Raw genomic sequence first — 57,097 nt, 5'->3', positions numbered from 1 at the left:
GCCGATGATCGCGGGCATAGCGATCGTCCTGCTGGTGATCGGCGGCGGCGTGGTGCTCCTCGTCGGCAAGAAGGAGTCGCACGGGGCGGGCCCCCGGGGATGAACGTGAGCGACATCGCACCTTGAAAACTCAACAGCGTGTGACCGCACAGTGACCCGCTGACCGGGCGGCCCCGCCTGCCTGCCAGGCGCCCGGGCCGCTGACGTACTCGTTTCCCCGTAGGGGTAGCGGTACGGCAAGATGGGTTGTATCCCACCACTGCCTGATTTCAAGCTGCCGGACGGTTTCTCTTGGCTGAGTACATTTACACCATGCGCAAGACGCGCAAGGCGCACGGCGACAAGGTCATCCTTGACGACGTGACGCTGAGCTTCCTGCCCGGCGCGAAGATCGGTGTGGTCGGCCCGAACGGTGCCGGTAAGTCCACCGTTCTCAAGATCATGGCGGGCCTCGAGCAGCCGTCCAACGGCGACGCCTTCCTGTCGCCCGGCTACAGCGTCGGCATCCTCATGCAGGAGCCCGAGCTCGACGAGTCCAAGACGGTCCTGGAGAACGTCCAGGACGGCGCAGCCGAGATCATGGGCAAGCTCAACCGCTTCAACGAGGTCGCCGAGCTGATGGCGACCGACTACTCCGACGCGCTCCTCGACGAGATGGGCAAGCTCCAGGAAGACCTGGACCACGCCAACGCCTGGGATCTCGACGCGCAGTTGGAGCAGGCCATGGACGCGCTGGGCTGCCCGCCCGGCGACTGGCCGGTCGTCAACCTCTCCGGTGGTGAGAAGCGCCGCGTCGCACTCTGCAAGCTGCTGATCGAGGGTCCGGACCTGCTCCTCCTCGACGAGCCCACCAACCACCTCGACGCCGAGTCGGTGAACTGGCTGGAGCAGCACCTCTCGAAGTACGCGGGCGCCGTCGTCGCCGTCACTCACGACAGGTACTTCCTGAACAACGTCGCCGAGTGGATCCTCGAGCTGGACCGTGGCCGGGCGATTCCCTACGAGGGCAACTACTCCACGTACCTCGAGAAGAAGTCCACCCGCCTCAAGGTCGAGGGCCGCAAGGACGAGAAGCGGCAGAAGCGCCTCAAGGAAGAGCTGGAGTGGGTCCGGTCCAACGCCAAGGGCCGACAGACCAAGTCCAAGGCACGCCTCGCCCGTTACGAGGAGATGGCAGCCGAGGCCGACAAGATGCGGAAGCTGGACTTCGAGGAGATCCAGATCCCGCCGGGCCCGCGTCTGGGCTCCATCGTCGTCGAGGTCAACAACCTCTCCAAGGCCTTCGGCGACAAGGTCCTCATCGACGACCTGTCCTTCACTCTGCCGCGCAACGGCATCGTGGGCGTCATCGGCCCGAACGGCGCGGGCAAGACCACGCTGTTCAAGATGATCCAGGGCCTTGAGACCCCCGACTCCGGTGCGATCAAGGTCGGCGACACCGTCAAGATCAGTTACGTCGACCAGAGCCGCGCCAACATCGACCCCAAGAAGACGCTGTGGGCCGTCGTCTCCGACGAACTCGACTACATCAACGTCGGTCAGGTCGAGATGCCGTCGCGTGCCTATGTGTCCGCCTTCGGCTTCAAGGGGCCGGACCAGCAGAAGCCGGCAGGCGTCCTCTCCGGTGGTGAGCGCAACCGCCTGAACCTGGCGCTGACCCTCAAGGAGGGCGGCAACCTGCTGCTCCTCGACGAGCCCACCAACGACCTCGACGTGGAGACTCTGTCCTCGCTCGAGAACGCGCTGCTCGAGTTCCCCGGTGCGGCCGTGGTCATCTCCCACGACCGCTGGTTCCTGGACCGGGTCGCGACGCACATCCTCGCGTACGAGGGCGAGTCGAAGTGGTACTGGTTCGAGGGCAACTTCGAGTCGTACGAGAAGAACAAGGTCGAGCGCCTTGGGGCGGATGCCACTCGTCCGCACCGCGCCACCTACAAGAAGCTGACCCGGGGCTGATCGATCTTGCGGCACATCTACCGCTGCCCGCTGCGCTGGGCGGACATGGACGCGTACGGCCACGTCAACAACGTGGTCTTCCTCCGGTACCTGGAGGAAGCCCGTATCGACTTCCTGTTCCGCCCGGACAAGGATTTCCAGCAGGGGTCCGTGGTGGCACGCCATGAGATCGACTACAAACGGCAGTTGGTCCACCGGCACACGCCCGTGGACATCGAGTTGTGGGTCACGCGGATAATGGCGGCGTCCTTCACGCTCACCTACGAGGTCAAGGACCCGGACCAGGTGTACGTCCAGGCCTCGACGGTCGTCGTGCCGTTCGACTTCGCGACGCAGAGCCCGCGCCGCATCACCTCCGAGGAACGGGAGTTCCTGGAGGAGTACATGGACGCGGACGACGCCGAGGGCGGGGCCGTCGCCGCATGACGGCCCTGCACCTCGCCGACGAGGGGGAGGCGGCCGACCTCGCCGCCTTCCTCGCCAGGCTGCTCCACTACGACCGTGGGGCAGCGGTGCGCCTCCAGGCGGCCGGAACCGCCCTCGCCGTGTTCGGGCGGCCCCCGTCCTTCGAGGTCCTCGCGATCCGCGCGGCCCGGCTGGCCAAGCCGTACGAGAACGGACTGGACGTCGCCCTCGATGTCACCGTGTCGGCCGGTGAGCTCCTGGAGACGGTGGACGAGCCGGCCGTCACCCTCACCGTCCCCGGGGCCGTGACCGGGCCGCCCTGGGCCGGGGTGCTGCCCCCGCGCGGCGGCTGGCGACCGGAGGACGGCCTGCCCGCACCGGACGCGCTGCGCGCCATGGTCGCCGCAGGGGTCGCCGAATTCCGGTCCCGTACGCAGGAGTTGGCACCCGAACTGCGTACCCGCGCCGAACTCGACCGGATCGGGCGGGAGATCTGGACCCGGACGGTGGGGGACACCCGCCTGCCGGTACGGGCCGTGCACGCGGCGCAGTCCCTGGGCTTCCTGCGGCCTGCACAAGGCGGCCAGGCGTCCGGTGAGGCGCCGCTCGCGCTGGTCTCGTCGGGGCCCTGGCTGCGACTGCGCACCCCCTACGGCTCGATCGCCGTACGCAGGGCGGGACTCGGGGCGCTGGACGTCAGCGTCCGCTGAAGCCCGGTCAGCCGTCCGTGTTGACCATCGAGGCCGCCGCGTACGTCAGGTAGTTCCACAGCGTCCGCTCGTGCTCCTCGGAGAGGCCGAGCTCCTCGACGGCGACGTGCATGTGCTTCAGCCACGCGTCGTGTGCGGCCCGGTCGACGGCGAAAGGGGCGTGGCGCATCCGCAGCCGAGGGTGGCCGCGGTTCTCGCTGTACGTCGTGGGGCCGCCCCAGTACTGGATCAGGAACAGCGTGAAGCGCTCCTCGGCCGGACCCAGGTCCTCCTCCGGATACATGGGCCGCAGCAGCGGATCCTCGGCGACACCCTCGTAGAACCGGTGCACGAGGCGCCGGAAGGTCTCCTCGCCGCCGACCTGCTCGTAGAAGGTCTGCTCCTGAAGCGTGCCGCGCGGAATCTCTTTCACTTCACCATGGTCTCAGACGGACCGGCCGAGGACTCAAGGCCTAGGACCACTCCGTCGGGGCCGCGCACTGAGCGGCCCGTTCCGTTTCGGCCGGTATCGGCGCTCGCGTCCCGGCCCGGGGCGCAGGACAGTGGACGTATGAGCACGCACGCTGTCCACGAGGGCAGGGACGACGACCTCGGCGATCTCGCCGCATCGGCCCGGGCGGAGCTGCTGCGCGTGATCGAAGCCAGTGGGGCCTGGGACGGCGACCCGGTCTGGCGGGAGGCGTTCGAGGCGGTGCCGCGGCATCTGTTCGTGCCGTACTACTACGCCGGTGCCGTGTCGGGTCGGCAGCGGCTGTGGGGCGGGAGTCCCGACCCGCGCACGCGTGAGCGATGGGTGCGCGGCGCCTACACGGACGCGCCGCTCGCGACCCGGATGCGCGACGGCGAACTGGTCTCCTCCAGCAGTCAGCCCTCACTCATGGCCATGATGCTCGCCGAACTGGAGGTCGAGGACGGGCACAACGTCCTGGAGATCGGTGCGGGTACGGGGTACAACGCGGCGCTGCTCGCCCACCGCCTCGGCGACGCGCTCGTCACGACGGTGGATCTGGACCCGGAGATCACCGAGTCGGCCCGCCGGCATCTGGCCGCCGCCGGACACCACCCGGTCGTCGTCACCGGCGACGGTGCCCGCGGAGTGCCCGAGCGCGGCCCCTTCGACCGGATCATCGCGACCTGCACGCTCAGCTCGGTCCCGCGCGCGTGGCTCACGCAGTGCCGCCCCGGAGCCCGCATAGTGACGCCGTTCGCCACCGGCCTGGCCGCCCTCACGGTCCTCGACGCCGAGCACGCCGAGGGCCGCTTCCTGCACACGTCCGCCTATTTCGTGCCGTTGCGCGGGGACAGCCGGCCGGAGCCCGCCGTCCCGCACCGGGGCGCACTCCCGGCCCGGGCACGCGAGCACGAGCTGTTCCGGTTCCTGCTGACACTCACCCGGGGCACCCTGGACCCGCAGGAGGCGTACGCGCTGTGGGAGCGCGAGGAACGGCCGGTACGGGAGCGGTACGGGATCACCGTCAGCGGCGACCAGGAGTGGGCCTGGCTCGACGAACCCACCGGTCCGTACGCCTGGCCCCTCCCCGCCTGACAGCCCTGTCCCGGCCTGTCCCGGTCTATCCCCGGCGGATCGTGATCGTCGTCCACGCGCCCACGTGCACCCGGTCGCCGTCCTGCAGCGGTACGGGGACGAAGGGCTGGATGGGCTCCTCGGAGTTGTTGACCGTCGTGCCGTTCGTCGAGTTCTGGTCGACGACCGCCCAGCTGCCGTCGGGCTGCTGGACCAGCACGGCGTGCTGGTGCGAGACGCCCGGGTCCTCCGGCGGCACCGCCAGGTCGATGTCCGGGGACTCGCCCGTGGAGTGCCGGCGGCGGCCGATCGTGATCTGGTTGCCGGTGAGCGGGCGCTGCTGCTCCGGCGAGTACGCGGGCAGGTTCAGGCCCGCCGCCTCGGGGCCGGAGCGCTGCATCATCGCCATGAAGTACTGGCGGTCCGGGCCGATCGTCGCGGACCAGGTCAGCGGCTGCTGCTGGCCGTAGCCACCGCCGTGTGCGGGCGGGGCCTGGGTCATGCCGGGCTGTGGGTAGCCGTAGCCGCCGCCCTGCTGCGGGGACGGCGGTCCGCCCGGGCCGCCGGACGGCGGGGAGATCACCCAGTCGTCGTCACCGCCGCCGAAGCCGCCGGGAGCGGACTGCGGGCCACCGCGCCGGCCCGTCTCCTGCGGGAACGCGGGCGGGGAGGACTGACCGGGACCGGACGGCTGGAACGCCTGCGGTGCGCCACCGGGCCCTCCAGGGCCACCTGGCGGCGAGTACCCCTGGGGTCCGCCGGACGTGGCGGGGAGACCGGACGGCGGGTATCCCTGCGATCCGCCGGGTCCGCTGGGCGGGTAACCCTGCGGGCCGCCGGCGGACGTACCACCGGGACCACCGGGACCGCCTGGGCCACCGGGTGCGCCTGGGGTGGGACCCGGCGGCGGGGGGACCGGGCGCGACGGGTCGCTGCCGAAGGGCGGGATCGGTTCGGCGGGGCGGTTGATCTGCGACGGGCGCGAGCTCTGGTAGTCGTACCCGTCACCGCCACCGCCGTAGGACGGGCCGGGCGGCGGAGACGGGAACCGCTGGCCGGGGCCTGGGTCACCGGGACCCGCTCCGTACCCCTGGCCGTATCCCTGGCCCTGGCCAGGTCCCGGCGTCTGGGGGCGCGGGGCGGCCGGGGTGTACGAGGTCGCCGTGTTCGTCAGGAAGTTCCACCGGCACTCCTCGCAGAACGGAGCGCCCCCCTCACGCGGGGTGCGGCACTGCGGGCACAGCTCCTGCTCGGCGTCCGGCACGGCGGACAGGTGCGAGCGGCTGCAGGGCGCGCCGGTGGCGGAACCCGGCGGCGGATAGGCGTAACCGGGCGCCGGAGGTGGCGGCGGGGGCACGGCACCGGCCATGCGGTGACCGCAGACCTCGCACCAGTCGTCGGAACCCGACTGGTGTCCGTTCGGGCAGGTCGGCATGTCGGCGCTTCCCCCTCTCCTCTTCGCTACGTTTTGTGTATCTACTTCTTTACACGAACAGTCTTTGTGGACCGTGTCTCGAGCGTCATCTCGTCGGCCTCTTCGACCTTCGCCTTCAGTCGCACAGTACCTGCCGCGGCGTCGACCACGTCCACCACCTTCGCAAGCAGTTTCGCAGTATCCGCGTTTCCGGAGGCGCTGGCGAGCTGAACGGCTCGTCCCAGCTTGGCCGTCGCACCGTCGACATCACCCGCTTTGCGGGCATCCAGACCCTGCTGGATGACTTGTGCCAGTTCGGCCTGGCCCGTGTAGTGCGCGACCTGTGGGTTGATCGACGTCGAGGCCGCCATGTCGTCGGTCCACACAGCTCGTACGAGGCCCTGTGCGCCGAGGTTCTGGGCGCTGCCGTCGGGCTGCGGGATCACCAGGGAGACACGGGCGGCCAGCATCTCCTGGCCCAGGCCGGCGGAGGGCACCTCGACGCACACGTGGTAGTCGCGCGACTCGTCCCCCCAGGAACCGGTGGGGTAGTCACCGGCGCGCGGGCCCGCCTGCGTGCGACGGTCGGTCAGTTCCGCGACGGTGGGCGCCACTTGCTTGACGAACTTGATCTCCGTGCCGACCGGGGTCCACAGCCGCAGGGCGACGTCCGCGACCTCCTTGCCCATGGCCGTCTCCATCATCTGTGTGAAGTCGGCGGCGAGGCCGGCCGGGTCGGCGACGATGTCGGCGGTCCCCAGCAGTGCGGAGGCGATGGCGGTGACCTCCTTGACCTCCCAGTCGGTGCCCACGCCCCGCGCGTCGCAGGTGAAGCGGCCGGCGCAGGAGTCCAGGGCGGCCTTCAGGTCCTCCGGCGACTCGTGCTCGTTGCGGCCGTCGGTGAGCAGGATGCCGTGCCGGATGGCGATCTCGGACGAGGACAGCAGCCGGTCGGCCAGGCGCAGCCAGGTGCCGATGGCCGTGCCGCCGCCCGCGCTCAGCCGGCGCAGCGCCTGCTTGGCCTGCTCACGGGTGGTGGCGTCGGCGACCGCGAGCCGCCCGCCGCCCGGATAGACCTCCTTGGCGACGTGTGTGCCGCCGATCACCGTGAAGTGCACTCCGTCGCGCACGGCGTCGATCGCGGCGGCCGTCGCCTCCCGGGCGCCCCGCATCTTGGTCGGCGGGTAGTCCATCGAGCCGGAGCAGTCGACCATGATCGCCACTGCCGCGTCCGGACCTCGGCCCGGTGAGTAGATGTGGGGTGCCGAGACACCTGTACCGACCGTGCCGCCGCCGGTCGCGGTGACCGTCACGATCGCGCTCACCTCACGGCCGCCGTCGGGCAGGTACTCGTTCTGGTACACGTCGACCGAGAACTGCGGCACGTTCGACTTCGAGAAATTGGCCATGCGTGCTTCGCTCCCCCTCGAAAACCCCACGTCCGTGGAGCAGTGACTGTATGCGGACCAGTCCCCTCCGGTCCTTGCGCGGACACCCCCGTGTCAGTGCCCTCAGGCGGATCCTGCCCCCTGCGACGGGGCGGGGAACGGCACGACGGCCACTGTTACGTTGTCGTGGCCCCCGCCGTCCAGGGCGTGGCCGACCAGGACCTGGGCGGCGTGCAGCGGGCGCGAGGCGGCGTCCCGCGGGAGAACCTCGGCCAGTTCGTCCGCGGCCTCCGCGTAGTTCCACAGCCCGTCCGTGCACACCACGACCACACCCGGCCGGTCCGGCTTGAAGGAAGCGGTGTGCGGCTCCAGTTCGTACGCGTCCGCGCCGAGCCAGCCCGTGATGGCGTGGGCGCGCTCGTCGGCGTACGCCTCCGCCTCGTTCATCAGGCCCGCGGCGACCATCTGCGCGGCCCACGAGTCGTCCTCGGTGAGCCGGGCCGGGGCGGTGGAGCGGTCCAGCGGGACCCAGTAGACGCGGCTGTCGCCGACCCAGCCGACGACCAGCAGCGTCGGGGTGACGATGGAGCCCACCAGGGTGCAGGCCGGCGAGTTGTGGTGCGGGGTGTGCTCGCGGGCCCCACCGGGCTCGTCCGCCAGGGCGTTCACGGCGTGCGAGGCGGCGATGATCGCGTCGTGCATCGCCTGCTGCGGGTGGGTGCCCTGGGGCAGGGCCGCCATCAGCGAGTCGCCGGCCGCCCGGGACGCGGCGAGGGAGGCCTCGTCGGGGCGGGTCGCCGAGGAGACGCCGTCGCAGACGATCGCGACCAGCGCGGGCGCGCGGTCGGGCAGCGTGGTGTGGGAGATCGCGTACGCGTCCTCGTTGCGGTGGTGACGCAGGCCCCGGTCGGTGACCGCGGCGAGCGGGCCGACCTCGTCCTCCATGTGGTCGCGCTCGCGCGGCTGGGCGTGCCCGCAGTTCTCGCAGTAGCCGTCGTTGTCGACACGGCCCGCCCGGCAGGCCACGCACACCTTGGTGCCGGCCGGGGGCGTCGAGGTCTCAGCCGGGCGCGGGGCGGGCGCCTGGAGCGGGTACTCGTCGGGCTCACCGCCGGCGGGCCGGTCGAACCGTACGCCTGTTGCCGGGGAGACCGGCGAGCCCGTGGGCGGCGGTCCGGGCACCGGGGGGCGGCCGGGCACCGGCGGGAGCACGGTCCCGCCCGAGTCGGTGCCCGGGAGGTCGGTGGCCAGGTGTACGGGCGCCGGCTTGCCGGAGCTGCTGGTCTCGGGAGCGTGGGGCCAGTCCACGGAAGCGGCCTCCGAAGGCGGGTGCGGCGCGGACGCGAGGGCGCCGCTCAGGGTGAGCGTCGGGGAGTCTCCGGGGCGCGGGGGCACGGCCGACAGGTCGTACCCGCACGCGCCGCAGAACCGGTCGCCCGATTCGACCGGCTCCTCGCAGCTCGGGCACCGGGACAGGGCCGTCGGCCGGGGTGGCTGGGGCATCTGGGACATCAACTACACCCACGTCCGGGGGCGGTAACGGTTGGCGCGTTCCACCAGGTCGATCCTCTCCTCGCCGCCCTGTGCGAGCCGGGCCAGCGTCCGGTACGAGCGTTCCAGCCCGAAGCGCAGACCACGCTCGTCCAGGTCGCTGCCGAGCAGCACCCGCCCCCCGACGGCAGGAGGGGCAGAACTCTGGCCATGGGAGAGTATCCAGTCCAGCGCGCAGCCGAGGACTTCCGTCGACAGCTGCTCCCGCCGGACCGCGTCCAGACCGTATCCGCCGAGAGCCTCCACCTGCACGGCGGACGCGATCAGATCGTCCAGGAACGGCGCGTCGGCGGCCACTGCCGTCCGCTGCCGCAGCCGCGCCCGTACGGCGGCCACGCGGGCCGCCGTGTAGTGGATCGAGGCTCCCGGAACCGACTCCAGCGTCGTTACGGCGCTACGGCGGTCGCCCGCCGCCAACTGGACGCGGGCCAGGCCGAACGCGGCGCTCACATAGCTCGGGTCGGTCGTCCACACCAGCCGGTAGTACTCGGCGGCGTTGTCGAGCTGCCCGAGGACCTCGGCGCACAGCCCGAGGGCCAGCTTGGGCGGACTCTCGCCCGGGAAGGCGTCGTAGACCGCGTCGAACGACAGCGCGGCGCCCTCGTGATCGCCCGTCACCAGCGCTGCCACGCCCCGGTACCAGACCACCCGCCAGTCGTCGGGCCGCTCCTCCTCCAGCCTGACCAGCGACTCCAGGGCGGTCGCGGCGTCCCCGTTCTCCAGCCGGGCCCGCACCTCCCGCAGCCGGGTCTCCGTCGACTGCGCCGGCACCACCGCGAGAGCGGCGATCAGCTCCCCGGCCGCCGACGCCAACAGCCCCGCCAGGAAGCCCGCGTTGGGGTCGGTCGGGTCGACGCGGGGCACGGGCAGCGCGAGCGCGGCCACGCCGGCGTCGATGGCCTTGACGAGACGAGGGGCGCCGGTGAGCGCCCTGGTGGCACCGCTGATGGCGGGAACGGCCGGCGACGCGGACTTCTTCCGGGGCGCCGCCACACGAGCCCCCAGCCTCGACACCTCCCCGTCCAGCACGCCGAACAACTCCGAGTCCGTGACCTTCACCTCGGGCCCGAACAGCGTCGACAGCGCGGGCCTGGCCCGCCCCGTCTGGAGCGACACGACCTCGCGCAGTACGCCCGTCAGCTGCTCGGACATCTCCTGTGCGGACGCGAACCGGCGGGCCGGGTCGGGGTCGGTGGCGCGGACCAGGAGCCGGTAGAACGACTCGTACTGGCGGAAGACCTCGATGTGGTCGGGGTCCGGCAGGGAGTCCACGAACACGTTCGTGTAGCCCTGGAAGTCGAACGTCATGACGGCGAGCGTGCGCGCGACCGTGTACAGGTCGGACGCCACCGACGGGCCGACCTCCGCGACCTCCGGCGCCTGGTAGCCGACCGTGCCGTAGATGGCCGACTCGTCGTCGTCCATTCTGCGGACCGCGCCCATGTCGATGACCTTCAGCTGGTCCTCGGTCTGGATCGCGTTGTCGACCTTGAAGTCGCAGTAGAGCAGGTTGCGGCTGTGCAGATGACCGAGGGCTTCGAGCGCCTCGATGCCGTACGCGCACGCCTGTTCCACCGGCAGCGGGTCCCGCTTGCCGGCCGGGGTGCGGCGGTCGTTGGCGATCTCCTTGAGCGACTTGCCGCCGACGTACTCCATGACGATGTAGCCGTCGAGGGAGCCCGTGCGCTGGTCGAGGTGCTCGACGAAGTTGTAGATCCGCACGATGTTGGCGTGCTCGATCTCCGCGAGGAAGCGCCGCTCGGAGATCGCGGCTGCCATCGCGTCCTGGTCCCCGGTGTCCAGCAGGCCCTTGAGGACCACCCACCGGTCGGACACGGCCCGGTCCACGGCGAGGTAGACCCAGCCGAGGCCGCCGTGCGCCAGACAGCCCACCACCTCGTACTGGCCGCGCACGATGTCACCGGTCTGCAGCTTCGGCACGAACGAGTACGGGTGCCCGCACTTGGTGCAGAACCCCTCGGTACGCCCCGGTCGGCCCTCGCCGCGCGCCCGTCCCACCGGCGCCCCGCAGTCGGAGCGCGAGCAGAACCGCTTGCGCTCGGGCACCTCCGGGTTGTCCAGCACCATCGCGCGCGGGTCGGGCCGCGGCACCCCCGGCACCTCGACCAGGCCCGCGCCGAGCCGGCCGCGCCCGGTGGACCCGGCGCTCGAACCCGAGCTGCGCACCGACACCGAACGGCCCGTCGCCTTCCCCGACATGGACCGCGACAGGCGGCCGGAGACCGAGCGGCGGGACTGCGAGGAACGGGACGTGCGGGAGGTGCGGGCGGAAGGGGCGGACGCGCGGGAACTCGCCGAGGCCGACGACGAACCGGCCATGCCCCCGGCCGACACGACCGGCGCGAGGCCGCACATGTCGCAGTACAGCTCGCCGCCGCCCATGTCCTCGTAAGAGCCCTCGCAGTCGGGCCGCTGGCACTTCTGCTGTTCGGTTCCGGTCATCAGTAGTCCCCCCTCCGGTCACTGGGTCCGGCCTGGCCGGGCACCCGCGGGCCGCCGAAGTACTCGGCGGCGGCCTGCTGGTAGCGCAGCACGGCCTGCTCCGCGACCCGCAGGTCACAGGGCGCGCTCCACAGCATGCGGCGCGCCGCGTCGTACCGCTCGATCAGCAGCGGGTCCTCCGCGAGGCCGTGCCGGGCGACCTTCGCCCGGTACGCGTCGAGCCGGCCGCGCAACTCCGCGCGGACCGCCAGCGGCTGAGTGACCGCCGTCAACGACTCGCGGGCACGCATCAGTTCGTCCTCCGCCTTCGCCTCCAGCGACTCCAGGAGCGGTGAGAGACGGTGCCACTGGGCGTGTCTGCGGTAGTCGGCGGCCATCGACAGCTGCTCCTGCAATGCCGTGGGCGGGCCACTGACGGCGGGCACCTCCGACGCGGCGATCTTCGCCAGCACCTCACCGCGCGCGCTGCGCGCCTCGGCGAGGGTGCGGTCCGCGCGGGACAGCAGGTCGCGCAGCTTCATGAGCCGCGCCTCCGAGTCCTGGCGGACCGTCAGCACGGCGTCGATCTCCCGGCGTACGTCCTCCAGGGCGCGCGCCTCACGGTCGTACACCGTGGTGTCCGGACGGCCGCCGCCGGGCGCCGAACTGCCCTGCGCGGGCAGCCAGAACGCCAGCGGGTCGGAGATCACCCGCTCGCGCAGGGCGGTCAGGGTGCGCGTGATGCGCTCCAGGTCGTCGCCCGCCGGGTGCTCGCCGGGGCGTACGCCCACGGAGTGCGCCAGCTGGCGGGTGCGCTGCAGCTCGGCGGACAGTAGGTCTATCCGCGCGGGCAGGGCCGACCAGACCGCGTCGGAGGTGACGACCATGTCCAGCGAGGTCGCGTACAGCTCGTTCATCCGCTCCACCAGGGCGGCCAGCGAGTACTGATGGCTGAGCTTCCCGGTGCCGTGCAGGGTGGGCGCGTTGGCCGTCGCCGTCGCGCTGCCCGCGACCGTGACGCACTCGCCGCGCAGCAGCTCCGTCAGCTCCACCAGGTCCTCGCGGCTGGACCAGCGGCGGCGCGAACGGATGTCACGGGCGGAGCGATACGTGTCCGAGTACGCGTCGAAGTACGCCCACAGCAGCGTGATCGACGCGTCGGCGGACGCCCAGCGCTCCTTGGTCGTGCCGGTGAGCTCGGCGCCTTCGAGGAGTCTGCGGCCCGCGTGGTCCTGGAGGGCGAGGAGCGAGGTCTCGATCGCCTCGTGCTCCGCGCCGAGCCGCGCCAGCGCACGGTCCACCTCGTCCCGGTCCATCACCGGCCCGGTGGCTCCCGTGACGCCCATCGATCACCTCGACTACTCGTGTGGTTGGCTCGTTCGTTCGGCTCGCTGGTCGGTCGGTGAACGTCACTTCTTGTAGAGGGGCACCGGCGGGTTCGCCGACTGCGATCTGCTGCCGAGTGTCGGCGACAGCCACTTGTCGTACGACGCCTGCCAGCCGCCGTCGTCGATGTACTGCTTCAGTATGAGATTGACCCGGGCCGCAAGGTCGCCTGCACCCTTCTGCACCGCGACGCCGTAGTAGTCCTTGGTGAACGTGTTGCCCTTCAGCGCCACCGTCGGGTCCTGTGCCGCCTGGCTCGCGGCGAGCGCCCCGTCGGTCACCACGGCGTCCACCTGGCCGAGTTGGAGCCGGACGAGACAGTCGAGCTGGCTGGGGACGACCGTCTTGATGTCGGCGGTGGCGACCCCGGCCTTCTTCGCGGCCTGGTCCGTCTGCAACTGGTCGAGCGCCGTGGAGCCGTCCGCCGAGCAGATCCGCTTGCCGGCGAGCGTCTTGTCGTACCCCTTGATCGAGGATTCCTTGGGCGCCAGGACCTGCTGGCCGGTGAGGAAGTACGGGGCGGAGAACGCCACGTCCTCCAGACGCTTACAGGTGATCGTCATCGTGCGGACGATCATGTCGACGCGGCCGTCCTTGATCGCCGGGATGCGCTGGTTGGTGGGGATGGCCTTGAACTGGACCTTGTTCTCGTCGCCGAGGATGTCCTTCGCGATCCGGTGGACCAGGTCGATGTCGAAGCCCTCCAGCGACGCGTCCTTGCCTCCGTTCGGGTCGCGGTAGCCCCAGCGGTAGCTGTTCTGGTCGACGCCGACGATCAGCCGATCGCGGGCCTTGATCGTCTCGATCGTCTTCCCGTCCAGGTCGCCCGGCTGCGGGCTCTGGTCCTGCGCGTCCTTGCAATCCGCCGCGGCCTTCGCCTGGATGGCCTCGGCGACGCCCTGACCACCCGTCTCCGTACCGCCGTCGCCGGACGACTGGGTCAGCGGGAGCAGCAGCGCGAAGGCCACCGCGAGGGCGCAGACGGCCGCCATCGCTCCCACACCGCCCCAGCCCCGCAGTCCGGCCCGCAGAGCCCGGAGACCGGCCCGCAGGACCTGGAGACCGGTGCGCGGACTCCGCGGAAGCCGCTGTGCGTTCATCGTCCTGCCCCCTCTCATCGCCCGAACTCCCTTGCCGCCGCACTCCCTTGTGCTGCTTCGAACCGCGTCCGTACTGTTCTTACCTCTTCGGACCGCATCAGCGGTACTCCGACAGCCTGCGCCCGATGCCGAGCACCGCTCCCGCAGCGCCCAGCACCGCGAGAGCCGCGGCGCCCAGCGGGAGGCCGATCAACGCGTCCCGGCCGTCCCTGGCCGACTGCTGGAACTCCGTCTGCTCATGTCCGATCGCCGTCTTCAGCGCCTTGTCGACGCTGTCGAAGCACTCGCCGGTCGGCTTGTCCTTCTTTTCCCCTATGACGCCGGCGAGTGCCTGCTGGAAGTCACCCGACTCGTACTCCGCCTGCGCCACGTCGTGGCGCTTCTTCCACTCCTCCATGCCGCCGACGGCCGAGGTGACCGGCTTCTTGCCCGCAGTGTCGTCGGCGAGGCGCTCGGCCTCGGCCAGGCCCTTGCCGAGCGCGCTCATCTCGACCTCGAAGTCGTTGTCGTACGCGTCGACGACCGAGCCGTCCTTCAACTCGACCGTCTCCGCACCGCGCGCCACCAGCGTCAGGTTCTCGTTGCCGCGCGCCTTGAGGGAGGCGATCCGGGCGTCGTGCAGCACGTTCAGCGAGCGGATGCCGTGGTCGTAGGAGTCGCCCAGCCCCGAGCGGGCGAAAGTCTGCCCGGCGGCCAGCCACAGCAGGACGATCGTCGCGGTGGCCGTCGCCGCCACCAGACCGTGGTTCAGCACCCGGTTCGTACGCCGGTAGTTGCGTCGCTGGGCCCAGACGAGGGCGCCGAGCACGGCGACGCCGAGGCCGATCGCCGCCCACGGATACGAGGTCGCGTCCGCGTAGTCGGAGTCCAGCCGCTGGTTCTCCCTGGCGTAGAGCTTCTCCGCCTCGGGGAGTATCTGCTTCTGCATCGTCTCGTTGGCCAGCCGCAGGTACGAGCCGCCGACCGGGAAGCCCAGCCGGTTGTTGGCACGGGCCCGCTCGATGTAGCCCGCGTACTCCGGCAGCAGCTTGTTGAGCTCGGCGACGATGGCCGCCGACGGGGAGTCCGGCTCGGAGTTGGTCGCGGCGGCGGAGAGCTTGTCCGCGGCGTTGCGGATGTCCGTCTGATAGCGCTCGCGGGAGGCCGCCGTCTCGTCACCGCCGGCCAGGAAGCCGCTGGAGGCGGCGGTGTTGGCGTCCGCGAGGGAGCTGTAGATGTCCGCGGCGGCCGAGCTGAGGGGCTGGCTGTTGTTCAGCACGTCGTCCGCGGCGGACGAACGGTCGGTCATCTGCCACGCGGTGACGGCACCGAACGCGACGACGAGCACGGCGAGCAGGGCGCCGATGATCCGCAGCCGCCCCGGTTCGGTGGTCGCGGCGGCCCGCAACTGGTCGACGCCCTCGGCGAAGGCGGTGCGGCGCGGGGGCGGGGGGACCTCGGGAGCGGGACCCCTGCCCGGCTGCGAGGGGATGCCGGGCAGGCCCGGGGCGGCGGACGTGCCGGGCACACCCGACGGGTCGGGCGAGCCCGGCGCCGGTGGTGCCGCACTGCTCGTAGATGTCACTGTGACCTCCCCCATGGTCATCCGTCACCGCCAGTATCGCCCCCGGCACTGACAATCCGCACCGGCCTTGACTGGATCTTGATCGGATCGCAGTGCGGCGGCGTTGTGTCGCAGTGGGTGGTGTTGTGCCGGGGCGCGCTGCCATGCATTCGGACACATGCGCGCTCCCCGCACCACCCCTCTGCCCATGAATACGCTGGAGGAATCTGTTCGGTTCCCGTACGAAGCAGGTCAGACCTCGTAGAAGTGGCGTACGCGCGCGTGCACCTCCGCCGGGGCGTTCGTGTGATCCAGGCCGAGCAGCGCCGCCCCCAGCACGGGCCGTGCCGTCACCACCCGGGCGAAGGCCTTGGGCGCCCGCGCGGCCAGCAGCTCCGTGACGCGGTCCGTCAACCGCGGGTGCTGGGCCGCGAGGACACCCCCGCCCAGCAGAACCGGGGTCTCCTCCTCGAGGAGACCGAGGCGGCCCAGCGCGACCGCGGCCATGGCCACCACCTCGTCGGCCAGCCGGTCCACCAGCGCGCACGCCACCGGATCACCGTCCGCCGCCGTGGCGAACAGCACCGGCGTCAGCTCGTGGCGCCGGGCGTTGTCGACGCCCCCCAGATGAAGGGCCTCGATCAGCGCGTACATGGAGGTCAGCCCGAAGTGGGCGGGCAGGGTGGACACCAGGGCTGTCGGACCGCCCCGCCCGTCCTCCGCCCGCGCCGCATGCCACATGGCCTCCTCCGCCAGACCCCAGCCGCCGCCCCAGTCGCCGGAGACCCGCCCCAGCGCGGGAAACCGCGCCGTGCGGCCGTCCGGGGTCATCCCCACGCAGTTGATGCCGGCGCCGCAGACGACGGCGACCCCGCGCGGCTCGGTGATACCGGCCCGCAGGATCGCGAAGGTGTCGTTGCGTACGTCGACACTCGCGCCCCACGCGCGTGCGTGCAGCGCGGCGGCGAACTGCCGTTCCTCCACGGGGAAGTCGGCGTTCGCCAGACATGCCGAGACCCGGTCGACGGACGAGACCCCGGCGGCGGTGAACGCCTCGGCGACGGCGTCGGCCAGCCCGGAGACCGCGGTGTCCAGCCCGTCGGCCGGCGGCCGGAAACCCCCGCCCCGCGCGGTGGCCAGCACCTCCCCGTCGGCCGCGACCACCGCCACGTCGGTCTTGCTGTTGCCCGCGTCGATGGCGAGGACGTGTGCGGTCATGCCCACGCGAGATGCTCCCGGTTGTGCGCGATCAGAGTGTCGGTGAGGGTGTCCGCGTAGTCGTACTGGCCGACGAGCGGATGCGCGAGCAGAGCCCGGAAGACCCGGTTCCGCCCGCCGTGCAGAGCGGCCTCCAGGGCCAGTTCCTCGTAGGCGGTGACGTTGGCGATCAGCCCCGCGTACAGCGGGTCGACAGCCGGGACGGCCAGGGGCGTCGCCCCCTGGCGGCCCACCGCGGCCTGCGTCTCGATGACCGCGTCGTCCGGCAGGAACGGCAGCGTGCCCTTGTTGTACGTGTTCACCACCTGGTAGGGACTGCCGCCCCCGCCCAGCAGCGACGCGGCCAGATCCACCGCCGCCTCCGAGTAGAAGGCGCCCCCGCGCTTGGCCAGCAGTGCCGGTTTCTCGGCCAGGGCCGGATCGCCGTACATCCGCAGCAGTTCCTCCTCCATCGCCGCCACCTCGGCCGCCCGGGAGGGCTTGGTGCGCAGTTCCCGTACGACGTTGTCGTGGGCGTAGTAGTAGCGCAGGTAGTAGGAGGGGACCGTCTCCAGGCTGTCCAGGACGGGACGCGGAAGGCGGAGGTCGGCGGCGATGGCGTCGCCGTGTTCGGCGAGCAGCCGGGGCAGGACGTCCTCGCCCTCGGGGCCGCCCAGGCGGACGCCCGTCTCCCAGGTGAGGTGGTTGAGGCCCACGTGTTCCAGGTGGATGTCGGCCGGGGTCACCCCCAGCAGGGCGGCGAACCTCCGCTGGAAGCCGATCGCCACGTTGCACAGGCCCACCGTCCTGTGGCCGGCCTCCAGCAGGGCGCGGGTGACGATGCCCACCGGGTTGGTGAAGTCGATGATCCAGGCGTCGGGGTTGGTGCGGCGGACCCGCTCGGCGATGTCCAGGACCACCGGCACCGTGCGCAGCGCCTTGGCGAGGCCGCCCGCGCCGGTGGTCTCCTGGCCGACGCAGCCGCACTCCAGCGGCCAGGTCTCGTCCTGCTGCCGTGCCGCCTGGCCACCGACGCGCAGTTGGAGCAGGACGGCGTCGGCGCCCTCGACACCCTTGTCCAGGTCGTCGGTCGTGACGATCCGCCCGGGATGCCCCTGCTTGGCGAAGATCCGCCGGGCGAGCCCGCCGACCAGCTCCAGCCGTTCGGCGGCCGGGTCGACCAGCACCAGCTCCTCTATGGGCAGGGTGTCCCGCAACCGCGCGAAACCGTCGATGAGTTCGGGCGTGTAGGTCGAACCGCCGCCGACCACAGTGAGTTTCATGTGTGGATCAACCCTTTACGCCGGTGAGAGTGACGCCTTCGACGAACGCCTTCTGGGCGAAGAAGAACACGAGGAGTACGGGGGCCAGGACCAGCACGGTCGCGGCCATGGTGAGGTTCCAGTCGGTGTGGTGGGCGCCCTTGAAGGACTCCAGGCCGTAGGACAGGGTCCACGCGCCCGGGTTCTCGGAGGCGTAGATCTGGGGCCCGAAGTAGTCGTTCCAGGCGTTGAAGAACTGGAAGAGGGCGATGGCGGCGATGCCGGGCTTCGCCATCGGCAGGACGACCCTCAGCAGGGTGCGCAGATCACCGCAGCCGTCCACCTTGGCCGCGTCCACGTACTCGCCCGGGATGGTCATCAGGAACTGGCGCAGCAGGAAGATCGAGAACGCGTCGCCGAACGCCAGCGGGATGATCATCGGCCACAGCGTGCCGGACAGGTCCAGTTGCTTCGCCCAGAACAGGTACATCGGGATGACGACCACCTGGGGAGGCAGCATCATCATCGAGATCACCAGCATGAGTGTCAGATTCCGGCCCCGGAAGCGGAACTTGGCGAGCGCGTATGCCACGGGCACGGAGGAGACGACGGTCAAGGCGGTGCCGAGGCCGGCGTAGATCAGCGTGTTCTTCCACCAGGTCAGGAAGCCCGGGGTGTCGAACACCTTGCGGTAGTTGGACCATTCCCAGGTGTGCGGGATCAGGTCCCGGCCGAGTGCCTGCGAGTCGCTCATCAGGGAGGTCAGGAACACGAACACGAAGGGCAGGGTGAAGAAGAGGGCCGCCGCGACGCCGAGGGAGTGGACCGCGATCCATTCCAGGAACGCCTTGCGGCGGGCCGTGCGCTCGGCAGGTGAGGCGGGGGCCTTCAACTCCACGGGCCGTTCAAGTAGTTGAGCCGTGTCCTGAACTGTGTCCTGGGCCATGTCAGTCACCTGCCTGGATGAGACCGCCCCGGCGCCGCATCAGCAGCGCGGTGAACGCCATCGACAGGGCGAACAGCACCAGGGCGACGACACAGGCGGAGCCGTAGTCGAAGCGCTGGAAGCCGAGGTTGTAGACGAGTTGGGGGAGGGTGAGCGTGGAGTGCTCGGGGTAGCCGGGCTCGAACGACGTGCCCGCGCCCTGGATCACACCCGAGGCGACCTTTCCGGCGATGAGTGGCTGGGTGTAGCACTGCATCGCCGCGATCACGCCGGTGACGACCGCGAACATGATGATCGGCGAGATGTTGGGCAGGGTGACGAACCGGAACCGCTGCCACGCCGACGCGCCGTCCAGCTGCGCCGCCTCGTACTGCTCCTTCGGTACGTCGAGCAGCGCGGCCATGAAGATGACCATCAGGTCGCCGATGCCCCACAGGAACATCAGCGTGAGGGCCGGCTTGGACCAGCTGGGGTCGTTGAACCAGCCCGGGGCCGGGATGCCGATCTTCTCCAGGATGGAGTTGACCGGTCCCGTACCGGGGTTGAGGAGGAACGCGAACGCCATGGTCGCGGCGACCGGCGGGGCCAGGTAGGGCAGGTAGAAGAGGGTGCGGAAGACGCCCGTACCCGTCTTGATCTTTGTGATGAGCAGGCCGATCCCGAGTCCGAACAGGACGCGGAGGCTCACCATGATCACGACCAGCCAGAGCGTGTTGCGCAGGGCGGGCCAGAAGTAGGGGTAGGACTCGAAGACGTACTTCCAGTTCTTCGTCCCGACCCAGGTCGGCGGCTTGAAGCCGTCGTAGTGCATGAACGAGAAGTAGACCGTCGAGATCATCGGGTAAGCGAAGAAGACCGCGAAACCGATCAGCCAGGGCGAGAGGAAGGCGAGGGTGCGCAGCCTCGAACGCCGGTGCTTCGCCCGCAGGGTGTAGGTGGTGGCCATGGCTACTTCGCCTGCGCGATGTCCGTGTCGATCTGCTCCGCCGCCTTCTTCAGGCCTGCCTGCAGGTCGGTGACTTTGCCGCTCTCGTAGTCGTAGCCGAGCTGCTGGATGGTGGTGAGGTAGACGCCGCCGTTGATCGAGGCCGGCGAGGTGGTCGAGTTGGGGTCCGCGGCGATGTCGAGGAAGGTCTTGAAGCGCGGGTCGTACTTCAGCTTCGGGGACTTCAGGGCCGCGAGCGTGGAGGGCACGTTGTGGATCGCGTTGGAGAAGCCGACCACCGCGTCCGTGTCGGTGGTGATGTACTTCACCAGTTCCCAGGCCGCGTTCTGCTTCTTGCTGGTGGCGGCGATGCCCGCGATGGTGCCGGTGATGTAGCCCTTGCCGTACTGGTCGGCCTGGTCGTCGGGCACGGGCAGCGGGGCGACGCCGATCTCGAAGTCGGGCTTCGCGTCCAGGGCCATGCCCAGACGCCACTCGCCGTCCAGCTGCATGGCCACCTGGCCGGTCTGGAAGGGGTGCTTGGGGCCCCACTCGTCACCGAGGCCGGAGCGGAACTTCTCCAGTTTCTTGAAGCCGCCGAGGTCGTCGACCAGCTTCTTCTGCACGGCGAAGGCGTCGGCGACGGCAGGGTCGGTGGCGACCGTCGACTTGCCGGACGCGTCGAAGTACGTCGGCCCGAACTGGCCCATGTAGTGCTCGGTGGTCGTCTCCCAGCCGTGGTAGTTCGGCATGAAGCCGAGCTGGGAGTAGGTGTCGCCCTTGCTGATGGTCAGCTTCTTGGCGTCGGCCTCGAACTCGGACCAGGTCTTCGGCGGGTCCGCGATCCCGGCCGCCTTGAAGGCGGTCTTGTTGTAGTAGAGGCCGTAGGCGTCGCCGAGCAGCGGGACGGCGCAGCGGTTGCCGTCGTACTGGGTGTACTCGCTCATTGCCTTGGGGAAGGTCGTCGCCGGGTCGATGCCCGCCTTCTCGAAGAGCGGGTTGAGGTCGACCAGCGCGCCCGACGAGCAGAACTTGCCGACACCGTTGGTGGTGAACGAGGAGATCACGTCGGGTGCCTTGCTGCCGCCCGCGCGCAGCGCCTGGTTCAACTTGTCGTCGGTCATGTTGCCGACGACGTTCACGTGGATGTTGGGGTGGGCCTTCTCGAAGCCGGCGATCAGCGCCTTCACGCCCGCCACTTCGTTCGGCGCGCTCCAGGCGTGCCAGAAGGTGATGGTCGTGTCCTTGGAGGCGTCGTCCTGGCTGTCCGATGAGGACTGGCCCGTACAGGCCGTGGCGAGGAGGGCCGTCGAGGCGGAAACGGCGAGTGCGGCGGCGACTTTTCTTGATATTCCGGGCATGGTGAGGTCTCCCAGGGAAGGGCGAAGCAGGGCACGGGACTGGTGAGGGGTGAGGCGTGAGGGTGAGAGGTGAATCAGGAAGAGGGGGGCGCTCAGCGGGAGGTGTCGAATACCTCGTCGCGGGTTGCCGCGAGGGCGCTCTCCAACGCGCCCCGCAGCACGGGGTGTTCGCGTACGTCGCCCACGACCAGCCGGGGCCGGGCCGCGGCCAGTTCCTCCAGCTCGGCCTGGACCAGAGCGCGCAGGGGTTCGCCGCCCGCGGTGAGGGAGGCGCCGCTGAGGACGACGAGTTCGGGGTCGAGGACGGAGACGAGCGAGGCCAGACCGGTGGCCAGGCCGGTCGCGTACGTTTCGAGGAGCCGCCTGTGCGGGCCCGCGTTGATGTCGGCGGCCTGGGCGACGACGGCGGCGGCGACCTCGGCGTACGGGCCGTTCGGGACGGGGCTGATGCCCAGCTCACGGGCGAGCCGGGGGATGACCTGTGAACCGGCCAGCTCCTGGTAGCCGCCGCTGCCGGCCCTGCTGACCTGCCGGACGAGGGGTGTGCCCGGCACGGGCAGGAAGCCGACCTCGCCGGCGCCGCCGGTCCAGCCGCGGTGCAGTCGGCCGCCGAGGACGAGCGCGGCACCGAGTCCGCCCTCGTTCCAGAGCAGTACGAAGTCGTCGTGCCCTCTGGCCGCGCCGAGCCGTTGTTCGGCGATGGCGACGAGGTTCACGTCGTTCTCGTACTCCACCGGCATCGGCAGCGCGGCGGCGAGTTCGTCGAGGAGGGCCGGGGAGTGCCAGCCCGGGAGGTGTGCGGCGTAGCGCAGCCGGCCGGTGCCGGGGTCGAAGGCGCCCGGCGTTCCGATGACGAGCCGCCGGAGGTCGGACCGGGCCAGCCCGGCCGCCTTGACGGCACCGTCCAGGGCGTCGGTGACCTGTTGGACGACGGGCCTGGCGGGGCGTTTGCCGGGGGTGGGCAGTTCGAACGCGCCCACGGTCCGGCCGGTGATGTCGGCGACCGAGGCGAGGACGCGTTCGGGGGTGACGTCGAGCCCGGCGGCGTACGCGGCGGTCGGGTTGACCTCGTACAGCTGGGCGTTGGGGCCGGGGCGGCCCTCGGTGGTGCCGGTCGCCAGTACCAGCCCCGCCGCTTCCAGGCGGGCGAGGAGCTGTGAGGCGGTCGGCTTGGAGAGACCGGTGAGCTTGCCGATCCGGGTGCGGGACAGGGGGCCGTGCTCCAGGAGCAGGTCCAGGGCGGCCCGGTCGTTCATGGCGCGCAGGACGCTGGGGGTGCCGGGCGTGCCTGCGGTTCCTGCCATGGGTGACTGCACCTGCCTTTCCGTGCCCAGCTTTTCACAAGGGTGATGACTGTTAGGAAGGTTTCCTATCGGATGGCGAGAAGATAGAACCGGACCAAGGGGGATGTCAAGGGGCAATGAGAGGGCAATGAGAAAAGGCGGCGCCCCCGAATCGGGGACGCCGCCTCTCCAGTACAGGCTGCCGTGGGTCTCGTAGCGCCTACCGGACGGACCGCGCCGGTGTGATCGGGGAGGCCGCCTCCGCCTGGGGGGAGCCGGTGTTGGAGTACACCGAGGGGGCCGCGACCGCTGCCGTCGGGTCCAGGGGCTCCTCCTCCGGGATGACCGTGGTGCCGCCGACGATGCGGATGCCCACCGCGTCCAGGGCCCGCTTGACGCGCCAGCGCAGTTCGCGTTCCACCGTCAGGGACTTGCCCGGCATCGTCTTCGCCGTGAGCCGGATCACCATCGAGTCCAGGAGGACGCTGTCCAGGCCCAGACTCTCGATCGGGCCCCACAGCAGCTCGTTCCAGGGCTCTTCCCGGCTCATCTTCTCGGTGACCTCGGCGAGCGTCGCCTTCAGCCGGTCGAGGTCCTCGTCCGTGCGGACGGTCACGTCGACGCCGGCTGTCGCCCAGCCCTGGGAGAGGTTGCCGATGCGCTTGACCTCGCCGTTCCGGACGTACCAGATCTCGCCCTGGTCGCCGCGCAGCTTCGTCACGCGCAGGCCGACCTCGATCACCTCGCCCGACGCGACCCCCGCGTCGATCGTGTCGCCGACGCCGTACTGGTCCTCCAGGATCATGAACACGCCGGAGAGGAAGTCCGTCACCAGGTTGCGGGCGCCGAAACCGATCGCCACGCCCGCGACACCGGCGGAGGCCAGCAGCGGGGCCAGGTTGATCTGGAAGGCGGAGAGGACCATCAGGGCGGCGGTGCCCAGGATGATGAAGCTCGCCACCGAGCGCAGCACGGAACCGATCGCCTGGGAGCGCTGACGGCGGCGCTCGACATTGACCAGCAGGCTGCCCAACGCCGTGCCGCCGGCCGGGCCGTCGGCCACCTGGACCGTGCGGTTCATGCGCTCTATCAGCTTGGTGATCGCCCGCCGGACCGCCACTCTCAGCGCTACCGCGATCACCATGATCAGCAGGACCTTGAGGCCGATCGCCAGCCAGGTGGACCAGTTCTGCTCGACCCAGCTGGCGGCGTTCGTCGCGCTCTCCTGGGCGTCCTGGAGCGACGGGACCAACGCGGTCGGTGACTCCGTGGGAGTCGGTGACGGCGACGAACCGGCGGCCAGTAGGACGGCGGGCAATGACACGGGGGTACCTCCAGAGCGGCCTGCCCCCGGTACGGATGGTTACGTCGGTCGGCTCGTCGTCGAGCCCGTCATTCAGGTCACGGAAAGGTCACCGGAGGGCAGATCCACCACACTAACGGGGCAACGTGAGCGGATCGGCGCCATGTTCGGGGGAGAGACCGTGCTCACCTGGGGATGAAGAGGGTGTGGTCCCGGGTCGTGAACGCAAGGTGTGGTCGAAAACACTCCCAGCCCGTTACCGGGACGTGGTGGCGCAGCCGCCGGGCGAGAGGGGAGACTGACTACAGATCGTCCCGGCGCGAGCCACGTGCCGCCGACGCCCAAGGAGGCATCCGTGCCGCATGTCCTGGTACTCAACGCGTCGTACGAGCCACTCGGCGTCGTACCGCTCCGCCGCGCGCTCGTCCTCGTCCTGGAGAACAAGGCTGTCTCCCTGGAGGAGTCGGGCGCCTTCATGCACAGCGCGACCGTTACTGTCCCCGCACCCAGCGTGGTCCGGCTGAAGAGGTTCGTACGGGTCCCTTACAGGGGGCCCGTTCCACTGACCCGTAGGGCGCTGTTCGCCCGCGACGGCGGCCGGTGCATGTACTGCGGCGCCGCCGCGACCAGCGTCGACCACGTCATCCCGAAGTCCCGTGGCGGTCAGCACCGCTGGGACAACGTGGTGGCGTCATGCCGTCGCTGCAACCACACCAAGGCCGACCGACATCTCTTCGAGATCGGCTGGCGACTGCGCCACAAACCCGCCCCGCCCACCGGTCTCGCCTGGCGCATCATCGGCACCGGACACAGGGACCCGCGCTGGCTGCCGTACCTGCAGCCGTACGGCGCGGACGACGCGATGGCCCGGATCGACGGCATCTCAGCCTGACGTCCGGGCTTTCATATACCTGAATACGGCTTGAATACGGTCTGAATATGCAGTACCCGAACACCTGTACGAGTTGTCTGTGCGGTACGGATGCGATCCGGCCCCCGGGAACCCCCGTTCCCCGGGGGCCGGATCACTCATGCCCGGCTCATGCCCGGCCGCTCACACGTATCTGAGCTCCGCCGGATGCACCGAACGGCGCAGCAACGGCAGTGATGTGGCCGCGGCGAGCAGACAGCACACGTACACCGCCGGTGGGACCAGCAGCGCCGTGTACGGCACCGAGCGACTGCCGTCGTGGGCGATTCCCGCGAACACGGTGCCGATCAGCAGGCCCCCGGCACCCGCCAGCAGCATCGCCGGCGCCAGCGGCAGGGCCGTCTCCAGGAGCAACGCCCGGCCGAGCACCGCGCGCGGCACTCCGGCGGCGGTCTGCGCGGCCAGGCCCCGGCGGCGGTTGGCCACCGACTCGGCGGTGCCCACACCGAGCCCGCAGAGCGTGATCACCAGGGCGACCAGGACAGGGGCGCCGGTCAGGTCGACGCCGGTCGTGTAGAAGGACATGGGCGCGGCCAGCATGTGCTCGCCGCGGTCGCGGAGCGAGGTCAGCAGCACCTCCCGGATGCCGACGAACCCGGTGCCCACGATGGTCACCAGCAGTACCGCCGCATGGGTGCGGGCGGCGGCCCACGGGTCGTCGCGCAGCCGCTCCGCCGCGATCAGCGTCGCCGGATCGGCGGTACGGGCCGCCAGGATCCGCCCCGTGCGCCGGGCGGTGGCGCCGGTCAGCCACAGGGCGCCCACCCCGGTGCCGATCACCACGGTGAACACCAGCACCGGGGCGGTCTCGTACCCGCCGAACGTGCCCGGCGCCAGCAGCAGCCCCACGAACAGCAGACCCAGGGCCGCCATCGGGACCGGCATCCCCGGACCACGCCCCTCGCGCGGGGGCACCCGGCGTACCCGGCCCAGCGGCGAGGCGACCACGCGGCGCAGCGCCAGTACGCTCACCAGCGCGCCCAGCACCGGCACGGCCGCCGCGACCAGCGCCATCCCGAACCAGACGAGGGCCGGCGGCTGCCGCCACTCGCCCCGCAGGAACAGCACGCAGGGCACGGTGGCGAGCGCCGTGCCGAGCAGACAGGCGAGCCCCGTCTCCAGCGCCGCGATCCGCCGCACCTGCGCCGCGCAGGCCCCCGCAAGCCGCAGCGCGGCCAGCCGCCGGTCCCGGTGCACGGCCCCGACCCGCGCGCACTGCCCGAGGAACCCGAGCACCGGCACGAGCAGCAGCACGAGGGTCAGGACGATGCCGGAGCGTTCCCCGGGCCGGTCCAGCAGCCCGTTGCCGAGGGCCACGGAGTGGAACCCGCGTATCGAGGCGATGGATACGGCGGCCAGCGCGAACCCGGTGGCGAGCGCCGCCCCGACCGCCGTGAGCGCGACCCGCCACCACTCCCGCCGGTCGGAACCCCGGGTGAGCAGCCAGGCGAGCCGCACATCGGCCCACAGGGAGCCCTTACGGCTCCTACGGGAAACCTCGTCGGATGCCGATGTCACGAGGCCACCTCCGCCGAGGTCTCGGCCCCGTCGGTGACCACGGCGCCGTCGCTCAGCCTGAGCTCGCGGTCCGCGTACGCCGCCACCTGGGCGTCGTGCGTGATCAGCAGGACCGCCGTGCCGGACTCACGGGCCGTGTGCGTCAGCGCCACCATCACCTGCTCGCCCGCGAGGGAGTCCAGCGCGCCGGTCGGCTCGTCCGCGAAGACCACCTTCGGGCCGGTGACCAGGGCGCGGGCCAGCGAGACGCGCTGTGCCTGGCCGCCGCTCAGCTCGCCCGGCCGCAGCGTCTGCTGCCCGAGGACCCCGAACCGCTCCAGCCACTCGCCCGCCCGCTCGTGCGCCGCTCCCCGCGTGGTCCCGGCGAGCAGCAGCGGCAGCGCCACGTTGTCGAGGACGGTCAGCTCCGGAATCAGCTGCCCGAACTGGAAGACGACCCCGAACTCGGTGCGCCGCAGCTCGCTCAGCCGCCGTTCGGGCAGTGTGTCGAGCCGCTCCCCGGCGTACTCGATGGTGCCCATGTCCGGCCGGACGATCCCCGCCAGACAGTGCAGCAGCGTCGACTTCCCGCTGCCGCTGGCCCCCGTGACGGCCAGGATCTCGCCGGCCCGCAACTCGACCGAGGCGCCGCGCAGGGCGGGCGTCCTGCCGTGCGTCTTGGACAGGCGGCGGGCCGCGAGCAGTGGTGGTGCGGTGTCCCCGCCTGACGTTTCCCCGTTGGTGATGGTCATGCCGTGTCGACCTCCGCGGTCAGTGTGGTGAGCCGGCCCACCGTGGTGGTCATCCAACGGAGGTCGGCGTCGAGGTGGTTGAGGGCGTAGTCCGCCGAGAGCACGGTCGAGAGGTCCGAGCCCGGCGCGGTCTTCACCGCCGTCAGCTCCCGCATCCGCGCCATGTGCGCGGCGCGCTGGTCCAGCAGATACGCGGCAGGGTCCCCGCCGGCCAGGATCGCGACGACGACCTTGGCGAAGATCTCGTTGACGACGTGCGGCGCGGGCGCGCTGATCTGCCGTACCCAGTCGGCGAGTTCACGCTCCCCGTCGCCGGTCGTCCGGTACTTCGTCCGCTCCGGGCCGCCGTCCGCGTCGGTGCCGTCGACCTCCGCCAGCCCGTCGCGCACCAGGCGCTGCAGGGTCGTGTAGACCTGCCCGTAGGCCAGCGGCCGGGCCTGCGGGAAGCGTTCGTCATGCCGTCGCTTGAGGTCATAGCCATGGCTGGGCCCCCCGGCGAGCAGCCCCAACAGGATGTGGCGGGTGCTCATGGCGCCCATTATGCACTCACTACATGTACTGAGTGAATAGCCAAGGGGACAATGACTCTGAGTGAGGAGTGAGGGTGGCGGGAATGCGGCGGCTTCTTTCGGAGGGCGACGGAAGAACGGCGGAATGTGACCGGCGGTACCGTGGTTCGTCCGTTCACCTACGTCTGCGGTCGCGCCCAATGGGTAGGGCTGCGGATGAAACCCGCCAACCGCCGTCAGCCGTCGTGCGCGACAAGGAGGCCTCCGTGGCCGTACCGGCCCACATCTTCAGCGCCGAGAGTGCCGCCGCCGAGGCGCCGCTCACCAGCGAGCCGCCGCTGCCCGCCGCCGAGCCCCTCACCAGTGAGCCCCCGCTCGCCGACGCCGAGGCCATGACGAGCGAGCACGCCGACGCCGAAGCGGACCCCACAGGGCTGTACGAGGGCCCGGTCCCGGCGCTCTCGGACCCCTCGGGGCTGTAGATGTCCGTGCACGGGTCGGCCGAACCCGCCGGGAGCCATGAGGGTCACGAGAGCAGGGCCGGGGAACGGCTCGCGCTCGCCCGCCTCGCCGAGCTGCACGGTGTCGCCCCCTCCTTCAGCCCTTCCCCGGACCACGCGGTCGCCGCCTCCGACTCCGCGCTCGTCGCCGTACTGGCCGCGCTCGGCGTCGACGCCACGACCCCGGAGGCCGTCCGGGCCGCCCTCGAAGCCCGGGAACGGGAACTGGCGGCGCGGCTGCTGCCACCCACGGTGGTGTGCGGCGCCGACGGTACGGCCGACGCACTGGCAGGGCTGCCCGAGGGGACGCGTCTGACTATCCGCACCGAACAGGGCGAGACCTGTGACTCCGTCGACCGACTCCCGCCCGGGGTGCATGAGTTGGACGCCCTCTCCCCCGACGGCCGCACCGCCCACGCCCACCTCGTCGTCGCCCCGGCCCGGCTGCCCACGCCCACCGGACGCTCGTACGGCCTCCTCGTCCAGCTCTACTCCCTTCTCTCCCGGCGCTCCTGGGGCATGGGCGACCTGGGTGACCTCGGTGAGCTGAGCGCCTGGGCGGGGCGGGCGCTCGGCGCGGGATTCGTGCAGGTCAACCCGTTGCACGCGGCCGTTCCCGGGGCGCCGACCGACCCGTCCCCGTACCGGCCGTCCTCCCGTCGCTTCCCCGATCCCGTGCATCTGCGGATCGAGGACATCCCCGAGTTCGCGTACATCGGGGAGGCCGAGCACCGTGAGCGGGTGCGCGGGCTGCTGGAGCGGGCCGGGCGGCTGCGGGAGTCGGTGCTGGAAAAGGACGAGCTGATCGACCGGGACGCCGTGTGGGAACTCAAGCGCGAGGCCCTGGAGTTGGTGTGCGCCGTACCGCTCGGGCCCGGACGGCAGGCCGCGTACTCCGACTTCCTCGCGCGGGCCGGTGAGGCGCTGGAGGACCACGCCACCTGGTGCGCGCTGGCCGAGGTGCACGGCTCGGAGTGGTCACGCTGGCCGACGGGCCTCCAGGACCCCCGGTCGGCCGAAACCGCCCGTGCCCGGGGCGAGTTGATGGACCGCGTCGACTTCCACTCCCGCCTCGCCTGGCTCACCGACACCCAGCTCGCCGACGCCCAGCGGACGGCACGCGACGCGGGCATGCCGGTCGGGATCGTGCACGACCTCGCCGTCGGAGTGCATCCCGGGGGCGCCGACGCCTGGGTGCAGCAGGAGTACTTCGCGGCCGGCATGTCGGTCGGCGCGCCCCCGGACGCCTTCAACGCGCGCGGCCAGGACTGGGGCCTGCCGCCCTGGAGACCGGACCGCCTGGCCGAGTCCGGCTACGCCCCGTACCGCCAGCTGCTGCGGTCCCTCTTCGGCTACGCGGGCGCCCTGCGCATCGACCATGTCATGGGCCTGTTCCGGCTCTGGTGGGTGCCTCAGGGACTGGCGCCGACGGAGGGGGCGTATGTCCGGTACGACGCCGAGGCCATGCTCGCCGTCCTCGCGCTGGAGGCCTCGCGGGCCGGGGCGATCGTGATCGGCGAGGACCTGGGGACCGTGGAGCCGGGGGTGCGGGAGACGCTGCACGAACGCGGGGTGCTCGGCACGTCCGTGCTGTGGTTCGAGCGGGACTGGAACGGCGACGGGCGTCCGCTGCCTCCCGAGGACTGGCGCGCCGACTGCCTCGCCACCGTCACCACCCACGACCTGCCGCCGACGGCCTCCCGCCTCACCGGCGACCATGTCGAACTCCGCGACCGGCTGGGCCTGTTGACCAACCCCCTGGCGCAGGAGCGGGCCGAGGCCGCCGCCGACACGAGCGAGTGGCTGACCCTGCTCTCCCGCCTCGGCCTGCTGAAGGGGGAAAGCGGCGGTCTCTCGGGGGAGGCGGAGGAGGCCGAGATCCAGGCCGTCCACCGCTACCTCCTGCGCACCCCGGCCCGCATGATCGGCGTCTGGCTCCCGGACGGCGTCGGCGACCGCCGCCCGCAGAACCTGCCGGGTACGTGGAACCAGTACCCGAACTGGCGGCTGCCCATCGCCGACGCGGAGGGCAGGCCGGTGACGCTGGAGGAACTGGCGGGATCGTCGCGGCTGTGGGCGCTGATGGAGGTGCTGCGGGAGGAAACTCCCTGATGCTCCTCTCGGTGACGGCGGGTGCTCCGGGGCTTTCCTGGGGCGCCCGATCCCCTCATACGGCACCCCGGGCGCGCGGCCCCGCCGGGCGTTCGCTACTTTTGCACCGTGGACAAGACGAACGCCCTGCGCGCCGGCGCCCTGGTGGCCGGTACGACGCTGATGATGCTGCTCATGACGTCTCCCGCGCTCGCGCTCACCCGCGACGACGGTGACGACCCCGGCCATGGCCTGAGCGTCATCGAGACGCTGGGCCTCTACGTTGTCGCCCCGATCGGCCTTTTCGCGGTCATCGCGGGTCTGGTGATGGTCCTGGACAAGTCCTCGGACCGCGCCCCCAAGGTCGCCAAGCCCGCCAAGGCGAAGGCCTGACCTACTTCCTTTGATCCTTCCGAGGGCGCCGTTCCCACCCCATCCCGTACGGCATGGGGTGGGAACGGCGCCCTCGGCGTGTTCTCGACCTGATTCTTGGTGCGTCTCGGCGTGACAGGGGACCATGGACCATGGACGACCAGGGTGGGCCGATCGCGCGCATGCGGGTCGAGAACCACAGCGGTCAACGGCTTGAGCTGGTGCTCGAACCGTACGCGAGCGACCACTGGCTGATGCCGGGTGAGGCGTTCGTGGTTGTCGCGGTCGGCTCACCGGGGGACATGCCGTGGTCCGGAACCACGCCCGATGCCGACCCTTTCCAGGTGGACCACCGGGCCGGGTCGATCACGGTCCACGTCAATTCGGGCCGGGGGTGGGTGGAGGACCTCGACGGCAAGGAGGTCGAGTGTGCCCACCAGCGACCGCCGGTGGCGGAGCCCGGTCGGGTCGGCGCGCTCGGCCGGCTCGTACGCGGACTCCGCGCGGGTTCGTCCTAGGCCTCGGACTCCTGCGCCCCTGCCAGCAACTCCCTCAGCAGGTCGGCCAGTTGGCCGGCCTGTTCGCCGTTCAGTGCGGCGTTCAGGGCTTCCGTCTGGACGGCGAGGCCCGCGCCGACCGCCTCGTCGATGAGTTCCAGGCCCTTGTCCGTGAGGGTCACTCGTAGGCCCCGGCGGTCGTGCGGGTCGGGGGAGCGACTGAGCAGCCCGGACCGCTCCAGCTTGTCCAGCCGGCCGGTCATCCCGCCGGTGGTGAGCATCAGCGTCGACGACAGCTGACGCGGTGAGAGCGTGTACGGCTCGCCCGCCCGGCGCAGGGTCGCGAGCACGTCGAACTCGCCGCGCGCGATCCCGAACCGCGCGTACGCCTTCTCCGTCCGGTCTCCCATGGCGCGCGCGAGCCGGTAGACGCGTCCGAAGACCTCCATCGCGGCGGTGTCGAGATCGGGCCGCACCACCGCCCACTGGTCGATGATCGCGTCGACGGGGTCCCTGCGCTGCGGCGGCTGTGCACTCATGGGCCGAGTATCGCCGAATCCCGGGCCGAACGGTCACTCGCAAGAAAGTGGATCGACGATAAGTAGATCGACGCTAAGTGGGTCGATGACAAGTAGCTTGGCGGTAAGTCGCTTAGTGCTAAGCTATTTATTGCCGACCTACCTCGAAGGGTGCGTCCATGCCCGCGAACCGCTCCGCCCTCGTCCCCGTCATCGCCCTCACCGCCCTGGCCCCCATCTCCTGGGGCACCACCTACGCGGTCGCCACGGAGTTTCTGCCGCCCGACCGGCCCCTCTTCACCGGCCTGCTGCGCGCCCTGCCCGCCGGTCTCGTCCTCCTCGCGCTGACCCGGGTGCTGCCGCGCGGCGCCTGGTGGTGGAAGGCGACGGTGCTGGGCGCGCTCAACATCGGCGCCTTCTTCCCGCTGCTGTTCCTGTCCGCGTACCGGCTGCCGGGCGGTATGGCGGCGGTCGTCGGGTCGGTCGGCCCGCTGTTCGTCGCCGGGCTCGCGACGGTGCTCCTGGGTGAGCGTCCGACCGTACGCACCCTGCTCACCGGAGTCGCGGCGGCGCTCGGCGTCAGTCTGGTCGTGCTCAAGGCGGCCGGGGCGCTGGACGCCGTGGGTGTGGTGGCCGCCCTCGCCTCCACCGCGTCGATGTCGACGGGCACCGTACTGACGAAGCGCTGGGGCCGCCCGGACGGCGTGGGCCCGCTCGCCCTCACCGGCTGGCAGCTGACCGCCGGCGGCCTGCTCATCGCGCCCCTCGCCCTGCTCGTCGAGGGTGCTCCGCCCGCGCTGGACGGCCGGGCCGCCGCCGGGTACCTCTACCTCGCGCTGGCGAACACGGCGGTGGCGTACTGGCTCTGGTTCCGCGGCATCGGCCGGCTCACCGCGACCCAGGTCACCTTCCTCGGCCCGCTGTCCCCGCTGACCGCCGCGTTCGTCGGCTGGGCGGCCCTCGGCCAGGCCCTCACGCCGGTCCAACTGGCGGGCATGGGGCTGGCGTTCGGGGCGACGGTGGTGGGGCAGGTGGGGGTGCGCGGGGCCGCTCCGGTGCCGGTGCCCGCATCGGGTTCCGGGGCGGGGAAGGCGGAGGTTCCCGTCCTGGCGACGCGTCGCACCTGATCGCGTGTCGTCGCGCGAGCTTCCGCCGTTACCCGGGTGTCGACGCATGGTTGTCCAGCCGGAGGCCGATCGGAAGTGAGCGATTCCCGCGTTCCCGGGTGGGGGCGGAAACTGACCGTGCCGTGTCCGGAGTGCGGCCTCGCCACGCATCGGCACCGCACCCTTCGCTTCGACGGGGTGAACGGCTACCGGCCGCACGCCGGCCCCGACCCCCTCCGGCTCATCGGCGCCGAGGAGCCGGAGGCGGAGGTCGCCTGCATCGCACTGATGCCGGGGGACTATCCGGCGAGGCTCTTCGCCGACGGCGAGGTCTACCATCTGGCCGGCGGGATCGCCTGGCCAGGGCCCCATCACCGGGACTACGGCACAGCAAAGGTCGACCACGACGCCTGCTGCCCGACCCGCCACCACACCCAGCCGGACACCAGCCGTGGCGCGGCCGAACTCTGGCGCGCCATGCGCCTGCGACTCGCCCGCAGACCACGTGGGGACGGCCGATGACGTAGGGGGTACGCCGAACGGCGCGCCCCGGTGGGACCGGGACGCGCCGTTCGGTGCGACTGCTCAGTGCTCAGTGCTCAGTGCTCTGTGCTCAGTGCTCAGTGCTCTGCGCGAGTACTCAGCGAGAGTCGACGACCAGCGGGTTACGAGGCCGCCGCGTCCGCCGCCTGTGCCCTGAGCGCCCGCTCGATACCGGAACGGGACTCCGAGACGAGCCGCCGCAGGGCGGCGTTCGGCTCGGCGGCGGTCAGCCAGGCGTCCGTCTTCGCCAGGGTCTCCTGGGACACCTGGACGGCCGGGTAGAGGCCGACGGCGATCTGCTGGGCGATCTCGTGCGAGCGCGAGTCCCAGGCGTCCTTGACCATCGCGAAGTACTTGTCCGTGTACGGCTCCAGCAGCTCACGCTGGTCGGTCTGGACGAAGCCCCCGATCACGGCCTCCTGGACGGCGTTCGGCAGCTTGTCGGACTCGACGACCGACGCCCAGGCCTCGGCCTTGGCCTCCGCGGTCGGCCGGGCCGCCCGGGCGGTGGCCGCGTGACGCTCACCGGCGGCCGTCCTGTCCCGCTCGTACTCGCCGGCGATCTCGTCCTCGTCGAAGCGCCCGACGGCCGCCAGCCGCTGGACGAACGACCAGCGCAGCTCGGTGTCGACGGCCAGCCCCTCGATGGTCTGCGTGCCCTCCAGGAGCGCGCCCAGCAGGTCCAGCTGCTCCGGCGTACGGGCCGTGGCCGCGAAGGCGCGGGCCCAGGCCAGCTGGTGGTCGGAGCCCGCCTCGGACGTCCGGAGGTGGGCCAGCGTGGCGTCCGTCCAGCGGGCCAGCAGGATCTCGCGGGCGGCCGGGTCGGCGTACAGCTCGATCGCCAGCTTCACCTGCCGCTGGAGCGACTGCACGACGCCGATGTCCGACTCCTTGCCGATGCCCGACAGGACGAGGGAGAGGTAGTCGCGGGTGGCCAGTTCGGCGTCGCGGGTCATGTCCCAGGCGGAGGCCCAGCACAGCGCGCGCGGGAGGGAGGCCTCGAAGTCGCCCAGGTGCTCGGTGACGAAGGCGAGGGACTCGTCGTCGAGGCGGACCTTGGAGTACGACAGGTCGTCGTCGTTGAGCAGGATCACGGCCGGACGACGCCTGCCGACCAGCTCCGGTACGGCCGTCAGCTCGCCGTCGATGTCCAGCTCGATGCGCCCGGTCTCGTCGTCACGGAGCAGCTTGCCGCTCTCGTCGTCGAGGTCGTACAGGCCGACTGCGATCCGGTGCGGCCGGAGCGTCGGCTCGCCCTTGGCGCCGGCGGGGAGCGCGGGGGCCTCCTGGCGGACGGCGAAGGAGGTGATGACACCGTTCGCGTCCGTCTCGATCTCGGGACGCAGGATGTTGATACCCGCCGTTTCCAGCCACGACTTCGACCACGCCTTCAGATCGCGTCCGGAGGTCTCCTCCAGGGCGCCCAGCAGGTCGCTGAGCCGCGTGTTGCCGTACGCGTGCTGCTTGAAGTAGGCCTGCACGCCCGCGAAGAACGCGTCCATGCCGACGTACGCGACGAGCTGCTTCAGTACGGAGGCGCCCTTGGCGTACGTGATGCCGTCGAAGTTGACGAGGACGTCGTCGAGGTCGCGGATCTCGGCCATGATCGGGTGGGTGGACGGCAGCTGGTCCTGGCGGTACGCCCACGTCTTCATCGAGTTGGCGAAGGTGGTCCAGGAGTGCGGCCAGCGCGAGCCGGGGGCGTACGCCTGGCAGGCGATGGAGGTGTAGGTGGCGAAGGACTCGTTGAGCCACAGGTCGTTCCACCACTCCATGGTGACGAGGTCGCCGAACCACATGTGCGCCAGCTCGTGCAGGATCGTCTCGGCGCGCGTCTCGTACGCGGCGTCGGTGACCTTGGAGCGGAACACGTACTGGTCGCGGATCGTGACCGCGCCCGCGTTCTCCATGGCACCGGCGTTGAACTCGGGGACGAACAGCTGGTCGTACTTCTTGAAGGGGTACGCGTAGTCGAACTTCTCCTGGAACCACTCGAAGCCCTGCCGGGTCACCGCGAAGATGGCGTCGGAGTCGAGGAACTCGGCGAGCGAGGGCCGGCAGTAGATGCCGAGCGGAACGGTCTGCCCGTCCGCCTCGTACACACTGTGGACCGAGTGGTACGGCCCGACGATGAGCGCGGTGATGTACGTGGAGATCCGGGGCGTCGGCTCGAAGCGCCAGACGTCGTCCTTGGGCTCGGGCGTCGGCGAGTTGGAGATGACGGTCCAGCCGGACGGAGCGGTCACCGTGAACCGGAACGTCGCCTTGAGGTCAGGCTGCTCGAACGAGGCGAACACGCGCCGGGCGTCCGGTACCTCGAACTGGGTGTAGAGATAGGCCTGTTGGTCGACGGGGTCGACGAAGCGGTGCAGGCCCTCACCGGTGTTGGTGTAGGCGCAGTCGGCGACGACGCGCAGTACGTTGCGGCCCGCCAGCAGTCCGGGCAGCGCGATCCGGGAGTCCTTGAAGACCTCGTCGGGGTCGAGCGTGTCCCCGTTGAGGATGACCTCGCTCACGGCCGGGGCCACCAGGTCGATGAAGGACTCCGCGCCGGTCTCGGCGGAGTCGAAGCGCACTGTGGTCACGGACCTGTAGGTGCCGCCCTCCTGTGCGCCGGAGAGGTCGAGCTCGATCTCGTACGAGTCAACGGTGAGCAGCTTCGCCCGCGCTTGCGCCTCTTCGCGGGTCAGGTTTGTGCCAGGCACGCGGTCATCTCCTCGTTATGTGTCGGTTGCGTCATCCTTCCATGGGATCCGCGGCCGACGCGATGTCCAAAACCCGCCGGTGAGCGGGGTGGACAGGCGCGAACGTGGAGCCATGACGACGCACACGACAACACGCGCGAAGGCACGCATCACGTACGCCGTACGCCCCATCGGCCCACTGATCCTCAAGAGGCTGCGTTCTGCTGACGCTGCGGGACGCGAGTTGGTTCCCGAGACCGACACCGAGGGCGGCTCCCCGCTCCGCTGCTGCCTGCGCCACAGCACCCCGGGGGAGCGCATCGCGCTCGTCTCCTACGCCCCGCTGCGGCGGTGGGCGGCGGAGACGGGGGCCGACCCCGGGGCGTACGACGAGCAGGGGCCGGTCTTCATCCACGCGGATGCCGAGGCTTGCGCGGGGCCGGCGGTGGGGGAGGGCTATCCGTTCGCGGGGGCGCGGCGGGTGTTGCGGCGGTACGACCGGGAGGGGCGGATCGTCGGGGGGCGGCTGGTGGAGGTGGTGGACGACGGAGCCTTCGAGGAGGCGTTCGGTGATCCCGGGGTGGCGGTGGTGCACGTGCGGGCGGTGGAGTACGGGTGCTTTCTGTATGAGGTGAGGAGGGGCTGAGCACGGAGGGGTGAAAGGGTGAACGGTAGTACGATAAGTAGCCTCTATCTTCCTACCCTGTTACCGTTGAGGTATGAAGATCAGTGTGAGTCTGCCTCAGGAGGACGTTTCCTTCGTCGACGAATACGCGCACAGAACAGAGGCGGCATCGCGATCGGCGGTGATACACGACGCAATCGAACTCCTGCGTGCCGCCCGGCTGGAGGAGGAGTACGCGGAGGCCTTCGCCGAATGGGGCGGCAGTGAGGACGCGGCGTTCTGGGATCAGTTCTCGGCGGACGGACTCACTGATGAAGCGCGGTGACATCTACCTGGTCGACTACGAGCCGGCGCGCGGCAGCGAGGCCAACAAGGCGCGGCCGGCCGTGATCGTCTCGAACGACGGAGCCAATGCCGCGGTGGCGCGGACAAGGCTGGGTGTGGTGACCCTCGTGCCGCTCACGACGAACACGTCGCGGGTGTACCCCTTCCAGGTGCTGCTGCCCGCGGCGGAGTGCGGCCTGCCCAAGGATTCCAAGGTCCAGTGCGAGCAGGTGCGGGCCCTCGCGCCGGAGAGGCTGTTGCGCGTGATCGGCTCGGTACCCCGGCAGCGGATGGCCGAGATCGACGTGGCGCTGCGGCGGCACCTGGCACTCTGACTTCCGTACGCGAAAGGGGGTGCCCACCGGTCGCCGGTGAGCACCCTCTGAGTCGTACTGGCGGTAGCCTCGCTGTTCCTACCCTGCTATGCGGTTACTTCCCGCTCAGCTCCACCGCCACCAGCTCCGCGATCTGCACCGCGTTCAGCGCGGCGCCCTTGCGGAGGTTGTCGTTGGAGACGAAGAAGGCGAGCCCGTTCTCCGCCGTCTCGTCGGCGCGGATCCGGCCCACGAACGACGCGTCCTGGCCGGCCGCCTGGAGGGGGGTCGGGATGTCCGACAGGACGACACCGGGCGCCCCCGCCAGCAGCTCCGTCGCCCGCTCCACCGACAGCGGGCGCGCGAACCGCGCGTTCACCTGGAGCGAGTGCCCCGAGAACACCGGCACGCGGACACACGTACCGGACACCTTCAGCTCCGGGATCTCCAGGATCTTGCGGGACTCGTTGCGGAGCTTCTGCTCCTCGTCCGTCTCGAACGTACCGTCGTCCACCAGATTGCCCGCCAGCGGCACCACGTTGAACGCGATCGGCCGCTTGTAGACCTGCGGCTCCGGGAAGTCGACCGCCGAACCGTCGTGCGCCAGCTTGTCCGCGTCGGCGATCACCTTCTGCGCCTGCCCGTGCAGTTCCGCCACACCCGCCACACCCGAACCGGACACCGCCTGGTAGGTCGCGACGACCAGCGCGTCGAGGCCCGCCTCCGCGTGCAGCGGACTGAGGACCGGCATCGCGGCCATCGTCGTGCAGTTCGGGTTGGCGATGATGCCCTTGGGACGGTCGACGATCGCGTGCGGGTTCACCTCGGAGACGACCAGGGGTACGTCCGGGTCCCGGCGCCACGCCGACGAGTTGTCGATCACGACGGCACCCTGCGCGGCGACCTTCTCCGCCAGCGCCTTGGACGTCGCGCCGCCCGCCGAGAACAGCACGATGTCCAGGCCGGTGTAGTCGGCCGTCGCCGCGTCCTCCACCGTCACACCGTCGAGGACCGACCCCGCGGACCGCGCCGACGCGAACAGCCGCAGCTCGCTGACCGGGAACTCGCGCTCGACGAGGATCCTGCGCATGACCGTGCCGACCTGACCGGTGGCTCCGACGATTCCGACCCTCACGGCGACTCCTTCTGTATGGCGCTGTATTACGTGACCGGTTTGCGTGACCGGCGCATTTCCATCATGCGTCCCACCCGGGGCAACATGTCCAATCCTTTGCCCGGCATGCCCGAGGAATGGGACGGGGCACCGGCCGCGCCCGGTTGCGATCGTCCGGCCGCACCCATCCTGAGCTGGAGAAACCCGCCCGGTGGGGATCCTCGGGCGCAAGCTGTACGGACCCGGGCCGACCAGGGACGGGCGGGGCCCGGGTCTCGCTTCGGTAACGGTGTGACGCACGTCTCCGCTGCGGCCGAACGTTTCGGGCGCCCTCGGCGTCGTAGAGAAAACGCGGCGAGGGGGAGGGTGCTGTGCTGCGCAGAAAGGCCCGGCGCGTCCAGGAGGACGACCACGGCGACCCGCTGGACACGGCGCAGGAGCGCAGGGTCCGAGCGGTGCTCGCGCTAGGCGGCGTGCCGCAGGCGGACCTGCTGGACGGGGTACAGCAGGTCCGCCTGCGGCTGCTGGAACGCACCGCGAACGGACACGAGGCGCCGCGTGACGTGTCGGCGTGGGCGGCGGTCGTCGCCTCCAACCTCGCCATGGACTGGCATCGGGCGAAGCGGCGCCAGGAACGGCTGGGGGAGCGGCTCGCCTCCCTGCGCCAGCCGGTGGCCCACCCCTCCGGAGAGGAGACGAGCCTGTTGTCCCTAGCCGTCGCCCGGGGGCTCGACGACCTGCCCGACCCCCAGCGCCAGGTGCTGGTCCTGCGCTTCTACGCCGACCTGCCAGTACGCGGGATCGCCGAGGAGCTGGGCATCCCGGAGGGCACCGTCAAGAGCAGGCTGCACACGGCGGTACGGGCATTGCGCGCCCGCCTGCACGAGGACGAGGTGGTGTGACATGGCCGCCGAATACGACGGCGTGGACGCGTTGATGGCCGCGCTGATCGACGATCCGCTGCCCGAAGAGGCCCTCACGGACGCCGACTTCATGGCCGAACACTGGTCGGCGGCGGCCGATGTGGCGCTGCTGCGCGAGCAGTTGGGGCTCATCGGGGGCGCACTGGCGTCGCAGGAGCAGGAACGAACGGAGTCGGCTTCAGCGCCGGCGTCCGAGGCGGTGCACAAGCCGGTGCGCAGGCCTGCCCGGGTGCCGGTACGGGAGTGGCAGTACTGGCGTCCGCTGCGCACCCTCGCCCTCGGTGTCGCCGCCGTGACCGCTGCGGGGACCCTGGTCACGGGGGCGGAGTGGCTCATCTCGCAGGCCGGGAACGGGGCGGCCGAGGACGCGTCGACGTCCTCGTCGGCCGAGTCCGCGCCGTCCTACTCGCGCGCCCCGCACAGCGACAGCGGCGCGGGCGCCAAGGACGGGGCCGAACCGGGTGCGCTGAGCAACGCGGGATACCTCGCCTGCGCCCGTCTGGTCGTCGAGGGCACGGTCACCGCCGTCGACCCCGGACCCGGTGCCGGACAGGACCGGATCACCCTGCGCGTGGCCCGCTACTACAAGCCGGACAAGGGCCCGGCCGAGGTGACGTTCGTGATGGACCAGGAGGCCGCCCCCAGGCTGACCGTGGGCGACCACACCCTGGTCGGCATCCCGGCGGGCGCCGGATCCCCCGACACCTGGACCACCGACGAGAAGGACATCGCCGCCCAACGGGCCCGGATCACGGCCGCGTTGCCAAAGTCACGGGCCTTCCCGTGTGAGTGATCCGAGAGCGATCCGAGAGTGAACCGCTTGTGAGACGCGAAGGGGCGGGCGCCCGGTACCAGGTACCGGACGCCCGCCCTGTGGTCGTGCCTACCGCTACGGCGTGACCTTCTCGATCAGCACGTTGCCGGTACCGACGACCGTGCCGTGCGCGTTCACCAGGGACACCTGGCCGAAGAACTCACGGCCCGCCGGCGCGACGGCCGAGGCGACGATGTTGCCGGAGACGGTCGCCGAGGCGCCCGAGGCGAGCTTCACCGCGGTGTCGGCGACCTGGATGGAGCCCAGGGCGGCCGAGTAGAAGACGTCCTGGTAGTCGTACGTGGTCGTACCGGCCGGGATCGCGTAGCCGATGACCTCGACGGTGTAGGTGCCGGCGGCGGGCGAGGCGATGGAGACCGCCTCCTCCGAGTCGCCGTCGGCGGAGGTGCCGACCGCGGTGCCGGCCGCGTTGTACACGACCAGGTCGAGGTCGGCGGCAGTGTCCGAGACGTTGCCGATGGCGACGTCCAGGGACGCGGCGCCCGCGGGCACCTCGATCGTGGTCGTCTGGGTCTCACCGTCGGCGATGGTCGGACGGGCGTTCAGGGAGGAGCCGAGCGGACCGCCGACCAGCTTGCCGTCGACCGCGGCGAGGTTGTTCGTCACCTTCCAGGAGGCGGCGATCGGCGTGCCGACCTTGGCCTCGGGAACGGTCACGACATCCGGGTCGAAGGTCGCGCCCAGGAGGGTGGCGTCCAGCTTGTACGGGTTGTCGAGCAGCGGCGACGTACGACGCGACTCGACCTCGACCTCCCAGACACCGGCCTGCGGGTTCGGGTACGAACGCACGTCGGGCGCGCAGCCGTTGGTGTTCGGGTAGTTGCTGTAGCAGTACGGCGTGCCGGTCTCCTCGACCGCGACACCGTACGGGTGGATCGAGATGAACCGGGTCTGGCTGGTGGCCGCCAGTCCGCTGATCGCGACCTCGAGGGTCTTGGCGCCCTCGGGAACGGTCAGGAAGTAGGACTGGGTGCTGTTGCGCTGCACCGAGTTCGACGCGGAGAACGTGTACTTGAGCGGCGTCGAGACCACGACCGTGGTCAGGATCTGCTTGTCGATGCCCTCGGTCTTCGGGTCGTCGACCTCGAGGATCGCGCTCTTGATGCCGGCCGTCTCCGACTTCGCGGCGACCTTGACGGTGACCGGCTTGTTCAGCTCCAGCTTGACCTCGTCGGAGCCGACGATCTTGAAGGTGTCACCGGCGTTGTTCTCGAAGTGCAGCTCGTGCCGGATCGCCTTGGCGGGACCGGACGTACGCGTCACGGTGATCTCGTACGACTTCTTGACGCCGGCCTTGAGGCCGCCCTCGCGGTCGTAGAGGCCGGTGCCGAAGCCCGGGGTCTTCAGCGCGAAGTCGATCGCGGTGTCGACCGGGGCCTTGACCGTGTAGTCGTGGGCGGTGGCGCCGTCCTTGATGGCCTTCCACGCGTCCACGATGTTGATGAGGCCCGAGCCCTCTTCGTACGCCTGCGTGCCCTTGATGTGGTCGGCGTTCGAGGTGAGGGCGGTGCGGAGGTCGGCCGGGGAGAGGGCGATGCCCTTCTCCTTGGCGGCCGACAGCAGCAGCGCCGAGGCGCCGGCGGCCTGCGGGGACGCCATCGAGGTGCCCTGGAGCATCGAGTAGCCGGCCGGCAGGGTGTAGCCCGCCTGGGCGACCGGGGAGCCCGGCAGCCAGGTCTGCGTGGTGTTGATCGAGGCGCCGGGCGCGGTGATCGTCGGCGTGAAGCCGCCGTCCTCACGCGGGCCGCGCGACGAGAACGGCAGCATCGCGTACTTCTTCGACACGATCGAGCCGTAGTTGGACGCCCAGGTCTCCTTCGAGATGGACGCGCCGACCGAGATGACCTTGTCGGCCAGACCGGGGTCACCGATCGTGTTGGCACCGGGGCCGGAGTTGCCGGCCGAGATCACGAGCTGTACGCCGTACGTGTCGATCAGGCGCGTGTAAATCGCGGCGCGCGCGTTGTTGCCGTCGTTCAGCGCCGGGAGGCCGCCGATCGACATGTTGACGATGTCGACGCCACGGTTGGCGACGAGGTCGATCATGCCCTCGGTCAGCGCAATGTTGGTGCAGCCCGCGGCGAAGAGGCAGGCGCGGGACGACACGAGCTTGGCGCCGGGCGCGGCACCGTTCATCTTGCCGCCGAACAGGCTGTTCGCCGCGGTGATACCGGCGACGTGGGTGCCGTGCTCGGACGAGATGATGCCGATGTTCGCGTAGTCGGCCTTCGCGCCGGCCGCGTTGTAGACGACGTCCTTGCGGACCTCGACGACGAACGGGATGCGCTCGACGACGTCGGTCGCCGGGTTGTCCGTCCCGAAGTAGCCGACCTGGTAGCCGTCCTTGTACGCCTTCATCGGGGTGTCGTCGGTGAAGTCGTGGTTGTCGTTCACGTCGACGGTGACCGTGCCGGCGGCGGCGTTGTACAGCACGCCCCAGACGTCGGTCTTGTCGCCGTCGCGGTTGACGTCACCGGCCTCGTCGCCACCGGCGGTGACGGCCTCGGAGAAGTAGCTGAACTTGTAGTCGCCGACCGGCGCCGTGAAGTTCTCGGTGCCCTGGCTGGCCGTGGTGATGGCGAAGGCCGGACCGGCGACCACCCGCGTCTGCCGCAGCCAGCTGCCGTCGCCGTCGGAGACCGGGTCGGTGGCCGTCACCCAGTCGACGATCTTGCGCTCGCCGGTGGTGGTCTTCTGCAGCGCGGGGTGCGCCAGGTCGATACCGGAGTCGAGGATGCCGATGGTGATGCCCCGGCCGTCCGCCTTCGGGTTCTTCTTCACGAAGTCGACGGCGCCCGTCTCGAAGGACGGGTTGTACGGGTTCTCGGCGGGCGTGTTCTTGTCCGGCGCCGCATAAGTCTTGGTGGCACTCCCCTTGGAGGCGGAGGAGGCGGTGTCTGCACTCGGCGTCGGGTCGTCCAGCGGGATGTCCTGACGGAGGTCGATCCCGTGCACGGAGGAGAGCTTGGCGGCGGCGGCGATGGCCGCGTCCGCCTTCGCGGTCGGGACGGTCGCCCGGACGTAGCCGACCTTGTCGAAGGTCCGGCCGACGAGGCCGCCCTGGACGGCGTCCAGCTGCGCGGCGACCTGCTCGGTCTGGCCCGGCGCGGTGGCGATCATCAGCGTGACGGTCTTGTCCCCGTCGGCCTTGGCCTCGGAGAGGAGTTCGGCGTCGTCGGAGCCGAGCTTTTCGTGTGCCGACTTGACGGAGCCGTCGGCCGGGGCCGCGTCCTTCGCCGTGTCCGCGGAGAAGGCCATGGGTATGGGCCCTGCCGCGGAGAGCGCGGCCACCAGTCCGGCGGCGGCGGCTATGCGCGCCACACGTCTCGCGCCCGAGATCGGCGCGCGCTGAGGGGTGAGGGTCATCTGCATCCCTTGTAGGTAAAGGAGCGTGCTTTGGGCGGCCGAGTTGATCGACCTTGGCCAAGAGCGTCCGGAATGCGACGCCAGACCGTCACATAGCTTTACCCAAGGGTCGGATTTTTGGTGATGGTTGACCGAAAAGATATGAACGTGTGGGGAAAACCCGCGATGCGCTTTGACTGGATGGAGCTCGAATCGCGGTGTTTCGTGCTAGGTGTCCCATGACCCACCCGGCATCGTTCGGGGACAATCCACCTCGACATTCCCGCCCCGCACGCTAACGTCCCCGTATGCGCAAGACGCTGCGGGTCGCCGCGTACGCCGTTGTCGTCCGCGACGGACAGATCCTGCTCGCCCGCAGCCCCGACGGCGAGGGCGGCCACGAGTGGGTGCTGCCGGGCGGCGGCATGGACCACGGCGAGGACCCGTACGACACGGTCCGCCGCGAGCTCATGGAGGAGACGGGCTACCGCATCGACGTGACGGGCCTGCTGGGCATCGACTCCCGCCGCCGTACCTTCACCCACCGCCGGTGGCGCCCGGTGGACCACCAGGGTTTGGCGTTGGTCTACGAGGGCCTGGTCACCGGCGGCGAACTCCGCCCGGAGACGAACGGCTCCACGGACCTCGCCGCCTGGCACGACCTGGACGCGGTGGCGGGGCTGCGGAGGGCGCGGACGGTGATCGTCGGGCTGGAGCTGTGGCGGGAGCGGCCGGTCACGGGGAGGGTCGTGCAGGCGGGCGAGTAGCTCACCTACCCCGTCAGATGAACGCGGAGTGACCGACTCCGGGCCGTTCGCCGTGCGGTCGTGAACGGGCCGGGTGGCCCAAGATCCACGTACGGAGATCGGCGTCGCGCGTTGCTGCCTCGTTCACGCGCAGGTCATCCCCAGTGCCAAGCATCCAGAGTGAGCGGGACGTTCGCGACTGCGATCGCCCGTGACCACTTCCGACGCGTTCGCACTCGGGGAGACCGCGCCATGTCGCGCACACGCTCTGTCGTCAGCTCCACGCACGAGGTCAATCGACGTACGGTACTCGCCGCGGCCGGGGCGGTGGCCGTCTCGGCGGGCGTCGGCTACGGGCTGCGGCCCAGCGACAGCCAGGCCGCCACAGTGGCCGAAGCCGCAGCCGCCGAGGGCCCGGCGGCCGTGTCCCACCAGGCGGTGCCGGCCGTGCTCGCCCCGTCCACCCGGGGCACCACGCTCAACGCCGTCTCCGCGCCCCTCGGCACGGGCGGCTACCGGCGCCTCGGCGAGGGCCCGGCGTGGGGACGGGTGGTGCGTACGGATCTGGCGTCGCCGAACTCGGCCAGGGCCGCCCGCCGGACCACGATGGCGGCCTTCGTCCAGTTCACGGACCTGCACCTGACCGACGTACAGCACCCGCTGCGCCTGGAGTACATGCGCTCGGCCGACCGGCACGCCTGGCGCCCGCACGACGCGCTGACGGTGCAGGGCGCGACCTCGCTGGTCGAGCGGATCAACGCGCTGAGCGGAGCCCCGGTCACCGGTTCCCCGCTCCAGTTCGTGATGACCACCGGCGACAACACGGACAACAACGCGCACTCCGAGCTGGAGTGGTTCATGAAGGTGATGAGCGGCGGGCGCCTGACGCCGAACACCGGTGACCCGCGCCACTACGAGGGCGTCCAGAACAGCGGCCTCCCGCTCTACTGGCAGCCGGACTCCGGCACCCGCGACTCCGACAAGAAGGACGGCTTCCCGCACATCGAGGGCTTCCTCGCGGCGGCGATACGGGAGGTCCGCAGCCCCGGCCTGAACCTGCCCTGGTACTCGACGGTCGGCAACCACGACTCCCTCCCCCTCGGCTGCTACGCCTCCCAGAGCGACCCCTTCCTCACCGACTTCGCGGTCGGCGGCAAGAAGCTGATGGATCTGCCGACGGCGCGCAGCAAGGCGCTCCAGGACCAGATCAGAAGCTCCGACGACCCGAGGGGCATCCGGTTCCGGGAGCTGATCCAGGCCCACACGCGCGACCTGCGCTCGGTCACCCCGGACGAGAGCAGGGCCCCGTTCACCCGGGCCGAGTATCTGAAGGCGCACCTGGACCCGGCCTACGCGGGAGTGGGCCCGGCCGGCCACGGCTACTCGACAGCCAACCTCGACTCCGGCACCCAGTACTACACCTTCCGCATCTCGGACGACGTCATCGGCATCAGCATCGACACCACCGACCCGGGCGGCCACTACCAGGGCTCGATCGACGCGACCCAACTGCGCTGGTTGCACCGGACGTTGGAGGAGCACGCGAAGACAGGCTCGTACGCCGTCGTCTTCAGCCACCACACCAGCGAGTCGATGACCAACACCCACCGCGACCCGGCCCACCCGGACGAGCGGCGCTACGACGGTTCGGACGTCGTGGCCCTCCTCGCCAGTCACCGCAACGTCCTGGCCTGGGTGAACGGCCACATCCACCGCAACGTCATCACCGCGCACGCGGCCCCGGACGACCGCTCGTTCTGGGAGATCTCGACGGCCTCGCACATCGACTTCCCCCAACTGGCCCGTGTCATCGAGCTGGTGGACAACAACGACGGCACGCTCTCGCTGTTCACGACGATGGTGGAGTCGGCGGCCCCGCACCGGACGGACTACGCGGACCTGTCACAGACGGGACTGGCGTCGCTGTACCGGGAGTTGTCGTTCAACGCGCCGGGGGCACGGATGGATCTGTCGGGGGACGCGGGGGACCGGAACGTGGAGCTGGTGCTGAAGAAGGGCTGACGGTCCCACGGGAGGCGACTGCCGAGGTAACTGTCGAGGTTGACTGTCGAGGTGACTGCCGAGATCAGGGCACGAGGATGATCTTGCCGAGGGCGGTGCGGCCGGAGGACTCCGCCAGCTCCATGGCCGCGGCGGCCTCGCTCAGCGGGAAGCGGGCGGCGATCCTCGCGGTGAGGACGCCGTCGCGCAGCAGACCGAAGACATGGGTGAGGTCGGTGCGCATCCGGGCCCGGAACGCCTCGCGCTTGGCCGAGTCGGGCTTTCCGGCGCCCGCCCAGACGTCGTAGAAGCTCGCGTGCCTGCCGGTGGGCAGGTAGTTCCAGAACGCCGGCTTGGCCAGCAGCGGCAGGAAGTCGAGCAGCACGGGCCTGGTGTCGTCGTACGCCAACTCGCCGACTCTCTCGACTGGTTCCTTCGTGCCGGTGTCGGCAAAACCGTGCGAGCACGACTCAACGCACCCAAAGGCTGAGAAACGCCCAACCATCCCACCCCTGTCAACCTCCGGCCCGCCCGCCGTGTCCCTCCCCCCGACCGTCGTTCGGCGAGGCGAGGACGCGCCGATGGACATGTACAACCGGATCAGGACCGGAACAAGGGGGAACGGCATGTCAGGCAACACGGAGTTGGCCAACACAAGGCCGGTCAGCAAGAGGCTGCTCGGGATGGCCGCCGCGATCGCCGTCGCGGCAGGCGTGTTCGCGGCGCCCGCTGTGGCGGCACCGGCCGAACGGGGTGGCGGCCATGCGGCCACCCGCGACGCCATGGACGCCGCCGTCAAGGACGGCGTACCCGGTGTTGCCCTTCAGGCCAAGGACCGGCACGGCGCCTGGAAGGTGACCGCCGGTGTCGGCAACCTCAGGACCAAGCAGCCGCGCGGCGCCGACGACAACTTCCGGGCCGGCAGCATCACGAAGACCTTCATCGCGACCGTCCTGCTCCAACTGGAGGCCGAGGGACGGGCGTCGCTCGACGACACCGTCGACAAGTGGCTGCCCGGAGTCGTCCGGGGCAACGGCCACGACGGACGGAGGATCACCCTCCGCCAGCTCCTCAACCACACCAGCGGCATCTTCAACTACACCGACGACGAGCAACTCCAGAGCGAGATCTTCCTCCCGGAGGGCTTCTTCAAGAACCGCTACCGCACCTGGACGCCGGACGAGATCGTGAAGATCGCCATGGGTCACCAGCCCGAGTTCGCCCCGGGCACCGACTGGGGCTACTCCAACACCAACTACACCCTCGCCGGCATGGTCATCAAGAAGGTGACCGGCAACTCGTACGGCGACGAGGTCCGGCGGCGCGTCATCAAGCCGCTCGGACTGCACGGCACGTACATGCCCGGTACGGACCCCACCGTCCCCCAGCCCAGCAGCCGCGCCTACTCGCAGCTCGCCGAGAACACCACCGGCAAGATCTACGACGTGACCGAACTCAACCCCTCGGTGGCGAACTCCGCCGGCGAGATCATCTCCAATGCCGGTGACCTGAACACCTTCTACTCGGCGCTGCTGCGCGGCAAGGTCCTGCCCGCCGAGCAACTTGCCGAGATGAAGACAACCGTCGTCGCCGGGGCCGTGGACGGGCGCTACGGTCTCGGCCTCATCGAGAACAAGCTGAGCTGCGGGGTCACCGTCTGGGGCCACAGCGGCGGCATCCACGGTTCCAGCTCCGTGGCCGTCACCACGGCCGACGGCAGGCACTCCCTCGCCTTCAACTTCAACGGCGACTGGAGCGGCGACCCGGTGAAGATCGTCGAGGCGGAGTACTGCGGGACCGATTAGGGCCGCACGAAGAAGGCGCGGAGACACATCACGGGGACGCGCATCACGGGGACACATGAGGAGGGGCCCCCGGCTGCCCGGCGGCCCCTCCTCTCCCCTCCTGATGCTGCCCCGGTCCCTCCCTACCGGGGCAGCACCACGACATACGCCGCCGGCTCGCGGTCCCCCGACGCCATCAGAGCCGTGCGTACGACAGTTGCCTGCTGCTCGATCGCCTCGCGCAGCTTGTGCGGCGTGATGTGGACGACCGTGATGCCCAGCCGCTCCAGATGCTCGCGCTTGTCGGCGTACTCCGACCAGAGCGCGTCGTCCTCCTGCCGGTGGCCCGGAAGCGGGGTGCGCGTGTCCAGCTCCACCGCCACCGCCTGGTCGGGCCAGTAGGCGTCGAGGCCGCCGAGATGCGGGCCGCCGGGCAGACGCAGATCGACGTTCCAGACCGGGTCCGGGAGGCCGTGTTCGCGCACCATCCGGTACAGCCGGTCCTCCGCGATGGCCCGGCCCTCGGCGAGCAGGGAGTCGACGGCGTCCACGACATGCGGCCGGCCCAGCAGCCGCCCTTGGTTCAACTCCCGTACCACCGCCGCCGGTTCACAGTGACCGCCGCGCACCGCGTCGGTCAGCAGCCGACGTACGGCACCTGCGTCCGTGAGCCCGGCCACCGCGTCGGCGAGGGCACGCGCCACCGGGGCGACCGGCAGCCCGTCGATCAACTCGGGCGTGGGCAGCGCCGAGGAACGGACGATGCGGACGCAGCCCGTCGAGCGCAGTCGGCGCAGCCGGGGGACCAGGACGTCGAAGGCGTCGAGGGACAACAGCGGCGGCGCGGCCGAGAAACCGTGCAGGGCGAGCGCGGCCAGGCCGGTGATCATGGCCTCGCCGTAGACCGGACGGCCACGCTCCCGGTACGGCTCCTCGGAGTCGGGCTGGGCCGGGATCCCCGTCGCGGCCCGCTCCTTCGCCGCGTACAGCAGTACCGCGTGCAACCGCTCCTCGCTGGTGGGCGGCCCCGGGTGCAGCAGGAACACACCCGGCAGGATCTGCTGCCAGGATCCGCCGGTCCGGCACTGCTCGTTCGCCTCGGCGGGCGCGACGCCGTTTGCCCGCAACTGCGCGGTGGTCAGTACCCGGCGCTGTACGTTCGACAGGTGGCGGAGGGGGCGGGTGCTCGGGGAGAGCGGGGTGTTGTGGGTCATGACTCCGGCTTTCCCGTGTCCGATCCGTCCCCTAACCCCTGTTACACACCCGTCGACAATTCCGGACAAGCTCGCCCTAAAGTGCAAGCGTTCGAGTGCCGAAAGGCGCTGGTCCATCCGGGGGTTACGGGTTCGAGTGCCCGGGTTCGGTAACGGCGGGGCAAGTCACCTCACCCCGCCTTGCCTCACCCCGCCTCACCCCGCCTCACCCCGCCTCACCCCGCGGAGCGACCCCTCACTGTGCCGCCACCCCGTCGCACGCCTGTGCCCGCAGTGCCCGTGCCAGGTCGTCCCGTGACTCCAGGACCAGGCGGCGCAGGGCCGGCGCGGCGTCCGCGTGGTCCGTCAGCCAGGTGTCCGTCGCGGCCAGGGTCTCCGGTGAGTCCTGGAGGGACGGGAACAGGCCGCTTACGACGTCCATCCCGATCTGGATCGAGCGGTCGGCCCACGTCCGCTCGATCACCGCGAAGTACTTCTCCGCGTACGGCGCGAGAAGGTCCCGCTGAGAGCCCTGTACGAAGCCCGAGATGGTGGCCTCGACGAGGGCGTTGGACAGTGCGTCCGACTCGACGACCTGGGCCCATGCCTGTGCCTTGACGGCGGCCGAGGGACGGGCGGCGAGGCAGCGGACCTGATGGCGCTTACCGGACGCCGTGTCGTCGCGGGCGAGTTCGGCGGCGACCGTCTTCTCGTCGGCGACGCCGTGCGAGGTGAGCGGTTCCAGGAACACCCACCGCAGCTCCTGGTCGACGTCCAGGCCGTCGATCTTCGCCGTGCCCTCCAACAGCCCCTGGAGCAGCTGGAGATCGGCCTCGCTGGACGCCATGGCCGCGAGGAAGCGGGCCCACGTCAGCTGGTGCTGGCTGCCCGGTTCGGCGAGCCGGAGTTCCGTCAACGCGCCCTCGGCGAGCAGGCGTTCGCCGGTCACCCGCCAGTCGGGGGCCGCGTAGTGGGTGAGCGCGGACCCGGCCCAGGCGTGCAGCATCTGGAGGACGCCGATGTCCGACTCGCGCCCCGCGAACCGCAGTACCAGGTCGATGAAGTCCCGGGCCGGCATCAGCGCGTCCCGGGTGAGGTTCCACAGCGCGGACCAGCACAGGGCGCGGGCGAGCGGGTCGGTGATGTCGCCGAGGTGCGCCCGCAGCGTCGCCAACGAGCCCTCGTCGAACCGGATCTTGCAGTACGTCAGGTCGTCGTCGTTGACGAGAACGAGGTCGGGGGCCTCGCTCCCTGCCAGTTCACCGATCACGGTGCGCGGCCCGTCGACATCGACTTCGGCACGCGCGTACCGCTCCAACGCCCCGTCCGGCGAACGCCGGTAGAGACCGACGGCCACCCGGTGGGGCCGCAGTTCGGGATGCGACTCGGCGGCCTCCTGGAGCACGGCCAGCTCGGTGATCAGCCCGTCCGCGCTCAACAGCACAGCAGGGGTGAGGGAGTTGACCCCTGCGGTCTGCAGCCAGGCCCGCGACCAGGAGGCCATGTCCCGCCCGCTGGTCTCCTCCAGCACGGACAGGAGATCGCCGAGGCGCGTGTTGCCGTATGCGTGCCGCTTGAAGTAGCGGCGCGCGCCCTCCAGGAACGCGTCCCGTCCCACGTAGGCGACGAGCTGCTTGAGCACGGAGGCGCCCTTGGCGTAGGTGATGCCGTCGAAGTTGAGCTTGGCGTCCTCCAGGTCGCGGATGTCGGCCGTGACGGGGTGCGTGGAGGGGAGCTGGTCGGCGCGGTAGGCCCAGGCCTTGCGGTTGTTGGCGAAGGTGACCCAGCCGCTGGTGAAACGGGTCGCCTCGACGAGCGAGAAGGAGCCCATGAAGTCGGCGAAGGACTCCTTGAGCCACAGGTCGTCCCACCACTCCATGGTGACGAGGTCGCCGAACCACATGTGGGCCATCTCGTGCAGGACGACGTTCGCCCGCCGCTCGTACGCCGCCTGCGTCACCTTCCCGCGGAAGATGAACTCCTCGCGGAAGGTGACGAGCCCCGGGTTCTCCATCGCGCCGAGGTTGTACTCGGGCACGAAGGCCTGGTCGTACTTCCCGAAGGGGTACGGGTAGTCGAAGTGGTCGTGGAAGAAGTCCAGCCCCTGCTTGGTGACGAGGAAGACGTCGTCGGAGTCGAAGTGGGGGGCGAGACCCTTGCGGCACATGGCGCCGAGGGGGATGTCGAGCGTCGTACCGTCGGCGAACGTACGGGAGTACGAGTCGGTGACGTAGTGATACGGCCCCGCGAGGATGGTGGTGATGTAGGTGGAGATCGGCTTGGTCTCGGCGAACCGCCATACACCGTCGACGAGTTCCCCGACGCCGTTGCTCCACGCGACCCACTCCTCCGGCGCCCGCACCTCGAACCGGAAGGGGGCCTTCAGGTCGGGCTGCTCGAAGTTGGCGAAGACGCGGCGGGAGTCGGCGGGCTCGTACTGCGTGTACAGGTACACCTCGCCGTCCTCGGGGTCGACGAAGCGGTGCAGGCCCTCGCCGGTGCGGGAGTAGGCGCACTGGGCGTCGACGACCAGCTCGTTGTCCGCGGCGAGATCCTCCAGCAGGATGCGCGTGCCGTCGAAGACGGCCCCCGGGTCGAGATCCCGGCCGTTGAGGGAGACGGCGGTCACGCCGGGTGCGATGAGATCCGCGAAACTGGCGGCGCCGGGCTCGGCGCACCGGAACCGGACGGTGGTCACCGACCGGAAGGTCCGAGCTCCGCCCGCACCACTCCCGTCAACCGGGTCGCCCAGGGCGGACCGCACGTCGAGGAACACCTCGTACCCGTCGACGGACAGCAGGGCGGCCCGCTCCCGGGCCTCGTCGCGGGACAGATTCTCACCGGGCACGGAGCACTCCCTCGATTTTTCGTCAGTACGGCCGACCGGCACCGATCCTGCCACGCGCCACTGGCACCGGGCACCGGGGAATGCGGCGACGGCGCGGATACGTTCCCTCTTGAAAGCGCAACTTTCTCTAGGAGACCCATGTCCGAGACGAGCTCGCCCAAGACCCCCGTCGACTTCTGGTTCGACCCGCTCTGTCCCTGGGCCTGGATGACCTCCCGGTGGGTCCTGGAGGTCGAGAAGGTCCGTGACATCGAGGTCCGCTGGCACATCATGAGCCTGGCAGTGCTCAACGAGGACAAGCTCGACGAGCTGCCCGACGAGTACCGCGAGATGCTCGCGGGCATGGCCTGGCTGGGCGTGAAGGTCGTGACGGCGGCCGGGCAGAAGCACGGCGCCGACGTCCTCGGCCCCCTTTACACGGCCCTGGGCACGCGTGTCCACAACAAGGGCGAGGGTCTGACCCTCGAGTCGATCGCCGGCGCCCTGGCCGACGTCGGCCTGCCCGCCGACCTGATCGACTACGCCGAGCAGAAGGACTTCGAGTTCGACGCCGAGCTGCGCGCCTCCCACACGGAGGGCATCACCAAGGTCGGCCAGGACGTCGGCACCCCGGTGATCGCGGTCCCCGGCGCGGACGGCGAGCAGATCGCCTTCTTCGGCCCGGTCGTCACCCCGGCCCCGAAGGGCGAGGACGCCGCCAAGCTGTGGGACGGCACCCTCCTGGTCGCCTCGGTCCCCGGCTTCTACGAGATCAAGCGCTCGCGGACGGCTGGCCCGGACTTCAGCAACCTGTAGCAACGTGCGGGACCTGTAGAACCCGCAGGGCGGCCGGCCTTCCTCAGTTCTTGGCCTGGTCCTTGGTCTGGCTCTTGGGCTGGTCCTCGGCCTCCGGTTTGGGGAAGGAGCCGCCGTCCTTCTGGTTCCCCAGCCGCTGGTAGCGCAGGCAACCGTCGCGGGCGCAGCGGTAGTAGGCGCCGAGGCGAGTGTGTTTCGGCTTCTGCCCCTCGACGTACTCCTTCTCCGTCTCGGTGAGCCTGATGAAATCCTGACGTGTGCCTGCGCAATTTATGCACCGCATGGACACCATGTGATCCCCCCGGCGTATCGGGCCCCGGGGGCCTGATGCCCCGGCCCCACGAGAGTAGATCCGGGGCACGGCATATGGGGAGACCCCCGCGAGTCATGTCCTCGCGGGGGTCTCCCGTCATTCCGCCTGCCGTCGCGTTCGGTGAGAAGACGATCACGAGGCAGGACGCTTCACAGCAGTCGGCGCGGACTGCTCAGGTGCTCAGGGCGCCAACAGCAGTACGTTCGTACGGGACTTGGCGGCCTCGTATCGCTTCGCGACGTCCTGCCAGTTGACGACGGCCCACATCGCGTCGATGAAGTCGACCTTCTGGTTCCGGTACTGGAGGTAGAAGGCGTGCTCCCAGGCGTCGAAGACCAGGACCGGGGTGGCGCCCTGGCCGGCGTTGCCCTGGTGGTCGTAGACCTGCTCGACGATCAGTCGTCCACTGAGCGGTTCGTACGCGAGGACGCCCCAGCCCGAACCCTGGGTCGTGGCCGCCGCCTTCGTCAGCTGCGCCTTGAAGCCCGCGAACGAACCGAAGGACTCGGTGATCGCGTCCGCGAGTTCACCGACGCCGTCCTCGTCGAGGGGCTCGCCGCCGCCCTCGCCCGTCATGTTCTGCCAGTAGATGCTGTGCAGGATGTGGCCGGAGAGGTGAAAGGCGAGGTTCTTCTCCAGGCCGTTGACCGACCCCCACGACTCCTTGTCGCGCGCCTCCGCGAGCTGCTCCAACGTGTCGTTGGCACCCTTCACATACGCCGCGTGGTGCTTGTCGTGGTGCAGCTCGATGATCTCGGGGCTGATCACGGGCGCGAGCGCGGAGTAGTCGTACGGCAGCTCAGGGAGTGTGTAGACGGGCATGCGGGGTCCCTCTCGACCTCTTATTGCACATTACTTGCAACTACACGCTAGCAACAAAAAGACCCTCGTGTGTGTCGCACGAGGGTCTTTTCCGGGAGGGGGACGGAGAGGCGGGGAACGGGGCGGGCGCGTGACCGGTTACTCGGCGACCGACGTGTAGTGCGAGGCGTCGCCGGCGATCGAGTAGCTCTCCTTGCCCTCGATGCCGACCGGGATGTCACCGGCGATGGTCACCCGGTGCAGACGGCGCGGCAGGCCGTTGTAGTTGTCGATGGCGTAGTGCTGGGTGATGCGGTTGTCGAAGAGGACAAGCTGGTTCGGCGACCAGCGGTGGCGCAGGATGTTCTCCGGGCGGGTGACGTACGCCTGGAGCAGGTCCAGGATCTTGCGGGACTCGGTGACCGACAGACCGACGATCCGTTGCGCGAACCCACCGATGAACAGCCCGCGTTCGCCGGTCAGCGGGTGGACGCGGACGACCGGGTGGGCCGTGCGGAAGTTGATGGACGTGAACTGGGCGCGCTGGGCGGCAAGTTCCTCGTCGAGCGCCTCGTCCGGCACCGCGTAGTCGTAGTCGTTGGTGTGCTCGGCCCACAGGTTGTCGGCCAACTGCCGCAGGGGCTCCGGCAGATCACGGTAGGCGGCGGCCGAACTGGCGATCAGGGTCTCGCCGCCGTACGGCGGGACCGTGATGCTGCGCAGGGTGCTGGCCTGCGGCGGGTTGAGGACGAAGGTGACGTCCGTGTGCCAGTGGTTGGCGGCGCGGCCCCGCTCGCTGTCGACGGGCAGGACGTTCGCGGCGCCGTCGATCGACGGCACGGTCGGGTGGGCGGTGGTCAGTTCGCCGAAGTGGCGGACGAAGGCCTGCTGGCCCTCGTCGTCGAGGTTCACGTCGTCGAAGACCAGGGCCTTGTGGACGTTGAGAGCCTCGCGGAGGGCGGCGACCTGCTCCTCGTCGAGCGGCTTGGAGATGTCCACGCCGGATACGCGGGCGCCGATGTTGGCGGTGACCTTCTGGATTTCGATGCCGGACATGTGCGAGTTCCTTCCGGAGTTCGTCAGACGAGGGCGGGTGCGGATGCGGGGCTGACGTACTGGTTCGCGGGGCGCGGGAGGCCGTACCTCTCGCGCAGGGTCTGGCGCGGCCCGTACTCCTCGCGGAGCAGACCGCGGGCGCGCAGGATCGGGACGACGTGGTCGACGAAGGCTTCGAGACCGGACGGCAGGACCGCGGGCATGATGTTGAAGCCGTCGGCGGCACCCCGCGTGAACCAGGTCTGGATCTCGTCGGCGACCTGCTCGGGCGTACCGGCGAAGGTGAGGTGCCCGCGTCCGCCGCCGAGCCGCCCGATGAGCTGCCGGACGGTGAGACGCTCGCGCCGGGCCAGCTCGACAACGAGGGTGTAGCGGCTCTTGGCGCCCTCGATCGCGCTCTCGGGCGGCAGATCGGCAGGCAGCTGGGCGTCCAACTCCAGTGTCCCGGCGGGCAGTTTGAGCAGGCCCTCCAGGTTGCCCACGCCGTGCGCGTACACGATGTGGTCCTCCAGGACCTGCTCGTTCGCCAGCGCCTCGGCCTCCGTGGAGCCGAGCACCGGGACGATGCCGGGCAGCACCTTGATGTGGTCGGGGTCGCGACCGCCCGCCGCCGTACGGGACTTGAGGTCGGCGTAGAAGGCCTGCGCGTCCTCGATGGTCTGCTGGGCGGTGAACACGGCCTCCGCGTACCGGGACGCGAACGCCTTGCCGTCCTCGCTCGACCCCGCCTGCACGAGCACGGGGTAACCCTGGGGCGAGCGCGGCACGTTGAGGGCGCCCTCGACGCTGAAGTACGCCCCCTGGTGCCGGGGCGGATGGACCTTCGCGTCGTCGCCCCAGACGCCGGCCGCCTTGTCGGCGACGATCGCGTCGTCCTCCCAGCTGTCCCAGAGCTTGAGAGCCACATCGAGGAACTCGGCGGCCCGGGCGTACCGCTGGGCGTGGGCGGGCTCCGCGTCGAGACCGAAGTTGCGGGCGGCCTCGGCACCGGCCGTGGTGACGATGTTCCAGCCTGCCCGGCCCCCGCTGATGATGTCGAGCGAGGCGAACCTGCGGGCCAGGTTGTAGGGGGAGTTGTAGGAGGTGGACGCGGTCGCGATCAGACCGATGTGCGTGGTCGCCGTAGCCAGGGCCGTCAGCAGGGTGAGCGGCTCCAGGGCACCTGCGGGACGCTGCGCCACGCTGCCCCACAACTGGGGGCTGTCGGCCAGGAACAGGGAGTCGAAGGTGCCTCGCTCCGCGATCCGGGCGAGCCGCACGTAGTGGTCCAACTCGACATGGGCGTACGGATCACTCTCGGGGAGCCGCCACGAGGCTTCGTGGTGTCCGGTGGTCATGAGGAAGGCGTTGAGGTGGAGCTGGCGGGTCATGGGTGTCGTGTCCTTTGCTTGCGAATGCCGGTGCGGACTCTCGGTCCGAGCAGTGCTTCTCGGCGCGGGTCCGGGGGCGGCAGCCCCCAGCAGACGGTCACGCCGACCGACACTCACCGGACGTCCTCCGTCACGCCCAGGGCGCCAAGCAACAACCCCCTGTACTCGCCGCGCGCAGCCGCCTCCCGGTCGATCGCCAGGTCGAGCCCGATCCGCCCCTCCTCCAGCACAAGCACCCGCTCGGCAAGAGCGACCGCCTCGTCCACGTCGTGTGTGACGAGGAGAACGGACGGCCGGTGCCGCTCCCACAGCTCCCTCAGCAGACCGTGCATCCTGATCCGCGTGAGCGCGTCCAACGCACCGAACGGCTCGTCGGCAAGCAGCAGTTCGGGCTCACGGACCAACGACCGGGCCAGCGCGGCCCGCTGCGCCTCGCCGCCGGACAGCTCGCTGGGCCAGGCACGTTCCCGCCCCTTCAGACCCACCTCCGCGAGAGCCTCCCGGCCCTTCGCGGCAGCCTCCTTGCCGTCCGTCCCCAGCAGTACGTTGTCCAGTACCCGCCGCCACGGCAGCAGCCGCGAGTCCTGGAAGACCACCGACACCCGCTCGGGCGCGGTGAGTTGACCACTTCCCTCGACCTCGTGATCGAGGCCCGCGACCGCCCGCAGCAAGGTGCTCTTGCCGGAGCCGCTGTGCCCGAGCAGGGCCGTGAACTGCCCGGCCGGAATGTCGAGGTCGATACCGTCGAGAACCGTGCGCCCTGCGAACGACCGTGTCAGGCCCCGGAGTCGGACGGCGGACCGGGTCAGTTGCTCAGTGTGCGTCGCCATGACAGCACCCTCCGTTCGACGAGACGGACCGCGCTGTCGGACACCAGGCCGAAGAAGCCGTAGATGACCAGGCCGACGAGGATGACGTCGCTCTGGCCGTAGTTCTGGGCCTGGAACATCATGTAGCCGAGTCCGCTGGTGGCGTTGATCTGCTCCAGGACGACCAGGCCGAGCCAGGAGCCG

Annotated in this window: 51 protein-coding genes and 1 pseudogene (2 of these 52 only partly in view); 21 read left to right on the top strand and 31 right to left on the bottom strand. The window is 70.5% G+C overall.

What is annotated here, in order from left to right:
- The 4 genes from G3I71_RS34075 to G3I71_RS34060 all read left to right on the top strand — a co-directional run.
- Positions 1-103 carry the 3' portion of a Cys-Gln thioester bond-forming surface protein gene (locus tag G3I71_RS34075; protein ID WP_343243147.1) on the top strand. The gene continues 1,319 nt to the left of window position 1, outside the view, so 103 of the gene's 1,422 nt are visible here — the last part of the coding sequence; the start codon falls outside the window, past its left edge; the stop codon is at positions 101-103.
- A 188-nt stretch (positions 104-291) separates the two neighbouring features.
- Entirely contained in the window at positions 292-1,956 is a 1,665-nt protein-coding gene (ettA, locus tag G3I71_RS34070; protein WP_164320783.1) for an energy-dependent translational throttle protein EttA, read from the top strand.
- A gap of 6 nt (positions 1,957-1,962) precedes the next feature.
- On the top strand, positions 1,963-2,382 hold the full coding sequence (locus G3I71_RS34065) for a thioesterase family protein (RefSeq protein WP_164320781.1): 420 nt from the start codon (positions 1,963-1,965) through the stop codon (positions 2,380-2,382).
- Entirely contained in the window at positions 2,379-3,071 is a 693-nt protein-coding gene (locus tag G3I71_RS34060; RefSeq protein ID WP_164320779.1) for a hypothetical protein, read from the top strand. Before G3I71_RS34065 ends, G3I71_RS34060 begins: the two co-directional genes overlap by 4 nt.
- 7 nt (positions 3,072-3,078) lie before the next feature.
- Here the strand turns inward: G3I71_RS34060 and G3I71_RS34055 are convergent, their stop codons facing one another.
- Complete coding sequence (locus tag G3I71_RS34055) at positions 3,079-3,483, bottom strand: globin (RefSeq protein ID WP_164320777.1); 405 nt, start codon at positions 3,481-3,483, stop codon at positions 3,079-3,081.
- A gap of 138 nt (positions 3,484-3,621) precedes the next feature.
- Between G3I71_RS34055 and G3I71_RS34050 the strand changes: the two genes are divergently transcribed.
- Entirely contained in the window at positions 3,622-4,617 is a 996-nt protein-coding gene (locus tag G3I71_RS34050; RefSeq protein WP_164320775.1) for a methyltransferase domain-containing protein, read from the top strand.
- Between the two features lie 25 nt (positions 4,618-4,642).
- Here the strand turns inward: G3I71_RS34050 and G3I71_RS34045 are convergent, their stop codons facing one another.
- The 14 genes from G3I71_RS34045 to G3I71_RS33980 all read right to left on the bottom strand — a co-directional run bounded on the left by G3I71_RS34045 (position 4,643) and on the right by G3I71_RS33980 (position 23,718).
- Positions 4,643-6,031 (bottom strand): FHA domain-containing protein, encoded by a 1,389-nt coding sequence (locus tag G3I71_RS34045; protein ID WP_164320773.1) that lies wholly within the window; start codon positions 6,029-6,031, stop codon positions 4,643-4,645.
- Between the two features lie 41 nt (positions 6,032-6,072).
- Complete coding sequence (locus G3I71_RS34040) at positions 6,073-7,419, bottom strand: VWA domain-containing protein (RefSeq protein ID WP_164320771.1); 1,347 nt, start codon at positions 7,417-7,419, stop codon at positions 6,073-6,075.
- 102 nt (positions 7,420-7,521) lie between these two features.
- On the bottom strand, positions 7,522-8,913 hold the full coding sequence (locus G3I71_RS34035; protein WP_164320769.1) for a PP2C family serine/threonine-protein phosphatase: 1,392 nt from the start codon (positions 8,911-8,913) through the stop codon (positions 7,522-7,524).
- On the bottom strand, positions 8,914-11,412 hold the full coding sequence (locus G3I71_RS34030; RefSeq protein WP_164320767.1) for a serine/threonine-protein kinase: 2,499 nt from the start codon (positions 11,410-11,412) through the stop codon (positions 8,914-8,916).
- On the bottom strand, positions 11,412-12,737 hold the full coding sequence (locus G3I71_RS34025) for a hypothetical protein (RefSeq protein ID WP_203732074.1): 1,326 nt from the start codon (positions 12,735-12,737) through the stop codon (positions 11,412-11,414). Before G3I71_RS34025 ends, G3I71_RS34030 begins: the two co-directional genes overlap by 1 nt.
- 63 nt (positions 12,738-12,800) lie before the next feature.
- Complete coding sequence (locus tag G3I71_RS34020) at positions 12,801-13,877, bottom strand: glutamate ABC transporter substrate-binding protein (RefSeq protein WP_239149505.1); 1,077 nt, start codon at positions 13,875-13,877, stop codon at positions 12,801-12,803.
- A 97-nt stretch (positions 13,878-13,974) separates the two neighbouring features.
- Positions 13,975-15,441 (bottom strand): hypothetical protein, encoded by a 1,467-nt coding sequence (locus tag G3I71_RS34015; RefSeq protein WP_343243146.1) that lies wholly within the window; start codon positions 15,439-15,441, stop codon positions 13,975-13,977.
- 231 nt (positions 15,442-15,672) lie between these two features.
- Positions 15,673-16,644 (bottom strand): BadF/BadG/BcrA/BcrD ATPase family protein, encoded by a 972-nt coding sequence (locus G3I71_RS34010; protein WP_164320763.1) that lies wholly within the window; start codon positions 16,642-16,644, stop codon positions 15,673-15,675.
- The gene (locus tag G3I71_RS34005; protein ID WP_164320761.1) at positions 16,635-17,900 is read right to left on the bottom strand and encodes a 6-phospho-beta-glucosidase; all 1,266 of its coding nucleotides are present in this window, start codon (positions 17,898-17,900) and stop codon (positions 16,635-16,637) included. Before G3I71_RS34005 ends, G3I71_RS34010 begins: the two co-directional genes overlap by 10 nt.
- A 7-nt stretch (positions 17,901-17,907) precedes the next feature.
- The gene (locus G3I71_RS34000) at positions 17,908-18,825 is read right to left on the bottom strand and encodes a carbohydrate ABC transporter permease (RefSeq protein WP_164320759.1); all 918 of its coding nucleotides are present in this window, start codon (positions 18,823-18,825) and stop codon (positions 17,908-17,910) included.
- Position 18,826: 1 nt separating this feature from the next.
- A complete protein-coding gene (locus G3I71_RS33995; protein ID WP_164320757.1) occupies positions 18,827-19,771 on the bottom strand; it encodes a carbohydrate ABC transporter permease in 945 nt (314 codons plus the stop codon).
- Positions 19,772-19,773: 2 nt separating this feature from the next.
- On the bottom strand, positions 19,774-21,111 hold the full coding sequence (locus G3I71_RS33990; protein ID WP_164320755.1) for an ABC transporter substrate-binding protein: 1,338 nt from the start codon (positions 21,109-21,111) through the stop codon (positions 19,774-19,776).
- Between the two features lie 92 nt (positions 21,112-21,203).
- A complete protein-coding gene (locus G3I71_RS33985) occupies positions 21,204-22,415 on the bottom strand; it encodes an ROK family transcriptional regulator (protein ID WP_164320754.1) in 1,212 nt (403 codons plus the stop codon).
- A gap of 199 nt (positions 22,416-22,614) precedes the next feature.
- On the bottom strand, positions 22,615-23,718 hold the full coding sequence (locus G3I71_RS33980) for a mechanosensitive ion channel family protein (RefSeq protein ID WP_164320752.1): 1,104 nt from the start codon (positions 23,716-23,718) through the stop codon (positions 22,615-22,617).
- Between the two features lie 334 nt (positions 23,719-24,052).
- Between G3I71_RS33980 and G3I71_RS33975 the strand changes: the two genes are divergently transcribed.
- Entirely contained in the window at positions 24,053-24,589 is a 537-nt protein-coding gene (locus tag G3I71_RS33975; RefSeq protein WP_164320750.1) for an HNH endonuclease, read from the top strand.
- 162 nt (positions 24,590-24,751) lie between these two features.
- On the opposite strand, the gene G3I71_RS33970 is transcribed toward G3I71_RS33975, so the two are convergent.
- From G3I71_RS33970 to G3I71_RS33960, 3 genes are read right to left on the bottom strand one after another with little or no spacing between them, the layout of a single operon-like run.
- Positions 24,752-26,146 carry an ABC transporter permease gene (locus tag G3I71_RS33970; RefSeq protein WP_343243145.1) on the bottom strand — a complete coding sequence of 465 codons (1,395 nt, stop codon included), beginning with the start codon at positions 26,144-26,146 and terminating at the stop codon, positions 24,752-24,754.
- Entirely contained in the window at positions 26,143-26,877 is a 735-nt protein-coding gene (locus G3I71_RS33965) for an ABC transporter ATP-binding protein (RefSeq protein ID WP_164320748.1), read from the bottom strand. The genes G3I71_RS33970 and G3I71_RS33965 overlap by 4 nt, the downstream gene beginning before the upstream one ends.
- Complete coding sequence (locus tag G3I71_RS33960) at positions 26,874-27,407, bottom strand: PadR family transcriptional regulator (RefSeq protein ID WP_164320746.1); 534 nt, start codon at positions 27,405-27,407, stop codon at positions 26,874-26,876. Before G3I71_RS33960 ends, G3I71_RS33965 begins: the two co-directional genes overlap by 4 nt.
- A 263-nt stretch (positions 27,408-27,670) precedes the next feature.
- Here G3I71_RS33960 and G3I71_RS33955 point away from each other — a divergent pair.
- The 4 genes and pseudogenes from G3I71_RS33955 to G3I71_RS33940 form a co-directional block, all read left to right on the top strand.
- A pseudogene (locus G3I71_RS33955) lies at positions 27,671-27,868 on the top strand (hypothetical protein); the annotation flags it as partial.
- Positions 27,869-29,998, top strand: a complete 2,130-nt coding sequence (gene malQ, locus G3I71_RS33950; protein ID WP_239149504.1) for a 4-alpha-glucanotransferase — start codon at positions 27,869-27,871, stop codon at positions 29,996-29,998.
- A gap of 108 nt (positions 29,999-30,106) precedes the next feature.
- Positions 30,107-30,370, top strand: a complete 264-nt coding sequence (locus G3I71_RS33945) for a hypothetical protein (RefSeq protein ID WP_164320744.1) — start codon at positions 30,107-30,109, stop codon at positions 30,368-30,370.
- Between the two features lie 131 nt (positions 30,371-30,501).
- Complete coding sequence (locus G3I71_RS33940) at positions 30,502-30,867, top strand: hypothetical protein (protein WP_239149503.1); 366 nt, start codon at positions 30,502-30,504, stop codon at positions 30,865-30,867.
- Here G3I71_RS33940 and G3I71_RS33935 read toward each other — a convergent pair.
- Positions 30,864-31,385 carry a MarR family winged helix-turn-helix transcriptional regulator gene (locus tag G3I71_RS33935; RefSeq protein WP_164320742.1) on the bottom strand — a complete coding sequence of 174 codons (522 nt, stop codon included), beginning with the start codon at positions 31,383-31,385 and terminating at the stop codon, positions 30,864-30,866. The genes G3I71_RS33940 and G3I71_RS33935 overlap by 4 nt on opposite strands.
- A 158-nt stretch (positions 31,386-31,543) precedes the next feature.
- Here G3I71_RS33935 and G3I71_RS33930 point away from each other — a divergent pair, with 158 nt between their 5' ends.
- The gene (locus G3I71_RS33930) at positions 31,544-32,491 is read left to right on the top strand and encodes an EamA family transporter (RefSeq protein WP_164320740.1); all 948 of its coding nucleotides are present in this window, start codon (positions 31,544-31,546) and stop codon (positions 32,489-32,491) included.
- 75 nt (positions 32,492-32,566) lie between these two features.
- The gene (locus tag G3I71_RS33925; protein ID WP_164320738.1) at positions 32,567-32,992 is read left to right on the top strand and encodes a hypothetical protein; all 426 of its coding nucleotides are present in this window, start codon (positions 32,567-32,569) and stop codon (positions 32,990-32,992) included.
- Positions 32,993-33,135: 143 nt separating this feature from the next.
- Here G3I71_RS33925 and pepN (G3I71_RS33920) read toward each other — a convergent pair whose 3' ends face one another.
- Positions 33,136-35,718 carry an aminopeptidase N gene (pepN, locus tag G3I71_RS33920; RefSeq protein WP_164320735.1) on the bottom strand — a complete coding sequence of 861 codons (2,583 nt, stop codon included), beginning with the start codon at positions 35,716-35,718 and terminating at the stop codon, positions 33,136-33,138.
- Between the two features lie 112 nt (positions 35,719-35,830).
- Here pepN (G3I71_RS33920) and G3I71_RS33915 point away from each other — a divergent pair, with 112 nt between their 5' ends.
- The 3 genes from G3I71_RS33915 (at position 35,831) to G3I71_RS33905 (ending at position 36,981) form a co-directional block, all read left to right on the top strand.
- A complete protein-coding gene (locus tag G3I71_RS33915; RefSeq protein WP_164320733.1) occupies positions 35,831-36,343 on the top strand; it encodes a DUF1203 domain-containing protein in 513 nt (170 codons plus the stop codon).
- A 73-nt stretch (positions 36,344-36,416) separates the two neighbouring features.
- Positions 36,417-36,647 (top strand): ribbon-helix-helix domain-containing protein, encoded by a 231-nt coding sequence (locus tag G3I71_RS33910; RefSeq protein ID WP_164320731.1) that lies wholly within the window; start codon positions 36,417-36,419, stop codon positions 36,645-36,647.
- Complete coding sequence (locus tag G3I71_RS33905) at positions 36,634-36,981, top strand: type II toxin-antitoxin system PemK/MazF family toxin (protein ID WP_164320729.1); 348 nt, start codon at positions 36,634-36,636, stop codon at positions 36,979-36,981. Before G3I71_RS33910 ends, G3I71_RS33905 begins: the two co-directional genes overlap by 14 nt.
- Positions 36,982-37,075: 94 nt before the next feature.
- On the opposite strand, the gene G3I71_RS33900 is transcribed toward G3I71_RS33905, so the two are convergent.
- A complete protein-coding gene (locus G3I71_RS33900) occupies positions 37,076-38,095 on the bottom strand; it encodes an aspartate-semialdehyde dehydrogenase (RefSeq protein WP_164320727.1) in 1,020 nt (339 codons plus the stop codon).
- Between the two features lie 350 nt (positions 38,096-38,445).
- Between G3I71_RS33900 and G3I71_RS33895 the strand changes: the two genes are divergently transcribed.
- Positions 38,446-38,976, top strand: coding sequence for a sigma-70 family RNA polymerase sigma factor (locus G3I71_RS33895; RefSeq protein ID WP_164320725.1), 531 nt, complete (start codon positions 38,446-38,448; stop codon positions 38,974-38,976).
- Position 38,977: 1 nt separating this feature from the next.
- Complete coding sequence (locus G3I71_RS33890) at positions 38,978-39,790, top strand: hypothetical protein (RefSeq protein WP_164320723.1); 813 nt, start codon at positions 38,978-38,980, stop codon at positions 39,788-39,790.
- A gap of 96 nt (positions 39,791-39,886) precedes the next feature.
- Here the strand turns inward: G3I71_RS33890 and G3I71_RS33885 are convergent, their stop codons facing one another.
- Positions 39,887-43,198, bottom strand: a complete 3,312-nt coding sequence (locus G3I71_RS33885; RefSeq protein WP_164320721.1) for a S8 family serine peptidase — start codon at positions 43,196-43,198, stop codon at positions 39,887-39,889.
- Positions 43,199-43,485: 287 nt separating this feature from the next.
- Here G3I71_RS33885 and G3I71_RS33880 point away from each other — a divergent pair, with 287 nt between their 5' ends.
- Both G3I71_RS33880 and G3I71_RS33875 read left to right on the top strand, forming a co-directional pair.
- Positions 43,486-43,944 carry an NUDIX hydrolase gene (locus tag G3I71_RS33880; RefSeq protein WP_164320719.1) on the top strand — a complete coding sequence of 153 codons (459 nt, stop codon included), beginning with the start codon at positions 43,486-43,488 and terminating at the stop codon, positions 43,942-43,944.
- A gap of 231 nt (positions 43,945-44,175) precedes the next feature.
- The gene (locus G3I71_RS33875) at positions 44,176-45,945 is read left to right on the top strand and encodes a TIGR03767 family metallophosphoesterase (RefSeq protein ID WP_164320717.1); all 1,770 of its coding nucleotides are present in this window, start codon (positions 44,176-44,178) and stop codon (positions 45,943-45,945) included.
- 64 nt (positions 45,946-46,009) lie between these two features.
- On the opposite strand, the gene G3I71_RS33870 is transcribed toward G3I71_RS33875, so the two are convergent.
- Complete coding sequence (locus tag G3I71_RS33870; RefSeq protein WP_239149502.1) at positions 46,010-46,333, bottom strand: zinc-binding dehydrogenase; 324 nt, start codon at positions 46,331-46,333, stop codon at positions 46,010-46,012.
- A gap of 217 nt (positions 46,334-46,550) precedes the next feature.
- On the opposite strand from G3I71_RS33870, the gene G3I71_RS33865 reads away from it, so the two are divergent.
- A complete protein-coding gene (locus G3I71_RS33865) occupies positions 46,551-47,729 on the top strand; it encodes a serine hydrolase (protein ID WP_239149501.1) in 1,179 nt (392 codons plus the stop codon).
- A gap of 122 nt (positions 47,730-47,851) precedes the next feature.
- Here G3I71_RS33865 and G3I71_RS33860 read toward each other — a convergent pair whose 3' ends face one another.
- Together G3I71_RS33860 and pepN (G3I71_RS33855) are read right to left on the bottom strand one after the other, a co-directional pair.
- Positions 47,852-48,922, bottom strand: a complete 1,071-nt coding sequence (locus G3I71_RS33860) for a hypothetical protein (protein ID WP_164320715.1) — start codon at positions 48,920-48,922, stop codon at positions 47,852-47,854.
- Between the two features lie 235 nt (positions 48,923-49,157).
- A complete protein-coding gene (gene pepN, locus G3I71_RS33855) occupies positions 49,158-51,749 on the bottom strand; it encodes an aminopeptidase N (RefSeq protein WP_164320712.1) in 2,592 nt (863 codons plus the stop codon).
- 138 nt (positions 51,750-51,887) lie between these two features.
- Here pepN (G3I71_RS33855) and G3I71_RS33850 point away from each other — a divergent pair, with 138 nt between their 5' ends.
- Positions 51,888-52,544, top strand: a complete 657-nt coding sequence (locus tag G3I71_RS33850; protein WP_164320710.1) for a DsbA family protein — start codon at positions 51,888-51,890, stop codon at positions 52,542-52,544.
- A gap of 43 nt (positions 52,545-52,587) precedes the next feature.
- Here G3I71_RS33850 and G3I71_RS33845 read toward each other — a convergent pair whose 3' ends face one another.
- The 6 genes from G3I71_RS33845 to G3I71_RS33820 all read right to left on the bottom strand — a co-directional run.
- The gene (locus tag G3I71_RS33845; RefSeq protein WP_203732070.1) at positions 52,588-52,836 is read right to left on the bottom strand and encodes a hypothetical protein; all 249 of its coding nucleotides are present in this window, start codon (positions 52,834-52,836) and stop codon (positions 52,588-52,590) included.
- Between the two features lie 201 nt (positions 52,837-53,037).
- The gene (locus G3I71_RS33840; RefSeq protein WP_164320708.1) at positions 53,038-53,679 is read right to left on the bottom strand and encodes a superoxide dismutase; all 642 of its coding nucleotides are present in this window, start codon (positions 53,677-53,679) and stop codon (positions 53,038-53,040) included.
- Positions 53,680-53,817: 138 nt separating this feature from the next.
- Positions 53,818-54,714, bottom strand: coding sequence for a TauD/TfdA family dioxygenase (locus G3I71_RS33835; protein ID WP_164320706.1), 897 nt, complete (start codon positions 54,712-54,714; stop codon positions 53,818-53,820).
- Between the two features lie 23 nt (positions 54,715-54,737).
- A complete protein-coding gene (locus G3I71_RS33830; RefSeq protein WP_164320704.1) occupies positions 54,738-56,084 on the bottom strand; it encodes an LLM class flavin-dependent oxidoreductase in 1,347 nt (448 codons plus the stop codon).
- A 113-nt stretch (positions 56,085-56,197) separates the two neighbouring features.
- Entirely contained in the window at positions 56,198-56,914 is a 717-nt protein-coding gene (locus G3I71_RS33825; protein ID WP_164320702.1) for an ABC transporter ATP-binding protein, read from the bottom strand.
- Positions 56,890-57,097, bottom strand: partial view of an ABC transporter permease gene (locus G3I71_RS33820; protein WP_164320700.1) — the end only. The gene runs 755 nt beyond the window's last position; 208 of the gene's 963 nt are visible here — the last part of the coding sequence; its start codon lies beyond the right edge, outside the window; the stop codon is at positions 56,890-56,892. The genes G3I71_RS33825 and G3I71_RS33820 overlap by 25 nt, the downstream gene beginning before the upstream one ends.

This window comes from Streptomyces sp. SID12501, assembly GCF_010550245.1.
In the GTDB taxonomy this organism is placed as follows: Bacteria; Actinomycetota; Actinomycetes; order Streptomycetales; family Streptomycetaceae; genus Streptomyces.
Note: the sequence above shows the minus strand (reverse complement) of the source record. Positions and strands in the feature narration are given on the sequence as shown.

Excerpts from the sequence above, each read along its gene's own strand:
- G3I71_RS33940 (WP_239149503.1), top strand. The coding sequence starts at position 30,502 with ATGGACGACCAGGGTGGGCCGATCGCGCGCATGCGGGTCGAGAACCAC.
- G3I71_RS34050 (WP_164320775.1), top strand. The coding sequence starts at position 3,622 with ATGAGCACGCACGCTGTCCACGAGGGCAGGGACGACGACCTCGGCGAT.
- G3I71_RS34020 (WP_239149505.1), bottom strand. The coding sequence starts at position 13,877 with ATGAACGCACAGCGGCTTCCGCGGAGTCCGCGCACCGGTCTCCAGGTC.
- G3I71_RS33840 (WP_164320708.1), bottom strand. The coding sequence starts at position 53,679 with ATGCCCGTCTACACACTCCCTGAGCTGCCGTACGACTACTCCGCGCTC.
- malQ (WP_239149504.1), top strand. The coding sequence starts at position 27,869 with ATGTCCGTGCACGGGTCGGCCGAACCCGCCGGGAGCCATGAGGGTCAC.
- G3I71_RS33835 (WP_164320706.1), bottom strand. The coding sequence starts at position 54,714 with ATGTCCGGCATCGAAATCCAGAAGGTCACCGCCAACATCGGCGCCCGC.
- G3I71_RS34060 (WP_164320779.1), top strand. The coding sequence starts at position 2,379 with ATGACGGCCCTGCACCTCGCCGACGAGGGGGAGGCGGCCGACCTCGCC.
- G3I71_RS33875 (WP_164320717.1), top strand. The coding sequence starts at position 44,176 with ATGTCGCGCACACGCTCTGTCGTCAGCTCCACGCACGAGGTCAATCGA.
- G3I71_RS33910 (WP_164320731.1), top strand. The coding sequence starts at position 36,417 with ATGAAGATCAGTGTGAGTCTGCCTCAGGAGGACGTTTCCTTCGTCGAC.
- G3I71_RS33990 (WP_164320755.1), bottom strand. The coding sequence starts at position 21,111 with ATGCCCGGAATATCAAGAAAAGTCGCCGCCGCACTCGCCGTTTCCGCC.
- G3I71_RS34005 (WP_164320761.1), bottom strand. The coding sequence starts at position 17,900 with ATGAAACTCACTGTGGTCGGCGGCGGTTCGACCTACACGCCCGAACTC.
- G3I71_RS33865 (WP_239149501.1), top strand. The coding sequence starts at position 46,551 with ATGTCAGGCAACACGGAGTTGGCCAACACAAGGCCGGTCAGCAAGAGG.
- G3I71_RS34025 (WP_203732074.1), bottom strand. The coding sequence starts at position 12,737 with ATGGGCGTCACGGGAGCCACCGGGCCGGTGATGGACCGGGACGAGGTG.
- G3I71_RS34000 (WP_164320759.1), bottom strand. The coding sequence starts at position 18,825 with ATGGCCCAGGACACAGTTCAGGACACGGCTCAACTACTTGAACGGCCC.
- G3I71_RS34045 (WP_164320773.1), bottom strand. The coding sequence starts at position 6,031 with ATGCCGACCTGCCCGAACGGACACCAGTCGGGTTCCGACGACTGGTGC.
- G3I71_RS33830 (WP_164320704.1), bottom strand. The coding sequence starts at position 56,084 with ATGACCCGCCAGCTCCACCTCAACGCCTTCCTCATGACCACCGGACAC.
- G3I71_RS33825 (WP_164320702.1), bottom strand. The coding sequence starts at position 56,914 with ATGGCGACGCACACTGAGCAACTGACCCGGTCCGCCGTCCGACTCCGG.
- G3I71_RS33885 (WP_164320721.1), bottom strand. The coding sequence starts at position 43,198 with ATGACCCTCACCCCTCAGCGCGCGCCGATCTCGGGCGCGAGACGTGTG.
- G3I71_RS33905 (WP_164320729.1), top strand. The coding sequence starts at position 36,634 with ATGAAGCGCGGTGACATCTACCTGGTCGACTACGAGCCGGCGCGCGGC.
- G3I71_RS33880 (WP_164320719.1), top strand. The coding sequence starts at position 43,486 with ATGCGCAAGACGCTGCGGGTCGCCGCGTACGCCGTTGTCGTCCGCGAC.
- G3I71_RS33850 (WP_164320710.1), top strand. The coding sequence starts at position 51,888 with ATGTCCGAGACGAGCTCGCCCAAGACCCCCGTCGACTTCTGGTTCGAC.
- G3I71_RS33890 (WP_164320723.1), top strand. The coding sequence starts at position 38,978 with ATGGCCGCCGAATACGACGGCGTGGACGCGTTGATGGCCGCGCTGATC.
- G3I71_RS33915 (WP_164320733.1), top strand. The coding sequence starts at position 35,831 with ATGACGACGCACACGACAACACGCGCGAAGGCACGCATCACGTACGCC.
- G3I71_RS33935 (WP_164320742.1), bottom strand. The coding sequence starts at position 31,385 with ATGAGTGCACAGCCGCCGCAGCGCAGGGACCCCGTCGACGCGATCATC.
- G3I71_RS34040 (WP_164320771.1), bottom strand. The coding sequence starts at position 7,419 with ATGGCCAATTTCTCGAAGTCGAACGTGCCGCAGTTCTCGGTCGACGTG.
- G3I71_RS34030 (WP_164320767.1), bottom strand. The coding sequence starts at position 11,412 with ATGACCGGAACCGAACAGCAGAAGTGCCAGCGGCCCGACTGCGAGGGC.
- G3I71_RS33845 (WP_203732070.1), bottom strand. The coding sequence starts at position 52,836 with ATGGTGTCCATGCGGTGCATAAATTGCGCAGGCACACGTCAGGATTTC.
- G3I71_RS33965 (WP_164320748.1), bottom strand. The coding sequence starts at position 26,877 with ATGACCATCACCAACGGGGAAACGTCAGGCGGGGACACCGCACCACCA.
- G3I71_RS33995 (WP_164320757.1), bottom strand. The coding sequence starts at position 19,771 with ATGGCCACCACCTACACCCTGCGGGCGAAGCACCGGCGTTCGAGGCTG.
- G3I71_RS33930 (WP_164320740.1), top strand. The coding sequence starts at position 31,544 with ATGCCCGCGAACCGCTCCGCCCTCGTCCCCGTCATCGCCCTCACCGCC.
- G3I71_RS33985 (WP_164320754.1), bottom strand. The coding sequence starts at position 22,415 with ATGGCAGGAACCGCAGGCACGCCCGGCACCCCCAGCGTCCTGCGCGCC.
- G3I71_RS33860 (WP_164320715.1), bottom strand. The coding sequence starts at position 48,922 with ATGACCCACAACACCCCGCTCTCCCCGAGCACCCGCCCCCTCCGCCAC.
- G3I71_RS33960 (WP_164320746.1), bottom strand. The coding sequence starts at position 27,407 with ATGAGCACCCGCCACATCCTGTTGGGGCTGCTCGCCGGGGGGCCCAGC.